This is a genomic window from Shewanella vaxholmensis (assembly GCF_031932135.1).
GTDB lineage: Bacteria > Pseudomonadota > Gammaproteobacteria > Enterobacterales > Shewanellaceae > Shewanella > Shewanella hafniensis.
Genome location: NZ_JAUOEV010000030.1, coordinates 1 through 54,416 on the forward strand (window position 1 = coordinate 1; position 54,416 = coordinate 54,416).

Consider the following 54,416-nt stretch of genomic DNA (forward strand, 5'->3'; position numbering starts at 1 on the left):
GCCGCTATAAGAATACACCTCAAGAAAGAGTCGATTGGTGCTTATATCGGTATCGACATTTAGTGGAGAATGCTTTTGGAAGAATTAAGCACTATCGAGCAATATCAACAAGATATGACAAGCTAGCAAGAAATTACGCCAGTATGGTGTCACTGGCGTTTATGTTAATGTGGCTGCCGATGTATTGCTGAGCAACATTTGCACAGCAAAGATCAACAGACCCTAGTTTTGTGGCGAAACTATTCAAAAAATCCTATTCACACTTACTACAGTGATGACCATTATTTAACAGGTTAATCAAACAAGAATAATCATAGTAGAATTGAGTACTACTTTTATATGGTTAGCAATTTGCAATGCAAATTGCTAACCGACCATAAACAGAGTTGATAATTTAGAAAATCAATTAAAAATCAATTAAAAATCAATAGTTAAAGTATTGGCCTAATAAATGCTTTCCCAATATGCATACTAAATTGTTAACAGCCTTAAAGAGGAAAGCATCATGAAATTCTCCCCGATAGAAAAACAGAATGCGAGCATAGTGACATTCCCAACTGAAATGATAATGGCCAATACTCCAACTCATAGAGCAGCTTTGTTGCGGCATATGGAAAATGGTACCAATCGGCTAATTATTAATCTTGAAGAGGTGAAGTATATTGATTCAAGTGGATTATCAGTGCTTATCTCTGCCCTTAAATATGCACAGTTACACGATGGTGAGATTTTACTCTTATCCCCATCTGATAATGTTAGATCATTAATTGAGCTCACTCGACTACATCAAATCTTCACTATTTATGAATGCCAAGATGCTGCTATCGCACATCTAAGCCATAGTTCGATGCAAGTTAATTAAGCATCAATATCAAGGGGAAGCTCATGAATAACCGTCAAGGTAACCAATCATTAGTACTGAACTGCAGCTCCGCACTGCTTTGCTTAGCCTTAAGTGCCTGCACCACCCCTATGCACTCACAACAAGATAAGCTGTGCCAGCAGCAGTCAGATCAATATTGTCATTACTTCGGTACACAAGTTCCTTATCAACGACAGGCAAATCTCGCACTACTCAATAGTCAAACAGAGGGCGTGGTACTTAATTCTGATGAAAATCAGGTGATTAGTGCGGACTTTTATCAAGAAACCGTCCTTAACTTACAGCTTTCTGTGGGGGATAAGCTACATATTAGTATTTTTAATGGGGATGATTTCAATGCCGACGTTGAGATTGATGCAAACGGACAAATTTACTTACCTTATTTACCGCCGATTTTAGCTAAAGGCAGTAATATTAATACGCTTAAAACAAAGATCGCTCAAACCTTGGTAAACGAGCAACTAATGCACCCTAATAAAATTAGGATCAGCATCAGTCCAATCGCTTGGGCTCCTATAGAGGTCACTGTACTTGGTGCCGTGTTTGAACCTGGCCAACATTTGATAAATAAAAAATCCGATACCGAAATCAAAGACGACGATAAAATTCATAGCGGAGATCAAGCACTAGACAGAACTATTAGTGCCGCACTGCGTTCATCTGGTGGTGTGCGCCCAGATGCAAAAATAAATCAAGTCTGGGTTATCCGAGGAGATAAACAGTATTCTTTTGACTTAACGGGCGTAATGAACGGTGAACCAGTTCCCGATTTTTTATTAAGTGCGGGAGATCAAATCCTCGTTCCCAGTTCCCACAATTTTCAAGACAAACTAGTACGGCCTTCACAAATTACTATACCAGGTATAAGAGTTTTTATTTCAAATTTAACACAGCCAGCCAGTAGCAATTCTCAATCTGGGCTCGACACTGAAGCAACGCGTTTCCCCTATGGCACACGCTTACTCACAGGAGCGATAGCGGCAAATTGTATAGGTGGAGCTCAAAGTACTAATGCTAGCCGTCATGTACTTTTAGTAACCCGAAATCCCTTATCCGATGAAACCGATATTGTTGAGCGATCAATGGATAGCTTGATCCGTCAGTCTTGGCAACCCCAAATGAATCCAGTGCTGCTGCCTGGTGACGGCATAGCCTGTTATGACTCAGGTATAACCAATATTCGAGAGATAGCTCGCAGCCTGACCGATGTGCTGATTCCCACCAGTATTTTGGGTTTACTCTAATACTGAGGACATTATGATGAAAGCACGTCATGAGACACATCAACTGTTGTGGATAAAACGCGCTCTCGTCAATGGCAGCAATTTATCTCCAATAGCGCGCCGTAAGTTATACATAAAAACCGTACTATTAACTTTAGCTTTGATCTGGCTACTTGTACTCGTGATACTGTTCATTACTCCAACGCGCTACACCAGTAAATGGGTATTAATTTTACCCGGCGCAGGTGCTGGCGCCATGGTAAGTTTAGATAGTATTGGTCAAGCAAGCAGTTCAAGCAGTTCACCTTATTTAAGTTCGGCAATTGATCCTCGCGAAAACTATAAGGCTATTGCTTTGAGCGATATTTTACTCAGTACAACGGCTAAAGAACTAAATATCACGGCTTCGGCATTAGGTATGCCTAAACTGAAGTTACCCAGTCAAACCGGCTTAATGGAATTCACTATAAATGCCGCGACTCCAGAGCTAGCCGAGAAAAAAGCATGGGCACTATATCAACATTTACAAATAATGTTGTCACAGCTCAGAACAGATGAAATCCTTATCCGGGAAAATGGGGTCAGAATTGGACTCGAAGGATTCGCCAGTAAAGTAAAACAGAGTCAGTCAAATATTTTAGCATTCCAATCAAAAACAGGGCTGGTTTCTCTCGATCAATTTAAAGAAGTGGCACTCACAATAGAGCGCCTTCGTCAAAGCCAAGTCAATCTCAGAGCCAAACTTGAAGGCGGGCTAGCCAGTCAACACCTATTGGAGTCTAGCCTGTCGCTTACTGCCAGCCAATCTGCGGATCTACTCAAACTTAAGAATGATCAATTATTCCAGCAGTTATTGCTCAAATATACTGAGTCCAGCTCACTCTTAGTCAGTTTAAGCGGTAATTTTGCTCAACAACATCCCCAAGTTTTAACTGCAAAAACTGAACAAAAAGTCATGCTAAATGCACTTAATAGTCGTTGCCAGAAACTCCTTTTACGTTGCGATCCACAATTAATGGTGATCCTATCTGTGGATGATATTGATGGCCGAGCCGAATTGATGCAAAAACTAATTAATTTCGCCACTGAAAATGCAGGGTTTAGCGATGAACTAGCATCATTAACTGAACAAATTGACCTATGGGAAACTCGCTTAAAACACAGTAACGATGATGCCGCTAAATTAGAAGATTTACATCGAGATCATCAACTGGCGACGGCAGTATTTACCTCTGCAATTGCTAAAATAGATGTAGGTAAAGCTGATATTTTCTCTGCATATCCTTTATTACAACTATTTTCACCGCCCAGCCGTCCAGAAAAAGCCGATAAGCTAGGGTTTATTTTGACTCTCATTGGTGGCATTGCCGCCTCTATCATGGTAATTGCAGGATTGAGTATATTATGGATACGCAAACCCTTACTCCAGAGAATCCTGACGAACGAGTAGTTTGGCTAGCAATTACTGGGACCTACATCTTTTGGATCCTTGGCGCTATGTATTTAATAGCACCAGTAATTGGTTGGATTTTAGTTCTTAAGATCATTGGACGAGTACTCTTCCATGCCGAAGGTATACGCATTTCTTTTCCCGTAATAAGTTGGATTGGCGCGATGCTACTCATGTTATTTGCCCTAGTCATTGGGCATTTAATAGAAGGGTTGGGTCTTGCTCAGCTGATAAAATCCTCTATCGGCTGGGCAAAGGGCTGGGCATTATTGGCTATTTTCCCACTCATAGGCGGAATGCAAATAAGACCAGAATTAATTTATCGGGCTAGCTGTGTGGTCGGTAAACATACATTAATACTATTTCCATTATTCATTTTAGCTTGGAGAGTAGGTTTACCAAGTACGCTCTATGTCTCACCGTTAAGTATTATTGGTGGTCCTGGTCCTGAGTTTTTCAGCGTAAGCTTATATGAAATCGACCCTGGTAGCGGAATTCCACGCTGGCGCCTATTTACTCCATGGGCTCCTGCTCTTGGGATGGTGGGTAATCTGTATTTTTTATTTGCTCTTCAGGAAACGGATAAACGCTATCGTTTGTACGGGATCATTGGGAGCATAATCATGGTACTCATTTCCCAGTCAAGACTTGCGATACTTTGCTGTTTTGCACTAATCGTTTATTTCAATTTTATTCGTTATGCTAAATATCCTTGGCTTTATCTGCTATTGAGCCCAGTCTTTTTATTGGCCGGGGTGCTCGGAGAGACTGTGCTATCCACGATAGAATCAAGCATTCATAGCGTCAAAGCTGCCAGAGCAGATTCAACTCGTGTGCGCGAAGCTCTTGGGAATATTGCCGTCGAACGCTGGGCAAATGAGGCCGTAATATGGGGTCATGGCATAGTTGAACGTGGTCCCCATATGGTTGAATACATGCCAATAGGCTCACATCACACTTGGTATGGGTTATTATTCGTAAAAGGTATTGTCGGTGCTATAGCGCTTGCATTACCACTGATAGTAAGCGTTTGCTGCCTACTATCCTCTGTTATGCAATCACGGCTTTCTGCCGTTGGTATGGCAATTATACTCATACTACTGTTATATACTTTTGGAGAAAATCTCGAGATCCTTGCTTACCTTTTCTGGCCTGGATTAGTTATTCTCGGCGCCGCTCATACTCAAACTAAATACCCCACCAATTAAGCCTTATTTTACGATACCGGCCTCTTACGTGTTATTTGCATCTTGATTTGCATTTTGCAACCAACAAATGTTTATAACAAAAGCATCGACTATACTCATTATCACAAGCAAACCTAAGATATTGTTATTTAATAAAATTAATAAAATTTTGAATTATGGCACAGAAACTGTATTACCTCATCAGGACAAACTCAGTTGAATAGGTTGTTTGATGAAAACGTTAGCGCAGATAGGTGCCATATGGCACATACAAGGCACTAAACGCCTTGCAACTAATATGCTTTGGCTTGGTTCAGCACAGGTATTAGGGCGTGTCGTTCGTTTAGGCAGCAGTATTATTCTTGCGCGTTTACTCACGCCAGATATCTTTGGCCAAGTGGCAATTATTCTAACTTCGTTTGAAATTATAAGTATTTTTATTCGCAGAATAACCTCTGCACCATTAATAAAAATGCAAGACTCTGATTTCATATCCCATTTAGCCAGTGCCAACGGACTTAACTGGTTTGTGTGTTTATCGTCTTTTGTTGCCTTGAGCTTACTCAGTGGCCCCATCGCTATTTACTATCAAGATATGTCGATAGTTAAGCCTATGATACTCATGGCAACAAGCTTCTTATTACTCCCCTTTGGTATGATCTATGCCACAGCAAACTTAAGAAACAATAGAATGCGCGTTGTTGGTAGAGCAAGTCTTTGGCAAACCATTGCTGATAGTGTTCTTACTGCAATATTGGTACTTTGTGGTTTTGGAATATGGGGAATAGTTATTCCCAAAGTGTTGGTAGTATTAATTTGGATAGGGATCCATCGTTATCACAATCATCTCACCATCAGTTCGACATCAATTTTTGATAGACAAGGGAAATATTTTATTAAACATTCCTGTGCACAAAAATGCCGGAATTTATTGCACTTCGGACTTATGGTAGGTATTGGGGATTTTAGTTTAGCATTAAGACAGAATATCGATTATTTATTAGTAGGTTATTTTTTAGGCGTAGAAGCACTTGGTGTATATTTTTTTGCAGTAAATGCCAGTTTAGGTGTAAGCCTTGGCCTAGTACAAAGTTTTGGTACCGCGTTTTACTCCCACCTCTGTCATCCCGATAGTGAAAACGCATTACAGAAATACCGTCACGCCCTGCTCAGTATCATGTTAGTTACACTTCCCATTATTAGCTTGCAAAGCATACTCGCACCTTGGTATTTACCGATTGTTTATGGCGAACATTGGCTTGATGCTGGCGCTTTGCCTATATTTATTTTGCTGTGCTTAAGTGGTTTAACGCGCCCATTAGGTGAAGCTGCAAGCCAACTGCTCATCTCAAGCGGCCTAAATCAATTAAATCTCTTGTGCAATTTTGGATTTGTTGCGCTTCTCACTCTTGCTATAAGCCTAGGATCACTGTGGGGACTTACAACTGTCGCCATGAATATCTTCGTTTGCTACCTGATTTACATGCCACTATTTGCTTATTTTGTTATGAAACCCACGGCCAAAAAACTTGGCTTAATCACTCTATCTCCCTCATTAGGAGGTTCATTATGATCCCTTCAGTTTCAGTCATTATGCCTGTTTACAATGTTGAAGCCTTTGTGTCTAAGGCGATTCAGTCCGTGTTAGCTCAAAGTTATACTGATTTTGAACTCATCATAGTGAATGATTGCGCAACCGATAACAGTTTAGCTAAATGCCAGAACTTCTCCGATAGTCGCATAAGAATAGTGACCCATACTGCTAACAAAGGGCTGGCCGCGGCGCGTAATACTGGAATACGCCACGCAATTGGTCGCTATGTGGCTTTTATCGACTCGGATGACCTTTGGCATCCTGATAAATTAATGCTCCATGTTGAGCACCTGAAAAACTCTCCAAAGGTAGGGATCAGCTTTTCACGGTCTAGTTTTATTGATTACCATGGAAATCCTATTAACTTTTTCCAAATGCCACAATTAACCAACATAAATCCTGGTCATCTACTGTGCAGAAACCCAGTTGGTAATGGTTCCGCCCCTGTGATCCGCCGCGAAACATTGAATGAAATCCGTTTTCAAGCATTGAATCATACCGAAAGCTACAGTTGTTATTTTGATGAAAATTTTCGCCAGTCAGAGGATATTGAATGCTGGTTTCGTATTTTGGCCACCACACAGTGGAAAATGGAAGGTATTCCCGAACCCTTAACTTATTACCGATTAAATCATGGTGGTTTATCGTCAAACTTAACTAAGCAGCTCGCGTCTTGGGAGCAAATGATAACTAAAGCACGCCGTTTCGCGCCTAAAATCTTAAAGATTCACGAAAATGCAGCTAGAGCCTATCAACTTCGCTATTTAGCACGGCAAGCTATTCGCCTTGGGGATGGGAAAATGGCAAAAAATCTAGTTAATCAAGCTTTAATTACCTCGCCGACAATATTGATCACAGAGACGAGTCGCACACTAACAACGCTATTTGCAGCTTATTTGCAGTGGTTACTACCCAGCAGTATCTACAAAATCTGTGAAACTGCGGGGCAGTATTATATAGGATACCGCCAAAAAATGCGGATTAAACGTGATGGTGTAAAGCCTTCAGTATTGTCATCAAATCTTAAGTAATCTTTATCGACCTTATCCCGCATATGCACATGCGGGTTAATAACCCTAACGTTAAACTTTATCACTGTAGTTCGTTTGATTTATTCCGACTTTTATTTGCAGCTTGCATTGCAAACTGCAAATAAGAAATTTTCTTTGTTAAAAAATAAGTTAAATCAATGATTTTCAATGAGTTTAAAGTATGGCCTACATTGTGCATTGTTAGGTAAAGGCTCTGAGTTAAATAATAAGTAGCAGTAACTCTTGAGCAACCAATAAAGTCAGTTAGGAGTTAATGATGAACACATTGAACCTGAGTAAAACATGTATACCAACTCTTTGGTCAATACAATTCGCAGATCGCATTATCGCACTAGCTGCATTGCTGCTTTTCTTCCCTCTAATCTCATGTATTTATCTTTATCTCAAAGTCATGAATAAAACTAAGCTAGAGCGCGTTTATATTCATGGAACCGATAACCTGGTCGGTTTATATCAATTCCCCTATCAAGGGTGGACTCATCAACTACCTGTTATTATTAATATTATAAAAGGTGATATAGGTCTACTGGGTGATGAAGTTCATTTTTCGTTTGAACCAAAACCAGTGCTTTTTTGCCGTCCAGGCTTAGTGTCAATTTCATCGATGCAACGCAGGATAGGCATCGACTTTGAAGACAGTTTACCCTCTTTACGGAAAGCATATTCAAGTCTGTGGAATTACCTTTTAGCTTTAGTCAGAGTCACAATTAATAGTGCATTAACTTCCAACAATACATCACAAGCAGAGCGAATTTCACTATTTGGGTTGTCACTACACAATGCAACGATGAATGGCATGCTAAATCTTATTGTGTCGAAAGCAAAAACACCGGCGAAAAGCCTAACTCAATTTGCTTTTGTTAATGCTGACTGCCTCAATAAAGCTTACACAGACAGTCAGTACCATCGTGAGTTAAATAACTGTGAAGCGATTTTTGCCGACGGAATCGGCGCTAGAATAGCTTGCCGTTGGCTAGGTGTTGGATTAAAAGCTAATCTCAATGGCACCGATATGCTCCCACTACTTTGTGAGCAATTGATAAAAGAAGAACTGTCCCTGTTTTTATTAGGCGGCGCACCAGAAGTGGCACATCAAGCTGCGCAACAATTACAACTTTCACATCCTATGCTTAAGATTGCGGGAACTCATCATGGTTTTTTCCATGAAGCCGACACGAAATCGGTTCTTAAAATCATTAACTCATCAGGTGCAGCAGTTTTACTTGTTGCAATGGGTGCACCTAAACAAGAACTGTGGCTTGCAAAATATCATTCTAAGTTAAGCCCCGCCGTTGGTATTGGTGTAGGTGGTCTATTCGACTTTTATTCTAATCGCATCAACAGAGCACCACTCTGGTTAAGACAAATGGGTATGGAATGGATTTGGCGCCTAATACAAGAGCCTAGGCGCATGTGGCGTCGCTACATATTTGGTAATCCTTTGTTTTTATTAAGAGTAAGAAAAGAAGTACGCCAACTTAATAATCAGAAACCACATCAATCTGAAACAAAAACCAACGTAATCAACTATCCAAATTTGAGTAAATCCAGCACACAGCAACGCTGCGGCCGTATTCAACTGCGCTTATTACTTAATCGTATTGCCAAACGCAGTTTGGATGTGAGTGTTGCAGCATTTGCATTGGTGTTACTGGCGCCCTTACTTCTGCTTGTGGCGTTATTCATTCGCCTCGAATCACCAGGAGCGGTCCTTTTTAGCCAACAAAGGGTTGGGAAGTTCAATCACACTTTTACTATGTGGAAATTCCGATCTATGTATCAGGATGCAGAGGCTCGCTTAGCAAGCCTACAAAAGACTAACGAAATGCAAGGTGGGGTTATTTTTAAAATGAAATGTGACCCCAGAATCACTCGCATCGGTAAATTTATTCGAAAAACCTCTATCGATGAGTTACCTCAACTTTGGAATGTCATACTCGGCGATATGTCCCTTGTTGGACCGCGCCCAGCATTACCTAGAGAAGTCGCTCAATATAGCCCCAGTGACCGCCGTAGATTACAAGTAAAGCCTGGAATTACTTGTATATGGCAAGTATCTGGACGCTCAAATATTCCTTTTGACAGGCAAGTCGAGCTGGATGTTGATTACATCTATCAACAGTCTCTAACTGAGGATATCTATTTGTTAATTAAAACAATCCCTGCAGTTATCTTCAGTCGCGGTGCCTATTAAGGAGAATGCTATGCAAGCCATTATTTTCGCGAATCGTCATGGAAATGAGTTATCGCCATTGGATGAGCAATATTGCCCTGCGCTACTACCAGTGGGAAATCGAGCCTTAATTGAGTATACGCTCGAAGATGTTGCAGATGCAGGAATCACTCAAGTTAAGCTGGTTATTTCAAGCCATGCTGAAAAGATAGAAGCTTATTTAGGTGATGGTAGCCGCTGGGGTGTAAAGATTGAATATTTCCTGACTAAAGTACAGGAATCGGTTACTCAAGTTATGTCACGAATGAAACTGGATTTAAATGAGGAAACCTTAGTTGCTCGAGGCGATATATTGCGCTCTCCTTGTATAAATTGCTTCGTTAATTATAGCAAAAACATAAAATTACGCTTAGTACGCCCGAAGCTAGCTGATTTAAATCCAGGATTATTAATGCTGCCAGCGGCCCAAAATCACTTACATTTACTCGATTGGCCATTAGACAACACCACATTATGTGCGGAAGCTATAACTGAAATTTTACATGGTCAATGCGCCATGCTCGATAGCTTTGAATCCTATCTTTACGCCAACTTGACAATCGCAGATGCAAGCTTTTACGGGCTGACAGCCTCGGGACGTCCGAGTGCCAGTATCAAACCGACTAAATATTTTTACTTAGGAGCCAAAACAAGAACAGGGTTACTTTCGCGACTACATGCTTGGGGAGCCATAGGTGAACAAACATGGATTGCACCTAACGTAAACATGCAAAATAAAATTGTTATTGGCAATAAGTGTCTGATTGAAAAAGATTGTAATTTAAATGATTGCTTAATTTTAGATAATAGCTTTGTTGGCGAAGGTCTCAATATTGATAACTGCATTATTAGTCAGAATGTACTTATTAATGTAGGGCTAAAATCCGCGATAAAAATCAATGATCCTAGATTAATTTCCACAAGTCATAAACAGATACCCCATACTGAGTCTTTTTTAATTCGGCTAATTTCCCTATTATTATTATGTTTAAGCCTGCCACTCTGGCCCATACTGTTTACTTGGGGAGTCATACATTCATGGCATGGCTTTATCAAAATGCAATTAATAAGTAATCAAAATAAATTGCTTAACAGTTGGCGCTTTAATATTCCATATCAAGGTCTTGCATTATTACCTCAGCTTTACCATGTGTGCCTCGGAAAATTGCATCTAATGGGATTGAGTGCAAAAACAGAGCAATCACCATATACAGCACAAGAACCAAGTAAGCATGGCGTTTATGGCCCAGTTCAATTACTCGCACCATATGCTATACCAGAAGAAGAAAAAATCATTATAGAGCAAGACTTCAAGGCAAAGAATAAACGTGATCAAGTTCGTCAACTATTAAAACAAAATTCTAGGGCTGTACATTCAGCCTTGGGTACACAATCAATACAAGCCCATATTGACTCTCACTCAAGCAAGAGGAATTAATCATGAAATCAATCATCACTTATGGTACCTATGATCTGTTCCACTATGGTCATGTGAGATTATTTCAAAGACTCAAAGCGATGGGAGATAAACTTATTGTTGGTGTATCAACAGATGAGTTTAATTCTCTCAAAGGAAAAGTGGCTTTTTTTAATTACCAGCAACGTATAGAGATGATAAGTGCCTGTAAATATGTAGATTTAGTGATACCTGAAACTCACTGGCAGCAAAAAGCTAAAGATATTGTAGAACTCAATGTGAATATCTTTGGTATGGGTTCTGATTGGCAGGGGAAATTTGATTATTTAAAAGAGTTTTGCCAAGTGATTTATTTGGAAAGAACAGATGCTATTTCAACCACTGAAATCAAAACCAACTTGGCAGTCCCTCGCTCAAACTGCATCAGATTGCCATCCTCCGCCTTGATTAAGTGAGGTTCATCATGAAAACAAACTTATTTACTTCATTATTAAAGAAATGTATTTATGGTCTTTCATGGTTTTTTCCGCGGCAAGGAAATAAAGCTGTATTTGGTTGCTATAAAAACCTTTTTGCGGATAACAGTAAATATTTATATCTGCACTGGCACAAAAATAAATTTATGCATGTAATTTGGATTAGTGGTGATGCATCACTAGTTAACGCGCTGAGGAAAAAAGGATTTATCGCCTATGAACGATGGAGTTTAGAAGGTGTTTATCATGCACTAACGGCAAGATTTTACATATATAATAGTTATATTGGTGACGTCAATCAGTGGTTTGCTAGTGGTTCAATTAAAATCAATCTCTGGCATGGTTCCCCGTTGAAAAGGATTGAGTTTGATATAGACCACGGACCTCTAGCGCATAAGTATCAATCCAATTCATATTGGCAAAAAACTTGGCATTCACTACTGTATCACCAAGAATATGTTCGACCTCAGTTGATGCTCAGTCCAAGTCCATTAGTTGACCGTTTATTTTGCAGCGCCTTCAGATTACAAAAAAAACAATTGCTCAGTTGCGGTAATCCAAGAACTGATTTTTATCGCCGCTATCCGGATAAATGTCAAAGTATCAATTCAAAACCTGATGGTACAAGCTATAAAAAGGTCATACTGTATGCCCCATCTTGGCGAGATGCCAACTTAAGTAATACTGAAACAGTACAATCCCCCTACGAAAAAGCCTTCAACTGGGGTGTGTTATCCCAGTTTTTAGTCAATTCAGACTGCTTGTTTTTGTTAAGATTACACCCGAATGAAAGACATTATGCTAAACACTTTAGTGCATACCCTAATGTAAGAGATATCAGCAGTTGGGAGGATGTCTACGGTATCTTACATCAAGTAGATCTGTTACTTACGGATTATTCATCTTTATTTATTGATGTATTACCGTTAAATATCCCTATAGTTTTCTACCTTTTCGACCATGAAAGCTATATTAAAAATAGCCGTAATTGTTACGAATATAGTCAATGTCTACCACAAGCTGGGCTAATTGCATATGGGTTCGAAGAATTAATAAACATATTAAAAAATAATACATCAAAAAAACAGACAGAAACGTTACATCTTGCCTATACACAATTACAAAAACTCTATTGGCAAGAAATGAATGAACATTCAGACTGCTTTGAGCTGCTTGAACGTTATATCTGTCGCCGCAATTTACTAAAGTCTCCATTAAATACACAAATTAGTTAAATAGGTCTTTAAACCAATCCCAAATTCCTAATGATATCTCGGGGAAAATATTAATACCTAGGGATGATTTCAGTAGATATAAGAGCAGCAGTCCAAACAGTACGCTCAGTAGCATAAAACCGAGCACTAATGTAGAGAAGGCCAGCAATGAAAACCGCTTTTCACGGCGAGTATAAGCGCGTTTATTTTTACCTAAGAGAAACACATAGTAAAAACGCCACTTAATAAATGGAAGCGAAAAAGTACCACGACTATCAACAAAATGCTTACCCCAAGTACGGTCACCTAAGGCAATTCTAATACCCATTAGTTGCTCATTCGTATAGCTATCACTTATCTCCGGCGGCAACTTTGAAAGTAACTTGGAAATAATGGGATCTTGTCGAATATTCGCTAGTTCGGCTATGTAAAACTCTTCTAATTTTTCCATTTTTTTTAAGAAAATAGTAACTCACATTATAGACCGAAAGCGATAAAGCCACAAAATACATAATGTTCTGGTCTAACACCATCGGACATATATGGGGTTCAGTCTGTGGTGGCTTAACAATATTAAGCCATGGCGTTGTTGATTAAATCATTTCATAGAACGTAATCGTTCCAAGACTTCTGGCCGATTAAGCAACTTGCTGGCGAACGGGCATACCCAATCTAATGACTTTGTTCATCGCCTTCACACCAGCCAAGGCCTCTGCGACTTGCCCATTGTAGTCACGCAAACTTAGCATTGGACTATTCAATTGTTTATATCGGCCCAGGGCGGTCTCTGCTAGAGAGCGCTGGTGATAGCCGTTATCGATTTTCCATTGTTTCAGCTGACCCGCTTTCAGTGCTTCTACGGCTTCATTGCGTGGATGCCCCTTTTCCCATAACCCCGCATTTGAGCGCGGTGGGATGGTAGCTTTGCAGCCTTTACGTCGCAGTAATTGATAACAACCCTTTGTATCATAAGCCCCATCTGCCAATACCTGCATTATCTTTCGCCGTAAAGGATTGAGTAAAGTCGGCAGTACTTCATTATCGCCTACTGACACAAGACTGACTTCAGCTGCAACGACTTCGTTAGTGCTTGCATCTGTGGCTAAGTGCAACTTGCGCCATGTGCGGCGTTTTTCGCTGCCATGCTTGCGCGTTTTCCATTCGCCTTCACCAAACACTTTCAGGCCCGTGGCATCGACAACAACATGCGCTATCGGTCCGCGACTGGGGTTGCGGTACTGAATATTGACTGTCTTAGCGCGTTTACTGATAGAGGTGTAATCAGGTGATATTAGTGGAACATTCATCAATGTAAATAATGAGTTGAGAAAGCCTTCTAGCGCACGCAACGATAAACTAAAGATGCCTTTGACCATCAACGCGGTTTCAATCGCCACATCACTATAGCTAAACCCGCGTCCACGCCCGCCATGATGCTCATGGCAGTACCACGCGTTTACAGCAGCTTCATCCACCCAGAAGGTGAGCGAACCACGGTTCACTAACGCTTGGTTGTATTGCTTCCAATTAACGATTTTACGTATTGATTTGCCCATGTTGCCTTCCTGAAGGTGAGTCAGGAGATCTGATCATGGCAACACCGATTAGTTCACTGATTTGTTCAACAACGCCTTAAGCCATTGCCAAGATTTGTTGAGGACGTGAAAGTAGAAAAAACTTCAAGCCGTTGCGGTCGAGTTCGACAGTGTTCCATGAATGGGAGGCAATCAAATCGACAAAATAGCGCTTCAAATCATCGGTAGTCAGGGTGTAGGGGCATCAGTTAAAATAAGTCGCAATGCGGCGTATCGCTCGGCTATAGGCATCAATGATTGCAGGCCGCTTGCCTTGCAAGGTTAAGTTGGTAAGATGTTGTTCATAAAGTAAATCAAAGCGTTGTTGTTCGAGAATGTCCATGATGATACTCCTAGGTTTGCGACCGAAGCAGGTCGCGTCTAGCAAGTATTTAGGATGAGGGGCAAAAGGATGGTTTTATCTTGTTCCTGCCGCAAAGCGGCTTCGTTCAACAAAGCGTTTAAGAGGGATTCATGCCGCGTGGCATTTTTTGTAAGCGATGAGTTTTATGGTGAAGGTCGTCTGCGGAAAGTTGATTTAGGCGGCATTCACCCCTTAACGCGGCGTTACCCCATAGAAATATTAATCCGAAACCAACTGATTAGAGTAAAAAACCTAACGCGTTTTTGTCCAAAAATGAGTTATCTTGAGTATGAAACTTTAATACTCAATTGCTGCTTGATTTATGCACCTAAGCGCAGATGAGTATGATGCTTTATTTTGCCACGTATTCAATCGGGCGCAGTAGAATCAAGCACATGTGACGATTCAGTATCGAACTTTATTTATCTCCCACCATTGAGCTTGTTGCACTGGTTAAAAGGCTGTGGTTAAAGCGAGTGCTTAAGATTGCTGCGGTGAGATCTGGTAAATTTTTGATTTCGCTTCATCAGTCACAAGATAAATCAACCCATCAGGCCCTTGTACGACTGAGCGTAATCTTTGCCCCAATTCATGTTTTAGCAGCCGTTCTTCTTTAATAATCTTGTCGCCATCAAGCACTAAACGTACTAGCGTTTTTTCCTTTAGGCTGGCGAGTAAAATATTATTTTGCCACTGTGGAAATTTATCGCCCGTGTAAAATATAAAGCCCGCCGTGGCAATTGAGGGAACCCATTTGTAGACGGGTTGCTCCATTCCAGCTTTGTGGGTGCCTTCGCCGATTTTGCCGCCACCGTAATTCTCACCATAGGTAATCACAGGCCAGCCATAGTTTTTGCCCGCCTCATCAATGTTGAGTTCATCGCCGCCCTGCGGTCCATGCTCGCCAGTCCATAATACTTTGCTGGTGGGATTAATGGCCGCGCCTTGCATATTGCGATGACCGATAGACCAGATCTCGGGCAAAGCGCCCGCCGTATTAACGAAGGGGTTTTCTTGAGGCACAGAACCATCGGCATTAATCCGCACCACTTTGCCTAAATGATTGTCTAATGTTTGGGCGCTATCTTTTTCGCTGTAGCGGTCGCCAAGCGTAATAAACAACGTGCCGTCAGGCGCCCACACCAAACGAGAACCAAAATGGTGGCCGCTGTTGATTTTGGGTTGCTGACTAAAAACGCGGCTGAGATTTTCAAGTTTGTTGCCATTGAGAGTCGCAAAACTCACCGCAGTGCTATTGAGTTCACTTGCATCACCTTCTGCGGGTTCTGAATAACTGAAATAGATTTTTTTGCTGCTGGCAAAATCTGGTGCAAGCACGACATCGAGTAAACCACCTTGGCCCTTGGCATATAGTGGTGGCAAACCCGTTAAGGGTTCACCCACTTTACCTGCGGCGCTGACAATGCGCATTCTGCCGGCGCGTTCAGTCACTAGCATGCTGCCGTCGGGTAAAAATGCCATACCCCAGACATTTTCTAACCCTTGGGCTATGGTTTTTACCTGAATATTGCCCGTTTCCGTTTTGACGCTAATGCTTGTTGCGCTAGTGTTTTGCGCGTAAATAGCGGGCGAGCTTGCAACAAGACACAGGGCAAGACTTAAGGTGCTGAGCTTCAAGGTCTTTAGCTTCAAGCTGCTTAGTTTAAAGGTGATCCGTTTCATCGCTATCCTTAGTCACAGTGCTTTCCTAAATGATGTTACAGAGTAACAATTCAATAACTTAAGGGCAATTTATCGATGTGACCTTGTATCGAAGCTCACTGTCTTGTTCCTTTGAGTCCAAGAACTGCGCGTTGGCTAATGCATTCAAAGGCTAACGTATTAAAACTTTATGTATTAAAACCTTGTTTCACGCATGAAAAGCCTAGCGCATGAAAAAGCCTAAGGCCATCGCTAAACCGACAATCACAATAAAGCCGCGCAGCAAGGGCTGTGAAATACGATAGGCCAGCGCCGCGCCCACATAGCCGCCGATAATCGCCATCACAGCAAGCAGCAACAGATATTGCCCATCGATAACATTGCCCGCGGCATAAACCACAACGGCGATGGCGGTGAGCAGGGCAGAAATGAGATTTTTAAGACCGTTCATCCCATGCAGATTGGTCTGGCCCATCAGCCCAAAGCTCGCGAGCAGTATGATGCCTAAGCCACCATTAAAATAACCACCATAGATACACACAGTCGACAGCATTATCAGTGCTGTCATCGGACTTAACATTGGCGTAGAGGTGTTTTCGCCTTGCTCAGCGATTCTTCGTTTGAGTAACCAAGGACCAACAATAAAGGCCGCGGTGGCCAGTAAAATCAGCCAAGGGATCAGTTTTGCGAAGACTTGCTCGCTGGTGGTCAGCAAAATACCTGCGCCAATACTGCCGCCGATAAGGGCAATCAAGATCAGATGCTTAAGGCTAAGACTCGCCGGATATTCGATATCCTTTCTAAAACGCCAAGCACTGGCGATATATCCTGGCAACAACGCAGCAGTCCCCGTTGCATTCGCCGCAATCGGTGGAACCCCGACAAACACTAACGCCAAAAGGGTAATAAAACTGCCACCGCCGGCAACCGCATTGAGCATTCCGCCTAAAAAGCCAGCGAGTGCAATAATAAACCAGTCCATAGATACCGCTCCTTTGGACAATGAGAGAGTTAAACAGAGAGTTTATTTGAGTACTAAGAATGAGTCTGTTCTCGTGAGTCAATCAAACTAGTTCACCCTAACAGGATGATTTAGATATCCCAAATGCCAGACATAAAAATAACTGTAGCTATGGCTCCACTTTGCTCGGTAAAAACATCTTCTCCCCAGCAATTTTGCCCGCGTTCTTGGTAGTAAACTTCAAAGGTACTGAGCATAGGTGTTCGAATACAGTACCAACCATCGAAGGTATTCTTGGCAAAATGCACCCAATGCTGCGCATCTGCAGTTTGGATTTGCTGTACGAGTAATTCATTTTGCGACAGCAAAGCCGCAAGTTCACTCTGGGTGGTGATCTGGTGCTCGGCTTTGATTGCCCCGAGAAGATTTTTCAGTGTAATCATGGAGTCCCTTGCTTCTTGCGGCGAACCTAAACCACTTGCTAGCGAATTGCAGCTGCTATTGATGATTGGATCAGCGTCTCATAAATATCAGCTTGGCCGGCAGGAATAAGCTGCCTGTGAATTTCGCGGCGTTTCGCACTGTCGAATAAACGCTCCGCAACCCAACCCGTTAAATAGAGTGAGGAAAGGCAGCCGCCCGCAGTGGCAATATTGCCATTAATCACGAGGGCGCAGTCTTCTACATCGACGCCCATGGCAACTAGGGCAGGTTTTGCATCGGGGTGAGTCGTTGCCGAGAGATTGTCGAGTAGCCCTAATTTGGCAAAGAAGAATGACCCAGCGCAGATACTGCCAAGCAATTGTCGTGTGGGATCTAATTTAAGGGCGGACATAAACTCAGTATCAGCAAGTGCCGCAGGTACGCCTTTGTAACCACTGCTGAATAATACCACGTCGGCATCAGCGACTTCGGCCACATGACCATCGGTTGCAACCGTCATCCCCAAGCTTGATATGTGGCTAGGTTTGGTCCCGAGTACTTTTACTGTCCAATCGGTTTTTGTCCTGCCGAGAATATCGCGCATTAAGAAGAAATCGATATCGGTAAATTCATCAAATATCACAATCGCAATCTGGTACATAAGCTTTCCTCTGGCTTGCATTGTGGATGACTTAAGGCTTGAATATGCTCAACCTTAAGCCTTGGGTCCTCAATATGAATAGAATCATGATTTTATTGGTTATCCATTTTTTATGAAAATTTGGTTAATCAAAATCTTAACCAGCACTAAACGATGGCAGTCGCTTGGCGAAAATAGCATGGGCATCAAAATCTTGGCTTTGCATTCTGGTTAATGTGTTGGTTAACACTTCATCGGCTGCATCTTCAATCCGCAGGATCTTCTCTGCTGCGACATAGTCGCTAAACGCTGTGCAGACTTGTTCAAACAAAGCCGTTACATCGCCAAAGGCCGGATGACTGAACTGCGGATTAGGCAAGCCCCTGAGGTCACGAAGCTTTAGCAGCATTAACGCCGTCAAGGGTATGTATGATAGATGTCCATTGTGGAACTCAAAAAAACACTTTTTATCCCCGATGATCGCTTGTTCTACCTGATCATCGCAGAGGGTTTGCAGCATAGTGCTGATGAATTCGATATCCTGTGTATCCCAGTTATCTAAAAATGACGCATAGGAGAAAGGAGCTGTTTTTCGCAGTGTCACTTGCACTTCAGTGGTAAAAGGCGGCTCGATATGCCCCAGATAACGGCCATACAGCAGCACCAAAAAATCGCCAATAAAGCCATGGGAGCGAACAATCCAGCCCGAACGCCGCGCGGTTGCATCAGCGTGGTACAGCTCGTCCGCCTCGTTTTTAAGCCCAGCTAACAGCATCAGCACAAGCCGAAACACGCTGATTGTAGACCACATAGCGTTTGCTATCCCGCCAGTTTTTTCTATCGATGAGCAATATTTATAGTAATCAATGGCGGTTGCAAAATAACCGTAAGCGAGCGAGCGCATCAGCGGCGCCGCCTCAAGCCTGCCAGATTCTATATACGCAAGTTGCGCCACATCGGCCAAATAACATTCGGGTACGCCGAATTCGGCACCAAACAACTCCCACTGGCGAAAGTCCTCATCAAACTCGCGGTATGGCTTAATTCTCTCAAAACCTTCTGTTACCCCGCTGTCGATATAATCGGTCAGTAAATACTGGTCATATTCAAAGACGTTTTTGGCATAATCGCGCATCAGCTTGCGGCTGCGACTGCGCTTATTGAGAAATTTGTCTAACAGCATGTGCATCCTTATTATTTAGGTTGCGGTAAGTTTACCGCAACGGCGTCAAATATGACTATCTGTAGCATTTTTGAAGCAAGCATTAAGCGACTCCGTTGTAGCGATGGTGAACACACATTCGCCAGCAAAGAACCTTGCTAACATATGGTGTTATCAGTTTAATGCGCGACATTGTTCATTATTGAATATGCTGGGATGGGGAGTAAACCGCACTCTTGCGTTGGCGACCATCGGAAAAAGGGACTTTTTCGTTGAGCCCCCAAGGATGGGTTTACTGCGTGTTGCCAGAGCATTAGTGCTGTTTATGGCGATAAGCTCTCAAAAAGTACCTAGACTGCAAAAGCTCACAGAAAACAAGGTTTGTAGTGAACAAGCTGGTGGTGAATTTTACTCATGGTTCTCCGCTTCGTGGGGACAACAAAAGCAACGAGGCCCAGAATCATTTTTTGGGCCTTGTTGGTATCGTAAAACGTCGGTTAACGCTCAAAATTCTTTAGGTTAAAGCTTCAAACTAACTTGAGTTTCAACCTTAGCCGCTATACGTTACTTGCGCATTTTAGAGAACGCTTAAAACACCATTTCTGGTACATGCTCTGGCACGATTAACTTGCCAGCAGTTTTGCTGACGATTTCTTCGACGCTGACACCTGGTGCGCGCTCAAGTAAATGGAATGCGCCATCTTTGATTTCTATAAAGGCTAAATCTGTGACGACACGTTTAATGCAGCCGTAACCTGTTAGCGGCAATTCGCACACGGGTAGCAGTTTAGAATTGCCGTATTTATCGGCGTGCATCATAGTCACGATAATGTTTTCGGCGCCCGCGACTAAATCCATCGCGCCGCCCATGCCTTTGATGAGTTTGCTGGGGATCATCCATGAGGCGATAGAGCCGTTCACATCGACTTCAAAGGCGCCGAGCACGGTTAAGTCCACATGGCCGCCACGGATCATGGCAAAGCTTTCCGCCGATGAAAAAAATGAAGCGCCTTTGACTGCGGTAACGGTTTGTTTACCCGCGTTGATTAAATCGGGATCTATGGTGTCTTCGGTCGGGAATTCACCCATGCCGAGTAGGCCGTTTTCTGATTGCAGCATGACTTCCATGCCGCTCGGAATATAGTTAGCGACCAGTGTTGGAATGCCGATGCCGAGGTTGACGTAGTAGCCATCTTTTAATTCTTTGGCGACGCGCTGAGCCAGTTGTTCTCTTGATAATGCCATGATATCTATCCTTTCTATTTGGCTTTGACGCTTTGGCCTTTAATCTTAGGATTTTACCCTTAGTTTTTTTACTTTAGGGAGCTAAGTGCCAATTGCGTTAACTGTGTTTCAAGGTTTTGCCAGCGCCTTTTATTTCGCGGCTTTTACCGTGCGCTGCTCGATACGTTTCTCGAACTTGCCTTGAATAACGCGGTCAACATAGATGCCCGGCGTGTGGATATGATCTGGATCTAGCTCGCCCGGCTCAACAATAAACTCGGCTTCAACCACAGTGATTTTGCCCGCGGTCGCCATCATAGGGTTAAAGTTGGCGGCGGTTTTACGGAACACCAAATTACCCATGGTATCGGCTTTCCATGCGCGCACTAAGGCAAAATCTGCGGTCAGCGACTCTTCTAATACGTAATGGCGACCTTTGATTTCGCGGGTTTCTTTGCCATCAGCGACTGGCGTGCCGTAGCCTGTAGCGGTGAAAAATGCCGGAATACCTGCGCCGCCTGCGCGGATCTTTTCCGCCAGCGTGCCTTGGGGCGTTAAAATCACGTTCAGTTCGCCAGAGAGCATTTGTTGCTCGAAAGTGGCGTTCTCGCCCACGTAAGAGGCGATCATAGTGGCGATTTGGCGATGTTTTAACAGTAAGCCAAGGCCAAAGTCGTCAACGCCAGCGTTGTTTGATATCGCCGTTAAACCGTTAACGCCCATCTTAACCATTTGATTGATTAAGCCTTCGGGAATGCCGCACAGGCCAAAGCCGCCGACCATAATGGTCATGTCGTTTGATAAGCCGTTTAACGCTTCTTCATAGCTGCTGACGACTTTATTGAGTCCTGCCATTGTGATGTCCTTTTATGCTGTATAAAACGCGCGGGAAATAACGCGCGTTTTCAATAACGGTTGTTGTCGTTAATTATTGTTGTTCTATTTTGCTAACAGGGCCGTGGCCACTTTCGAGCCGTTGTTGCGATTCAACTGCGTGCTGATAGCTTGTCCTGCTAACGCGAGTTTTTGTAAATCGATACCCGTTTCGAATCCCATGCCGTGCAGCATATACACTAAGTCTTCGGTGGCAAGATTGCCCGACGCGCCTTTGGCATAGGGGCAGCCGCCAAGACCTGCAACCGAGGAGTCAAACACCCGCACACCTAAGTCTAAGCAGGCCAAAATGTTAGCGAGTGCTTGGCCATAGGTGTCGTGAAAGTGTAGCGCCAGTTTCTCAATAGGCACTCGTTCACTCACAGTTTGCAGCATTCTACGGGCTTTTTGCGGCGTGCCTACACCGATAGTGTCACCGAGTGATATTTCGTAACAGCCCATTTTGTAAAGGATTTCAGACACGCGGGCCACTTCACTGACCGCTATCTCACCTTCGTAGGGGCAGCCGAGCACGCAGGACACATAGCCGCGCACCGGAATATTGTGCGCTTTTGCTAATTCCATCAAAGGGATAAAGCGCTCAATCGACTCTTCAATCGAGCAGTTGATATTGCGCTGACTAAAGCTTTGTGAGGCGGCGCCAAATATCGCTACTTCGGAAGCTTTTGCATCCAGTGCCAGTTCAAAGCCTTTGACGTTGGGCGTGAGCGCGCTATACACCACGCCGCTTTGACGCTGTATTTGCTTGAGCACATCGGCTGAATCGGCCATTTGTGGCACCCATTTAGGTGACACAAAACTGCCGGCTTCGATGCGCTTAAGCCCTGCATCAGCCAGTGATTCAATCAAGGCGATTTTAGCTGCCGTCGGCACGGCGACTTCGTTTTGTAGGCCGTCGCGCGCGCCCATCTCGAAGATACTAACCCTGTCTTTGGCGTCCGCTGCTTGGCTTAGATTGACTAACGACATCTAGGCTTCCTTGGTCGCGGTTGGCTCGTCGTCAGATACGAGCGGCGCTTCACTTAGCGGCTCAACGTTGAGCAAGGTTGCGCCATCGGTCACTAGCTCGCCTGCCTTAAAGTAGAATTCACTGACTATGCCATCAAAGGGCGCTTCGATTGTGTATTCCATCTTCATGGCTTCCATCACTAGCAAACCTTGGCCTGCTTTCACTTGTGTGCCGACATCGACTAAATGGGTCACTACCGTGCCGTTCATCGGTGCTTTTAACTTGTCAGCATTGCTGGCTTGCTCTTCGACCACGAGTGTTTGCACTGCTTTGAAGTGGTAACTGCCAGAGGATAAAAACAGCGTAAAGTCATCACCTTGTGCGCTAACCGGCACTTTACTCTTATGGCCGTTGATTTCGGCGAGCAGTAAGTCTTGTTTCAGTTCGCCATTGAGCAACCAATCTTGGCCGTGCAGTGGCAACTGATACATGCCGCCTAAATCGAGCATCACCAACTGCTGTAATTCATGGGCGTCATCGAGCAGGGCAATATTGTGTTGGCTACAACTGTTGAGTCTAAAGCCGCTCACTTGACCCCAAGGTGAGTAAGGATCTGCGCTGTTGATCGCTTGCGCTTTGGCGGCTTCTTTACGGGCAAGCACTTGATACAGCGCGGCAAAGGCAAGCGCAGTGTCGGCTTCGCTTGACGCTGTACCAATTAAGGTGTCGCCATAACGGCCAATAAAGTCAGTGCTAAAGTCGGCATTAGCAAACGCTGGGTGCTCGGCAATGTTCGCCAAAAACTCAATGTTGTGCTTAAGACCGCTAATTTGATACGACTCTAAGGCATGCACTAAACGTTGCAGGGCGCGCGGGCGCGATTCATCCCAAACAATAAGCTTGGCAATCATAGGATCGTAGAAGTTACTGATCACATCGTTTTCACGAATACCCGAATCGATACGGACAAACTTACTTTGCTCAGGTTCACGCAAAAAGTTGAGCTTACCGCTGGCGGGTAAAAACTCATTTTGCGGATCTTCGGCGTAAATACGCACTTCAAAGGAATGGCCGTGAATACGCACTTCATCTTGCTTAAGGGGCAGTGGCTGACCGCTGGCGACCAGCAATTGCCATTTGACTAAATCTTGGCCTGTGACCATTTCGGTGACAGGGTGCTCAACCTGCAGACGGGTGTTCATCTCCATGAAATAGAAGCTATTGTCCGTATCTAACAGAAACTCTACCGTTCCCGCGCCAACATAATCGATGGCTTTAGCTGCCGCGACGGCCGCATCACCCATTTGGGCACGCAGTGCATCGCTTAAGCCTGGTGCTGGTGCCTCTTCGACCACTTTTTGGTGGCGACGTTGAATCGAGCAGTCGCGATCCGATAAGTAAATCGCGTTACCAAAGGTGTCGGCAAACACTTGTACTTCGACGTGGCGCGGCTGGCGTAAATAACGCTCCATCAATAACTTATCGTTACCAAAAGAAGAGGCCGCTTCACGGCGCGCCGAGTTAACGGCTTCCATGATTTCGCCTTCATTCTCGACGATACGCATGCCTTTACCGCCGCCGCCATACGCCGCTTTAATCAGCATAGGGAAGCCGATTTTCAGTGCCTCCGCTTTTAAGGTCGCATCGGTTTGGTCATCGCCGTGGTAACCCGGCACTAAGGGCACGTTTGCCGCCGTCATAATAGATTTGGCGGCGCTTTTGCTGCCCATGGCATCGATAGCATCACTACCTGGGCCAACAAAGGCGATGCCTGCGGCTTCACATTTACGGGCAAAGTCGGCGTTTTCAGATAAGAAACCATAACCTGGGTGGATGGCTTGGGCGCCGGCTTTTTTGGCGATGTCGATAATCAAATCGCCCTTTAAATAGGAGTCTGCCGGCGCACTGCCACCTAGATAGAAAGATTCGTCGGCCATGGCGACATGGCGCGCTTCTTTATCGGCATCGGAATATAGGGCAACGGTGCGAACACCCATGGCATGGGCGGTTTTGATGATGCGACAGGCGATTTCACCGCGGTTAGCAATCAATAGCTTGGTAAACATTTGCTTGGTTAACATCAAAGGGCTCCTTGGGTATCACTTGGCTTTTGCGTGGGGGGAGTTGAGAGCGCTTGTTGCCAGTTAGGCAGACGTTTCTCAAAAAAGGCGTTTAAGCCTTCTTGGCCCTCGGTTGATACCCGAATGCGGGCGATACGCTCGCTAGTGTAATCAATGGTGTTTTGGTCTATCACGCCATCTTCAAGATGCGACAGCAGTGTTTTTACCCACGCCATGCCTTGCGGACTATTGGCCAGTAGCGCGTCAATCATAGGCTTTGCGGCGGCGTCTAAGTCATCGCTGATCTCATGAATGACATTAAGCTTTAATGCTGTGTCGGCACTAAAACGCTCAGCCGTTAACATGTAGCGGCGTGATGCACGGTTACCCATAGCGCGGGCAACGTAAGGGCTTATCACCGCAGGAATCAATCCGAGTTTCACTTCGCTCAAGCAAAAACTGGCGCGCGTCGTTGCGATAGCGATATCGCTGGCGCAAATCAGCCCCAGTGCACCGCCAAAGGCAGCGCCTTGCACTAATGCAATGGTGGGTTTTGGAAAGGTATCTAAATCCTGCATCAGTTTTGCTAAGGCTTTGGCATCATTTAGATTTTGCTCAAAGTCCATTTTGGCTTGCTTGCGCATCCAATTGAGATCGGCGCCGGCGCTGAAGTTTTTGCCGTTTGCTTTGAGTACCAGCACTTGGCATTGCTTGTGCTTAGCAAAATAGCTAAGGACGCTAATCATCTCGCTAATCATCACTTCATCGAAGGCGTTGTGTACTTCTGCTCGGTCAAGAATAAGCTCGGCAACGCCGTTATTGAGCGCGTAAGTGACGTGCTGCAAGTTGCTTAAATCCTTTGTGCCGCTAGTGCTGTTTAATGTATCTGTCATTATTCTTTCCCCTATCTTCTTGTGTGACATATGTTTTTCACATGTGCCTTTACATACGGAACACACCAAAGCGGGTGTCTTCGATAGGGGCGTTTAACGCCGCTGATAGGGCAAGGCCGACCACATCGCGGGTTTGCGCTGGGTCAATAATGCCGTCATCCCATAACCGGGCGCTGGCATGATACGGATGACCTTCTTTGTCGTACTGGGCGACAATCGGCGCTTTAAAGGCTTTTTCATCCTTTAACGACCATTCTTCACTTTTACGGGCTAAACCGTCGCGGCGCACTGTGGCGAGTACGCCAGCCGCTTGCTCACCACCCATCACAGAGATACGGGCGTTAGGCCACATCCACATCATGGTCGGTTCGAACGCGCGGCCACACATGCCGTAGTTACCCGCGCCGTAGCTGCCGCCGATAATTACAGTGAATTTAGGCACATTGGCGCAAGAAACCGCGGTCACCATTTTAGCGCCGTGTTTGGCTATGCCTTCGTGTTCGTACTTTTTACCCACCATAAAGCCAGTAATATTTTGCAGGAACAGCAGCGGAATTTTGCGTTGGCAGCACAGTTCAATAAAGTGTGCGCCTTTTTGCGCCGACTCTGAGAACAAAATACCGTTGTTGGCGACGATGCCGACTGGGTAGCCGTGGATACGGGCAAAACCGCACACTAAGGTTGCGCCGTAGCTGGCTTTAAACTCATCAAAATCAGAATCATCGACGATACGGGCGATCACTTCTTTGACATCAAAAGGCTTTTTCAAATCAGTGCCGACAATGCCGTACAGTTCGCTAATGTCGAACTTCGGCGGTTTGACTGGGCTCAGCAGTGATTTGATTTCTTTTTGATGATTCAGGCGTGATACCGCGCGGCGGGCAAGCTCCAGCGCGTGCTCATCGTTTTGCGCTAAATGGTCCGCCACGCCGGAAATTTTGGTGTGCACTTCGGCGCCGCCCAGTTCTTCGGCGCTAACTTCTTCGCCAGTGGCCGCTTTCACTAATGGTGGGCCTGCTAAGAAAATAGTGCCTTGATCTTTTACGATAATGGATTCATCCGCCATGGCGGGCACGTAGGCACCACCTGCGGTACATAAGCCCATGACCACAGCGATTTGTGGGATACCTTTGGCGGACATTTGCGCTTGGTTGTAAAAGATACGGCCGAAATGGTCGCGGTCTGGGAACACTTCATCTTGGCGGGGCAGGTTAGCGCCGCCCGAGTCGACTAAATAAATACAAGGCAAGTGACAACGGCTGGCAATATCTTGGGCACGAAGGTGTTTTTTGACGGTAATCGGGTAGTAAGTGCCGCCCTTAACTGTAGCGTCGTTGGCGATGATCATGCACTCCACGCCACTCACTCGGCCGATACCAGCGATAATGCCCGCAGCGGGCACTTCTTCGTCGTAGACTTCAAACGCGGCAAATTGCGACAGTTCTAAAAAGGGTGAACCTGCATCGAGCAGCTTTTCAACCCGTTGACGTGGGAGTAATTTACCGCGAGATAAATGGCGCTCCAGCGCCACAGGGCCGCCGCCGAGTTCGATTTTATTGAGTTTAGTTTTAAGATCGGCCACTAGGGCGGCCATATCGTCGGATTTTGCTTTAAATTCATCGCTACGGGCGTTGATACGACTGCTTATTTGCGTCACTTTGATTGTCCTTATAAAGCGGAAACTCGGTATCACCTTGCTCGAATGGGTGGCGCAAACTGTAAATTACAGTGAGGGGCTACCCATTCACTTGTGAGAGATTATTGGAACTCGCGTTATTTCGACTCATTGAACAGTTCGCGACCAATCAGCATGCGGCGAATTTCTGAGGTGCCAGCGCCGATTTCATACAGCTTGGCATCGCGCAGTAAACGGCCTGTGGCGTATTCGTTGACATAGCCGTTACCGCCGAGCAGTTGAATTGCATCCAGTGCCATTTTGGTGGCGAGTTCTGCGCTATACAGAATGGCGCCCGCGGCATCTTTACGGGTGGTTTCACCGCGGTCACAGGATTTTGCCACTGCATACACGTAGGATTTGGCGGCATTCATGCCTGTGTACATGTCGGCTAACTTGCCTTGTACCAGTTGGAATTCACCAATCGATTTACCAAATTGCTCACGCTCGTGGATGTAAGGTACAACGATATCCATACAAGCGTTCATGATCCCCAGCGGGCCGCCAGATAGCACGACGCGCTCGTAATCTAAGCCGCTCATCAGCACTTTTACGCCGTTGTTGAGGCCGCCTAAAATGTTTTCTTCTGGCACTTCCACATCTTCAAACACCAGTTCGCAGGTGTTAGAGCCGCGCATGCCGAGTTTGTCGAGTTTTTGCGCTTGGCTAAAACCTTTCGAATCACGCTCAACGATAAAGGCGGTAATACCGTGTGCGCCTTTGGTTAAGTCGGTTTTAGCGTAAATCACATAGGTGTGTGCATCGGGGCCGTTGGTGATCCACATCTTGTTGCCGTTTAAGATGAAACGGTCGCCTTCTTTACGGGCGTGTAACTTCATTGATACTACGTCAGAACCTGCGTTTGGCTCACTCATGGCGAGTGCGCCAATATGTTCACCACTCACCAGTTTTGGCAGATACTTGGCTTTTTGCGCGGCATTACCGTTACGGTTGATTTGATTGACACACAGGTTTGAGTGGGCGCCATAACTTAGGCCGATAGAGGCCGATGCACGGGAGATTTCTTCCATCGCCACGACGTGGGCAAGGTAGCCCATGTTCGCGCCGCCAAACTCTTCGGGTACGGTTACGCCGAGCAGTCCCATTCCTCCTAGCACAGGCCAAAGTTCATTGGGGAAGGCGTTGTCGTGATCCACTTTCGCGGCAATTGGAGCGATTTCATTCGCGGCAAAATCCTGCACCGCATCGCGCAGCATGTCGACGTCTTCGCCTAGGCCAAAATTCAGACTTGTGTAGAGAGAGTTCATTGCTTGTGTCCTTTCAGATGTTCTAATTTCAGATTGTTATCGTTTTTATGATTTTTAGGTGCTTGAGTCTTTTCAATCTTGTACTTAATCCTAGTGCTAACATCCTGCGTCTTGAAATGCGCGAGTCAATCATATTGACTTGATCTTGTTGCCACTGGGATTTAGGCTTTTGCCGTTTTGTTATCTTCTAAGGCTAAGCGGCATTGCTGCTCGGCGGAATTGAGTTCCATCAACACCACTTTAATGTCGTCCATTTGCTGCTGTAGGGCGGATTTCTTTTCTTCCACTAGCGCCAGCATGGTATTGAGCTGTGAGGTGCTGCTCTTGTCGGCATCGTATAATTCGAACAGGCGACGGGTTTCTGCCAACGAAAAGCCCAAGCGTTTGCCGCGAAGAATGAGCTTGAGACGCACCCTGTCTTTGAGGCTATAAATACGGGTTTGGCCGCGGCGTTTAGGCTTAAGCAAACCTTGGTCTTCGTAAAAACGAATACTACGCGTAGTGATATCAAATTCTTTTGAGAGATCACTGATCGAGTAAGTCGTTTGTGGTGTGTTCGTTGCGCTCATTCATGCACCCTAAATAATCAGTTTTAAGCAAGATATATGAAGTTTACGTAAAGGTAAAGATTTTGACTTTTATTCTGTTGCCATAAAAGTGTCAATCCCAATTGCCATCAGCCTGTGCGGCCAGATTAAAACGGGTGCTTTAAATTAGTGTTCTCACATAAAACCACAAATATTTTCTGGTTATAGGCTAACGTCTAATAGTGGGCTGGATGCCCCCCTGTTAATAATGGTTGTTGGAAGGGGTAGTTATTGCGGCTGACGATTTTAGCCGCAGTCCTGATTGGAGGACATATGTTGACCGAACAGCAAAATGCATCTGTAGCGCAAGCCGCAAATCAAAAACAGAACCAACAAAAACATCAAGCGTTGCACCAAGCATCCTTGCTTAATAAAGCCGAATTCTGGGGAGAAGCGGCGAAGACGCTCGATTGGATTAAACCTGCGCAAACGGTGCTCGATGAATCGCAGGCGCCGTTTTATCATTGGTTCGCCGATGGTGAGATGAACACTTGTTATAACGCCGTTGATCGCCATGTGCTGGCTGGACGCGGTGACCAAGTGGCTATCCAATATGTGAGCCCTGTTACTGATACTGAATACGGCATTAGCTACGGGGAGTTACAGGCTCAAGTGAGCCGACTCGCGGGCTTTATGCAATCTATTGGTATAGGGAAGGGCGACCGTGTGGTGATTTATATGCCTATGGTGCCGGAAACCGCCTTCGCTATGCTGGCCTGTGCTCGCATAGGTGCGATTCATTCTGTGGTTTTTGGTGGTTTTGCCGCCAATGAACTCGCGACTCGGATTAATGATGCTAAGCCTAAATTGGTACTGTCGGCATCCTGCGGAATTGAGCCTTCGGGCGTCATTCCTTATAAACCTTTGCTAGACAAAGCGTTAGCTCAGTCAGTGCATCAGGTTGATCACTGCCTGATTTTAAATCGCAGCCAGTATCAGGCTGATTTACTTGAGGGCCGTGACTTAGATTGGCAAGCTGCATTAGCGACTGCGCCTAAGGCCGATTGTGCCGCGCTTAAGGCCACCGATCCCTTGTATGTGCTTTATACCTCAGGCACCACGGGTCAGCCTAAAGGTGTGGTGCGCGATAATGGCGGCCATGCTGTGGCTCTGGCTTGGTCGATGCAACATATTTACGATATTCAAGCGGGCGATGTGTTTTGGGCAGCGTCTGATGTGGGCTGGGTTGTGGGTCACTCTTATATTGTGTACGGACCGCTGCTGGTGGGCGCCACAACCTTAATGTATGAAGGCAAACCTGTCGGTACGCCCGATCCCGGCGCATTTTGGCGCACGATTGCCAAATATAAAGTTAAAAGCTTCTTCACCGCGCCGACGGCCATTCGCGCGATCAAGCGTGAAGATCCTGATGGTGAGTATTTACAAGGCGTTGATTTAACCTGTCTTAAAAATGTGTTTTTGGCAGGTGAACGTTGCGATCCCGATACTTTAGTTTGGGCACACACTAAACTCGCTAAACCTGTTATCGATCACTGGTGGCAAACCGAAACGGGTTGGCCAGTCGCGGCAAATTTGATGGGCACAGCGCCCGTCGCCATTAAGCCAGGCTCGCCCGCTTTACCTGTGCCGGGTTATGCGGTTGAAGTGGTGGACGAATTGGGTGAGCAAGTTGCGCCCAATACTTCAGGTAATGTGGTGATTAAATTGCCTCTACCGCCGGGAACCTTAACGACACTGTGGCAAAATGATCAACGCTACCAAGATAGTTACTTGTCTATGTATCCAGGTTATTACTTAACTGGCGATGCGGGTTATACCGATGAAGACGGTTATCTCTACATTATGAGTCGTATTGATGACATCATAAATGTGGCGGGGCACAGGTTATCGACCGGACGTTTTGAAGAAGTCTTGTGTCAACATCCTGATGTGGCCGAAGCGGCGGTGATTGGTGTGGATGATCAGCTCAAAGGTCAGGTGCCTTTAGGATTAGTGGTACTGAAAAAGGGCGTGACGATCAGTGATGAAGAGCTGCATAAACAGCTTATTACCCTAGTTCGTCAAGAGATTGGTCCCGTCGCCTCCTTTAGGTTAGTCAGTGCGATTCAAAAATTGCCTAAAACGCGCTCTGGGAAGATTTTACGCGGTACTATGCGAAAAATTGCCGATAATCAGCAATATACCGCACCAGCGACCATAGAAGATCCACAGACCTTAGAGCTAGTGCGCACCGCGCTCACTCGCATGGGTTATGCCGATGCCTTAATCTAAGCTTGCGTTTAGTGAATGGGGATTTCATGTAGGAAATTCCCATTCTAAAAATCGCTTGCTGTTGCGAATTGAAACAAATATCCCCGCTCAATTTGAGCAATAGTCCATTATGATTTGCTATTCTTGCCGCGTATTTATTGAATGTTTTTGCTACTCAATTGCATTATTTTGAGTTGTTTATATGCGGGAATTGAGCATTAGCAATTGTTTAATTCATTCAACTAAAATCACCACTAGAAGCAATGTGTATCTATGGATATTTTAGATACACATCACTGACGACTTTATATTCTCACCGGCTTAGGGACGACCCTAAACATGCCTTAATTTGGTAGGGGACGACCCCTAATTAGGAGTTCACTATGAGTTGGTTCTTATTAGTCCTTGCGGGTTTATTCGAAATTGGTTGGGCCATAGGGCTTAAATATACCGAAGGTTTCACGCGTTTGTGGCCAAGTATCTTTACAGTGGCGTCGATGGCCGTGAGTGTATTGTTACTCGGACTCGCAGTTAAGCAGCTGCCTATCGGTACGGCTTACGGCGTGTGGGTCGGTATTGGCGCTATGGGCACCGCTATCGCGGGAATTATCCTGTTAGGAGAAGGAGTTAGCTTACTTAAGATTGCCAGTTTGATACTGATATTACTGGGCGTTTTAGGGCTTAAACTCGCAAACTAAGTTGTCGATAAACGTGCCAATACAAGTATCACTTGGGCTAAGTCCTAACTAACCCGTTTCGCAATACGGGATTGGCAATCTCACTGTAATCGAGATTGCCAATCGTATGCATCGCCTTTTCTCTCTGGTAATTAAGTTACAAAGATCGGTATAATTACCCCTCAAAATTGGTTAGCTCTAACCTCTGTGACCCGTGGGAATTATATAATGCAAAACCACAGCAATCTTAATGATATCGGCGTAATTGGCCTTGGCGTTATGGGTAAAAACCTCGCGCTAAACATCGCGGATAACCAATATCACGTCAGCGCATTTGACCTCGATCCTGTTAAAGTTAATGGTGTTATACAGCAAGAAAAACAGGAACGCGCTGGACTCGAACCTCGCATTCTTGGCTGTGCTAATCTTACCGAAATGTTAGCCAGTCTCACAAAACCCCGCATTCTTGTGCTTTCTGTTCCCGCGGGCGCACCCGTCGATGGTGTCTGTAGTGCTTTGATTTCTGCCGGAATTGAGTCCGATGATATCGTTATCGATACCGGTAACAGCCTATGGACTGACACTGTTGAGCGTGAAGCGCGCTACAAAGGTCAGTTTGTATTTTTCAGCTCTGCGGTTTCGGGCGGTGAAGTCGGTGCGCGTTTCGGTCCATCACTTATGCCAAGCGGCGATATCGATGCATGGCATCACGTGGCACCTATTTGGAAAGCCATTGCCGCTAAGGTTGATGCGAGTACAGGTTTACCCATAGAGCGCTTCGAACCGGGTAATCCAGTGACAGAAGGCGAGCCATGCACGACTTATATTGGTCCTGCGGGTTCTGGCCATTACGTGAAGATGGTGCACAACGGTATTGAATACGCAGATATGCAGTTGATTTGCGAAGCCTATCAAATGCTGCATGACGGTTTAGGCATGAGCGCTGCAGAAGTGGGCGATGTGTTTGAACGCTGGAACAAAGGCAGCTTAAACAGCTATTTGATGGGGATCAGTGCCGAAGTCTTAAAACAGGCCGATCCATTAACGGGTAATCCGTTGGTGGAAATGATCTTAGATAAAGCGGGCCAAAAAGGCACGGGTTTGTGGACGGCCGTGAGCAGTTTACAAATTGGTTGTCCGGCACCGACGATTGCTGAAGCTGTATATGCTCGCGCCGTAAGTACCCAAAAATCCTTACGTTTACAACTTAGCCAGAAATTGGCTGGGCCAAATGCACCTGCTATCGATGATGCGCAAAAAGCGCAGTTGATTGAAGCCCTTGAAAGTGCGTTATATTGCGCGAAAGTGTGTTGTTACGCGCAAGGCTTCCAGTTGATGGCAATGACGGCCCATGAGCAAAAATGGCAGTTAGACTTTGCTGAAATTGCAAAAATTTGGCGTGCGGGTTGTATCATTCGCGCGACGTTCTTGCAATCAATCACTCAAGCCTATGAAGACAATGCCGAGCTTAGCAATCTGTTGATGGCTGACAGTTTTGCGTCAGCCTTATCTGAAAAGCAAGGCCTATGGCGCACTGCGGTAGCGACAGCGGTAATGCAAGGCATTCCAGCGCCGTGTATTAGCTCAGCACTGGCATATTACGACAGTTACCGCTGCGAAACATTACCAGCGAACTTGCTCCAAGGTCAGCGTGACTTTTTCGGCTCTCATACCTTTGAGCGTATCGATACGCCAGCTGGCGAGAAATATCACTTAGATTGGAGCGCCAAAGAGCGCACTTTAGTTAAGGTTTAATCTAAGGTTCTGCCCGCTGTCAAAATGAAAAACGCCCCCTTGATAAGGGGCGTTTTTGTTTATGGTCGATGATTATATAACGGCTTATGAATTTTTGACTTCAATTCATTTTAAGTCACTAAGCTAAATCTTAAGCTTGAATTCCTAAGCATTCAGCTCAGATGAAAAGGCGATCAGCTTTTGCCAGAGTGCTTGGGCGACAGGGCCCAAAGGTGAGTGGGGTTTTCGCATCACATAGTAATCGAGTTGAATGTTGTTTTGTCTTTCGCGTAGATCCAGTGCGATTAATGCACCTTGTTTGAGTGAATCTTCAATCATATAGTGCGGCAGCTTGCCCCAGCCCATACCACTTTGAATAAGCATTTTCTTGGTATAAAAATCATTAACATACCAACGTCGTTGCCCCGCCTGTACCCCAAACTCAATATTCGCAGTGCCTGAGCCCGTATCTTGGATCACGATTTGGTATTCGTTAACGAGTTCTCGTGCGTAAGTCAGTGTCGGATGTCGCTCAAGCATGCGCGGCGCGGCGACATCGAGCAGGCTACCGGAAAAAAGATAGGCTAATTCTAAATGACTCGAGCGTATGGGCTCAATTCCGCCCGCGGAGATGATGATTTCGGCTTTATCTTGATTCAGCGCTTCGAGCGCACCAGTTAAAAATTCTTGTTTGAGAATGATTTGGGTGTAGGGGAACTCATTTTGAGTCAGTTCTAAAATCGGTAGAATTCGAGCGAGATTGAAAGAGGCTTCAAAAGCTAAGGTGATACTCGCTTCGTTGCCTTTGGCTAAATGTTTCGCCACTTGCTTCATTTCCTGCGCTTCATTCAGCACCCGCTGGGTATGTTGCAGCAGTTTTCGGCCTTGCTCTGTGATGGCGAGTCGATAACCTTCACGGTTAAATAAGATGAGATCGAGTTGAGATTCTAACTGTTTGATACTTTGACTAATGGCGGGTTGGGTTTTATGTAGCTTGTCACTGGCGGCTTTGAGTGAGCCCGCCTCAGCCACGGTTTTAAACATCAGCAGTTGGTCTAAGGTCACTGGGATTGCTCGCAAGTAATAAATTATTAGTTTATGAGATATTAGATTTTATTCCATATTTATTTATCTTTTATCGGCTCATAATCTACTCCATTCTCGCTCGTCGTCTGCGCATTTATGCCCAAGACTGACGGCAATATTAAGATCAATGGGGTGTGTGCGATGCGATTTTCAAACTTATGTGGTGCTAAGGGCTCAAGTATCAATGGCTTAGTTGCTGAGGCCGATTCGCAGAAGCTATTCCTTTGTGCCAATACACTCAATCGCGCCGCCGCAACCGTCACACTGGCGATGAGCATAGTGTTTTTTATCTCGGGATTTGCCAAGTTATTTGGCGTGCCTATGTTCCATGTTCCGTTTACTTTGATGAATCTTCCCACCGGATTTGGCTATTTTATTGGTTTGATGGAAGTGATTGGCGCCCTTGGATTGTGTCTACGTGACTACCGAGTGCTATCGGCGAGCGGTTTGCTGGCGATTATGATGGGGGCGATTTATTTCCACTTTAACTATGAAGCGGCGATTAATGCACTGCCTGCATTGAGTTTATCGGCTGGACTCTTTCTAGTTATCAAACTGGATGAAATTATTGAGCGTTTAGTGCAATTTCAGCGGCAGTTGGCGCTAAGTCGCTCCGCATTTTAAGTGATAAAAATAGAGTCTGAAGTCAGTCGTACCGATATAAGTTAATCAACAAGAGAAAGCCATGATGCAAGTTAAAGCGAGTCGTATGCCTGTGCTATTTGTGCCCCACGGTGGTGGTCCAATGCCTTTGCTAAATGATGCCAATCATAAAGAGTTGTGTGCTTTTTTAACCTCAGTGACCGCGCCCATTCCAACCCCTAGGGCGATTGTGCTGATCACCGCCCATTGGGAAGAATCTGTGGTGACCTTGTCGAGTAGCCCTAAGCCCGGCATTTTATATGACTACTATGGTTTTCCACCCGAAGCGTATCAGCTGACATATCCTGCACCGGGTGAGCCAGAATTAGCGGCGCAGATTGTGAATATGCTCGCGGATAAAGGTATCGCCGCCCGCTTAGATAGCGAGCGAGCATTTGATCACGGCACCTTTGTACCACTTAAGTTGATGTATCCCGAGGCGAATATTCCCGTAGTACAAATGTCGTTAGTCCACAGTCTCGATCCTGAAACCCATATAGCGATTGGCGAAGCTTTAGCGCCGCTACGGGATCAAGGGGTATTGATTGTGGGCTCTGGCATGTCATTTCACAATATGCGGGCATTTTTCTCAAGCGATCCCTCGGTACAAAGCCGCAGCGCAGAGTTTGACTATTGGCTGACGCAAACATTAACCGCAAGTGATAGTTCTGCTGAGGTAAAAACAGCATTAACTCATTGGCAATCAGCCCCAGAAGCGCGGTTTAGCCATCCACGTGAAGAACATTTATTGCCACTTCATGTGTGTTTCGGCGCTGGTCACAGTGATTCATCCCAAGCGCTATGTAACTTTAACGGCATTTTATTAAATACACTGATCTCAGGCTATATCTGGCAATAGTCTGGCAATAATCTGATGTTGGATTGCCGTGGCTGAACATGGCAGTAAACCTAAGGTTAAGCATATTCAGCCAATAAAAAAGGTTCGTATCTGTTGAGGATACGAACCTTTTTCGTATTTAGGATTAAGCTACGGCTGCTTGTAGCGACCAATTGATTAGCCTAGCGGTGTGACTCTTATGCGGTAAACACTAAACCCACGCTAAACAAGGTACTGAAAATCATGGTTAACTTAGCCGTGCGGCCGAGTAACGGATTTAATGCTTCACCGGACACCGCATAGAAATCGCTGCTGAGTTTACGGGCGATAAGCAGTGATAAGCCCGCAAGTAATACTGGTAACCCAGGTAAAATCCCCATTAGAAAGCCTGCAATCACTAAGCCGAAAGGCAGATAAATCAGCGCTTGATATAACACTTTTGATTGTGCTTCGCCGATACGAACTGCCAGTGTGTGCTTGCCCGCTTGGGTATCGGTGCGAATATCGCGGGTGTTATTGACCAGCATGATAGCCGCATTGAACAGCCCAATGGCGCAGCCTAATAACCAAGCATTAATTGTTGTGTCACCCGCCTGCAGATAATAACTCCCCACCACAGCAACTAAGCCAAAAAAGATAAAGGCCGCGACTTCGCCCAGCCCATGGGAAGCGAGGGGATAGGGGCCACCACTGTAACCGAGTGCACCTAAAATGGCGGCCGCGGCGAGAATCGCGATAGGCCAGCCGCCGTGCCAAATTAAATACGACCCCACAGCAAGCGCCATTAAGAGGCAAAATATCATGGCATTACGAACGCTTGTTGGCGAAATTAAGCCGCTTTGCGTCACGCGAACCGGTCCTAAGCGTTCGGCTGTGTCTATGCCGTTTTTAAAGTCAAAATAGTCGTTAGCGAGATTGACGGCAATTTGTAATAACACAGCGCACAACATAGAAGTGGCAGCGATTAACCAGCTGTAACTCTCAAGATGCAGAGCGAGAATATTGCCTATCAATAGGGGACCTATGGCCGCGGGTAGCGTACGGGGTCTTATAGCTAAAATCCAAGGATTCATGGCGTCCAGTCGTTATTGGTAAATGGGAAATGGTATCGAGCAAGGGCTCAATTAGCGCATAGCATAACAAGATTTAACACGAAAGTGAGCACTATCTAATAAACGCATTTAACAGAGTTTGAATTGGCGCACATATGTTCACTGATGTAGACGGAGATTTGTCGTCAAGCTCAAAGAAAATCAAAAAAGTCTGTGTTTCTATAGTTGATGTTGTTGGAGACACTGCGCCGCCCAAGACATAGGCGTAACGCTAAATCCTATGTTCAACTGGAAATACCACAGGTGCGAGTCGCCTTATGCGGGTTGTTTTTGAGCATTCATTGGCTGCGTTTTGCCGCTACTGTTATGCCGATAAGGATATATTTGGATGCGTTTCGATAATAAGGTGGCGTTAGTCACTGGGGCGGGAGCAGGGCTAGGTCGAGCCTATGCCATCATGTTGGCTGAGCGGGGCGCGAAGGTGGTGCTCGTTGATCAGCCGTTATCGTCATCCGAGTCTATTTCTACCTATGGTGCTCAAACAATGCCGGCCAACTTAGCATTGATGCAAACCTACTGCAGCATTATTAAACTCGGCGGTGACTGTCTCTACTTTGTGCTTGATGTTAGCCAGCGGGATGAAGTAAACCGCATGGTCGAAGAAGTGATCCTACGTTGGCATCGCATTGATATCTTGATTAATAACGCGGGGATCTACGGTGCTTGTCCGTTCGAGCACATTAAGCTTGAGCAGTGGCAACGGCAATTGGATGTCGATCTCAATGGCAGTTTTTATCTGACGCAAGCCGTTTGGCCCTATATGCAACAACAGGATTATGGTCGGATCATGATGACGACGGGAGCTTCGGCCTTGTTTGGTGATTTGCATCAAGTTGGTTTCAGCGCGAGTAAGATGGCGCTGGTGGGCATGGTAAATTGCTTATCGATAGAAGGAGAAATTCATAATATTCGTGTCAATAGTTTATGCCCGCAGGCCGTCACAGCGATGACCGCCAAACATTTAGCGAGTGCGATTCAGCCGTTATTTTCCTTTGAGTCATTAACCGCCACAACGGCTTTTTTGGTGAGTGAACAGGCGCCCAATGGTCAACACTTACTCGCAGGTGCGGGCAGTATCAGCCATGGCATGTTTGTCGAGTTTCAGCCGATGTATTTTAATGAGGGGCTTTTTACGCCAGATAATCTCGCGCAGCAGTGGCCCCAGCTATACCAATCCTTTCCTGTTACTTTGCACTCCAGTGGTGAGGATAAAGTCTTGTCTTGGTCTCAGTTAAGTGCGCTAGAACACCATATTAAAATTGATTGATTTCATTGTGAATAATCGATAGAAGACTGGTCAGCTTAAGGCGAACTGAGTTACCCTTTAGCATTAATGGCTAATTATGCAGTAGGATCCCATGAGTCAGGTATTAGACGATCTTTTATCATTACTTTCCCTTGAGCAAATTGAAATCGGCCTCTTTCGTGGTCAGAGCCAAGATCTGGGATTTGGGCATGTGTTCGGTGGTCAAGTGATGGGGCAAGCGCTGAGCGCCGCTAAACAAACCGTCCCCGCTGAGCGTAAGGTCCACTCATTACACTCCTACTTTTTACGTGCCGGTGACGAGAAGTTACCGATTGTGTATGAAGTCGAAAATATGCGAGATGGCGGCAGTTTTAGTGCCCGCCGCGTGAGTGCAATCCAAAAAGGTCGACCGATTTTCCACATGACCTGTTCCTTCCAAGAACCTGAAGAAGGATTTAGTCATCAAGCGATGATGCCGCAAGTACCTGGACCAGAAGGTTTATTGAATCAGCAGGAATTAGCGCTGACTATGCGGGATAAAGTGCCGCCGAGCATACTCGAAAAGTTTATGGCCGATGCGCCCATTGAGATGCGACTGGTTAATCCATTACATCCCTTTGCGCCTAAAGAAACTGAGCCGTACCGTCATGTGTGGATGAGGGCCAATGGTCCCATGCCAAATGACGCCCATATTCATGAATATTTACTCGCCTATGCCTCGGACTTTAACTTTCTCGTGACAGCGGCTCAGCCCCACGGCGTGTCGTTTTTAAGTCCTGGAGTGCGCATGGCGACGATAGATCATGCGATGTGGTTCCATCGCCCGATTAATATGGGAGAGTGGTTGCTTTACAGTATTGATAGCCCCAATGCCAGCGGTGGCAGAGGTTACGTCAGAGGGCAGTTTTTCAATCAACAAGGTGAATTAGTGGCTTCTTCTACCCAAGAAGGCCTGATCCGCATGGTAAAAGGACGTTAATATGTATCTGAAAATAAAGTCGTTTGTATTGTTCTCGCTCATGGCTATTCTACTCAATGGCTGCGTGACGGTGAAACCTGAACCCCCGATTATTATCAATGGCGCAGCGGGTTATTTAGAGAAAATTCCCTTGCCTCAAGGTTGCCAAATCACTATTGCAATTATTGATTTGAATACCCCGGGTATTATCGTCGCACAGAAAACCTTTAACATCGCCAGATCGCCAGTGCCGTTTAAATTTACGCTGCCTGCAAAATCGATCGATAAGAGTATCCAATATGGCGTAGTGGCGATGATCAAGTTCCAAGACCAAGTGATCTTCCAAACCTATGACAGGTTCCCTGTCGTCAATAATGATAAGTTCACGACAGAAGTGTTAATGAAGGCGGTCATGGCTAATTAACCACGCTTAATTATCGCCTCATATCGGTCTTGGATTGATAAAGATGTAGCCCTTTCAATTTATATTGGAAGGGCTTTTTAATGGTTAATATTCGGGTATTCATGCTGTAAATGTAAAATCAAATATGATTTTGCTTTACACAGAGCTAAGAATATTAATGCATAAGTTAGTATCTATTTATAAGTGGCGCCATTTTGTAAAAAGATATCCCCCTTGGCTTTGTTAATGGTTGGCTTTATTTTTGTTATTGAGTTGTTTGGTGTTTGTTTGTTTTTATTTGTTAAAATGTTTTATGTGTAACAGAAGGTTTTTACGAATAATAATATTTTTACAGTCACTCGCTCTGTTTTTTTATTGCACTATCTTGGTGCTATAAGATTTAAGTGTTCAAGTTAATTTACTGATTTTAAATAACTATTTATATTTAGCATTTTTGTTCATGAGCTTTAATTTACCGGCTATTTAACCTGCGAAACAATCTATTTCTCTTTTTTAAAATAAATAGAAGCTGATATACGATTTACTGAATTACGTTCTGTTAACTTGATGTTTTAATTTGTATCTTTGCGTGTTACAAATTGTAGCAATAAAACTCAGTGATCATCATCACAGTAAATTGAATGGTTATTCATAAAAAATGTCAGTTACAGGTGACGTTCTTGGTTGTTGCAATGTTTTCAAGCCACCAACCTGAGTTTTATAAATCATACAACTTATAAGAATTAGGGAAGTCACAATGAAAACTAAAATAGCACTAGCAGTGTCTATGGCGCTGTTATCGTCGGCGGCAAATGCGCAAACAGTTTTATCACCCACTGGTGAAACACTTCAGTTAGATATTCCAAGTGAACTACAAGCAATGTCATTACGCGGTAATGCTGCCGGGGCTGAAGTTAAGTTTGTACCAGAAGCAGATTTAGGTGAGGGTGAATATACTTATATCGTTCGTTTACGCGATAGTTCGGTTGCTAATTACCAAGGAACTATTCCAGGATTGAAAGCGACTAGTTCACAAAGAGTGCAGGTAAACGGTACTTCAAAAGTTGCTGTGAACGGTAAACTTGATGCTTCTAAAGCTGAAGTCAAAAGTTATGTTAGTTATTTGAAAGTAAAACAGAACCGATTTTTAGCTAACGCAAGTGCGGCTATTGGCACCAATCTGCAGCCATTAACGACCTATCAGTATGCGTTAAACGGTATGGCAGTTCGCATGACTCAAGCTCAAGCGAAGAAAATGGCTGAGTTACCTGAGGTTGCGTTTGTTGAGCGCGAGCGCATGGAACAAATGGAAACTGATGTCAGTCAAGCGCTTATCGGTTCGCCAAATGTATGGGATGGCAGTGCAACGGGCACTAAAGCCATGGGTGAAGGTGTGATTGTCGGTATCATCGACTCAGGTATTAACTCTGACCATGCTTCATTTGCGGATGTTGGCCAAGATGGTTATGACCACACTAACCCATTAGGTCAAGGCATCTATATTGGTGACTGTAAAACTGACTTCGCCAGCATGTGTAACGACAAACTGATCGGTGTCCGTAGCTATCCAGAAATCACCAATAACTTTGATGACGTAAAAGTGTATGGTGACACCCCTCCGGCAAAAAATGGTGAGGATTACGGCGGACACGGTTCGCATGTCGCCAGTACTGCAGCGGGTAACATTTTAGTGAATGTCCCTTATGTGCAAGGTGAAACAGGCAAGTTAGAAAGTGATGGCATTGCGACGGGCCTTGAGTTTGCGCAAATCTCAGGTGTTGCACCACATGCAAACATCATTGCCTATCAAATTTGTAATCCAGGTAATGCGGGCGACACTTATTCTGGCTGTCCAACTGCGCCGATTTTGAAAGCGTTAGATGATGCTATCAAAGATGGTGTCGATGTGATCAACTTTTCGATTAGTGGTGGTGGAAATCCGTGGAATAGTGCAACAGAACAAGGTTTCTTAGCTGCGCGTAATGCGGGTATTTTTGCTGCAGTCGCTGCGGGTAACACACGTGGCGCAACAAACACGAGTCCTGCAATTAATCAAACGCCTTACTCTACACCTAAAAATGCACCTTGGTATACGTCAGTTGCTAATTCGACTCACAATCGTGACATAGTACGTGCCGTTGAATTTAATGGTAAAAACTACAATTACACTGCGGGATCGGGTCCAGTTCAAACTGAAGTGCTCAAAGGTGTGCCTGTTTATGCTGGTACAATTGATGCGGCTAATTTTGAAGCCTGTAAACCATTTGCCGCAGATGCTTTTAAAGACAAGATCGCTGTTTTAAGACGCGGTACTTGCTCATTTGATATTAAAGTTGCTGCGGCGAAGGAAGCTGGCGCTAAAGGGGTGATTGTTTTCAATAGAGATGGTGAAAATAATGAACGCTTGACCATGTCAGGGCTAGAGAAATTGGATATTCCCGCAGTATTTATTGGCGATCTCGATGGCTTAGAACTGATTGCTGCTATGGCGGCAAATCCAGCGCTTGAAATCACCCTGTCGCCAACTCCTAAAGTCGTCAGCAAAGAATCGGATGTTTTAGCTGCCAGCTCATTGATCGGACCTAACTTAACTAACGATGTACTTGTGCCTTATGTTGCTGCACCGGGTAGTGATATCTACGCTGCTTATTCAGATCAACAATTCGGTCATGATGAAACAGGGACAGATCCTGCTGATTTCACGTTGATGTCAGGTACTTCAATGGCGAGTCCTCACGTTGCCGGTGCTGGCGCGTTACTTAAATCGCTGCATAAGGATTGGACGCCAGATAACATTCGTTCTGCGTTAATGATGACAGCAACGACAGCCCAAGCCATGAAAAAAGCCGATGGTAAAACCGTTGCAGATCCGTTTGACGTAGGCGCAGGCCGTATTCGTGTGGATTTAGCGGCAAAATCTGGCTTAGTGATGGATGAAAGTGCCTTAAACTACGAGATTGCTAACCCTACAACAGGTGGCGATCCACGTAAGCTAAACATTCCAAGCATGGCTGATTCACGTTGTATCGATACTTGTACTTGGACACGTACTGTCACTGCAACGGCTGACGGTAGCTGGGCTGCAAAAGGTGTTTCCGCAACCGATAAGTTCGCGTTAACTGTGACGCCAGAAAGCTTCAACCTGAAAAAAGGTGAGAGCCAAACTATCACAGTAACTGCGGATGTGACTGACGTCGGTGCAAGTTGGGGCTTTGGTAACTTAGTATTAGCTTCGGAAGCCTTCCCAACGGCTAACATGCCGATCGTAGCTAAGATTGCTAAACGCGATTTACCAACGGTTGTACCCGTTTTAGCCTCACGTGATGCCGATGAACTTAATTTGGCGCACTTGAAAGCGATTGATCTACCGGGTGTTGCGGCGACAGTGACTGCACTTAAGTTAAGCGCAACTTATGAATCCAGTGTGAAACAGGATTCAAATACCGATAGTGCATTTGATGATTTGGCCGATGGCGTAAAAGTATTTAGCTTTAACGTTGAAGACAAAGCGTTATATTTCAATGCATCAATCGGTAATACCACCTCTCCTGACTTAGACATGTTTGTGATACTCGATAAGAAAGATGGTAGTCCACTTTCTATCGCGGCATCTTCAGCGTTTGGTGGTTCAAAGGAAAGTGTATCTATTAAGAACCCAGTGAAAGGTGAGTATATTGTCGTGATACAAAACTATCAGGCATCTGCAGCCGATGCGGATGATGCCTTTAGTTTGAAACAAGTGACCTTATACGATGAAGCGGGTGATAACTTAACGGCAAATCTTACCGGTGATCATAAAGATTTCAACGTCAACTTAGCATGGAAACAAGCGATGTTAGTGGGCGATGCTGGCTTGGCAATGCTGACTCTGACCACTACTGATGACAAAGTCGCACCGGTTAAAATTCCGGTTATATTTGAGCGCGTCAATGATGATGTTTTACCGCCTCTAGGTAGCACTGTTTCTGGCGAGTTAACGCCAGGCGCCGCTAAAGTGATGAAGACCCGTGTCGAAGCGAACAAAACGCAAGAAACCCGCGTTTACACCTTAGAAGCGTTATTACCAGAAGGTCATGAAGTGGCTAATATCAGCCATCAAGGTACGCAAGTGGGCAATAAGATCACTTGGACTATCGAGATGGCCTCTGGTGCCGCGGCGCAAGATGTGACGTTTGACTTAGTGCCACGTAAGGCAAGCCAAGACAACCTTGTGACTTTGACCAACAAAGTGAACAACGAGTCGGCTGAAATCTTGAAGCAAGAATATCAATTTGATGTTCCAGAAGTAGCGCCAGTGGCAGTGATTGAAGCACCGGTGTCTGTTCAAGAAGGTAAACCACTGTTTATCGATGCGAGCAAGTCATCCGATGCCAACAATGATCCATTAACCTACAAATGGACTCAGTTAGGCGGCGCGAGCTTTAACTTCGACGCTAATGCAGCCAAGCTTAATCTCGTGGCGCCAGAAGTGAGTGGTACAGCTCAAACCGTGTCATTCCAACTTACTGTAGCGGACAACCATGGCAACAAAGATTCAAGTGTCGTGTCTGTGTCTGTGACTGAAACACCAGCTAAGAAAGATGATGGAGGTTCATTAGGTTGGTTAAGCTTGTTATTGCTACCATTTGCCTTTGGTCGTCGTAAACAAGGCTAATCGCTCAGGGTTAAATCGAGAAGTTTAACAGTAATTTAATGGTAAAAAGAGAAGGGCTGATATTGATATCAGCCCTTTTTGTTTTAATCGATTTAGGTCAGCGATTTGACATCAAAAAATCGACAAAGGCACGGTCTGCTTGACTGACGGGGCGTTGTTTTTTCCATGCGATATGCAGGTTCAAAAATACTGGTGGATCGAAGGGTTTCGCTAAAATGTCATCTTTTGAGCTTATTGCCATTTCGAGCACGCTGGTGATCCCAAATCCTTGGGAAACAATCTGTTTGATAAGGTTAATCAAATTAGTCTCGAAGGCGACATTGGGCTTTTTCCCCAGATCCTTGGCTTGCGATAGGATCCACTCGCGGTGGAAATAACCTGTCTTGAACATGACTAATTCATGGTCGAAAAAGTCATTGAGACTGACGGCGTTATGTTCCGCTAAAGGGTGTTCGGCTCCCATAGCTATCACCATTTGCTCACGGATCAACAGCTGACTATCAAATTCGGGTTGTAGGTCTTGGGCGGTAATGATCGCAATATCCACTTCTTCCTGTTGCAACATACGCAACGCGTCGCGCGTCCCGCCTTCAAACAGTGATAGTTTTAACTCGGGGTATTTATGCCGAAAAGCCATTAAGCGCGAGGGCAGGTAGAAAGACCCCAGCATGCCCGGCACGGCAATGCGGACTTCCCCCGAGGTGAGATTGGCCATGGCACGGATTTGCGCTTCGGCCTGCTTAATCTGTTTCAGGATCAAAGTGGCATGTTGATGCAAGACTAAACCTTCGGCCGTGAGTGCGAGCAGCTTGTCATTCTTGTTGCTCGTACGATTGACTAAAGTCACGCCGAGTGCAACTTCTAAGCGCTTGATACTTTGGCTTAACGCCGGTTGAGCCATATTCAGTTTCTTGGCTGCAGCGGTAAAGCTACCAGTACTGGCAAGGGCATCTAAATGTTTGAGTTGGCGGATATCCATCAATCGGGCCCATACTGTTGAATAGTGGTAAGGTCGGTGCGTTGTGGCCATAACAAAAATCAATGATAGCGATAGATATTATCTATTATTGTTATGTTATGCCCAGTGATAACCTTTGTCTATCCTATGAGTGATGCTTTGTCGAGGCTCCTGTGCAAGCCGTGTTAGATACTATGATTGATCATAAACAGCGTGATACCCGACTGATGTGGGCGCTATGTGTTGCCTCTGTGGTGGTGTATATCAACTTGTATCTGATGCAAGGCATGCTGCCGCTGATTGCGGAGCATTTTGCGGTATCAGGGTCTAAAGCGACGTTAATCCTGTCGGTAACCAGTTTTTCTTTAGCCTTTTCATTGCTCTTGTATGCGGTACTGTCAGACCGTATCGGTCGACACACACCGATTATTGTCAGCTTGTGGTTGTTGGCGCTATCTAACTTACTGTTAATTTGGGCACCGGATTTTAACGGGCTAGTGCTAGTGCGATTGCTGCAAGGTGCGTTACTCGCTGCCGTGCCAGCAATTGCTATGGCGTACTTTAAAGAGCAGTTGTCACCGAGCACTATGCTCAAAGCCGCGGGCATTTACATTATGGCGAATAGCATTGGTGGCATTGTTGGCCGTTTACTCGGCGGCGTTATGTCGCAGTTTTTATCTTGGCAAGAATCCATGTGGCTGTTGTTTTTAGTCACCTTAGCGGGCGTGGCTTTAGTGAACTATTTGCTGCCTTCACTTGCCGATTCGCAGGCCATGTCACAGAGTAAAACCGAGCCCTCTTTATCAAAACGCGCCCGTTTAGCCCAAGATCTTCATGGCTTTAGCCATCATCTCACCGATGCACAAATGCGCTTGGTCTACGCGATTGGCGGCTTAACCTTTATGATGATGGTGAATCAATTTAGTTTTATTCAGCTGCATTTGATGGCGGCGCCCTATGAATGGAGCCGCTTTCAAGCAACCTTGATTTTCCTGTGTTATTCCAGCGGCACTATTGCGTCGTATTTTACCGCGAAATGGCTCGCCAAATTTGGCCAACATAAGTTATATCAGTGGTCTTGGTGCGTGATGTTGCTCGGAAGCTTACTGACCCTGTTTGATACCACTTTAACCATTAGCTTAGGTTTTTTGATGACAGCCTGTGGCTTCTTCCTCACCCACAGTTGCTGTAATTCCTTTGTCGCGATGCGCGCCAGTCGCGATCGGGCTAAGGCGACATCACTGTATTTATGCTGTTACTACTTAGGTGCGGCGATTGGCGGCCCTTATTTGATGATGTTTTGGCATGAGGCGCAGTGGCGCGGCGTGGTGATGGGCTCGTTAACCTTACTGGCCTTGATTGCCTTAGCCATCACCCGTTTGCATTACCATCAAACGCATGTCAAACGGGTATTAGTCTAGCTTTCAATTTGTTGTTTAGTCATCGGAATTAATGTACTGCTTGCGGTCTAAATCATATTTACGCATTTTGTCGTAGAGGGTTTTGCGGGGCAGTTCCAACTGTTCCATTGTCTGCTTAATGCTGCCCTTGTTGTGGCTGAGCGCTTCTTCAATCAGTACCCTTTCAAAAAACTCGACTCGTTGCAGTAATGACATGCTCGAGTGCAGGCTTGGGGTATTGCCCAAAGTGCCAGCAAAGGCGGCTTCTCCGCCCAGCAGTACAAAGCGTTCGGCGAGATTACGTAACTCACGCACATTGCCCGGCCAGTCGTGGGAAGTGAGTATCGCGTTTTGCTCGGCATTTAAGGCGATAAGCGCTTTGTGATAGCGTGCCGATGCAACTCGAGCAAAGTGCAGGAAGAGTAACGGAATATCTTCACGGCGATCCCGCAGGGGAGGGATAGGCACAGTCACCAGATTTAAGCGATACAACAAGTCTTGGCGAAATTCCCCCGTGTCACACAAGCTTTTTAAATCCACCTTAGTGGCGGCAATCACACGTATATCTAAGTTGATGCTTTTGTTTGACCCTAAGCGTTCAACTTTACGATCTTCAAGTACCCGCAGCAGTTTTACTTGCAGCGATAGTGGTGTACTTTCAATTTCATCTAAAAATAATGTGCCGCCGTTGGCGTATTCAAACTTACCCATGCGCATCTTATCGACGCCGGTAAAGGCACCTGCTTCGGCGCCAAAGAGCTCACTCTCAATTAAGTTTTCAGGGATCGCCCCACAGTTGATGGCGACAAAGTTGGCTTGGCTGCGGCTGCTGTGATCGTGTAAATAGCGGGCGACGAGTTCTTTACCTGTGCCTGTTTCACCTTCGATTAACACGTCAGCTGGGGTATCTATCACTTGATCTATGATGTGGCGCATGCGGTTGATGCCGACGCTGTTACCCAAAATGCGCGGGCCTGGTACGCTCTGGCTTTCGAGATCCTTTTTAAGCTTACGGTTTTCTAAGGTCAGGCTGCGTTTATCTAAGGCGCGCTTCACCACATCGAGTATATGTTCGTTATTAAAGGGCTTTTCGAGAAAGTCGTAGGCACCTTGCTTTAATGCATTGACTGCCATGGCGATATCCCCAAACCCTGTCAATAACACAACGGGGAGGTCGGGGTCCTGCAGGCGGATTTGTTGCATTAAGCTGATGCCATCTAATTGCGGCATGTTGACATCTGATATCACCATTCCCGCCCAATCCTTATGCAGGAGTTTAGCGATCCCTTTCGGCTCTGTGGTAGCGAGCGCCTTAATGCCCTCAAGTTCAAATAGCTGAACGAGAACTGTGCCTATGTGCGGCTCATCGTCGATGATGAGTACAGAATAATCTTGGATAGAATTGGGCACACTCATGAGACTAACATTCCTCAAGCAAATAAATAGGTAAAATAATCTGGAAAATGGCGCCACCTTCTTCGGCATTGGCGACGTTAATTTGGCCTTGCATAGATTCGATAATACGCTGAGAAATGGATAAGCCAAGCCCTAGGCCATGCCGCTCGTTGGTGGTGAAATAAGGTTCGAAGATTTTCTCCATTTGGCTTTCACGTACGCCAGGACCTGAATCTTGGATACTGATGCAGAACTTATCTTCACTGGTTACGCGGATAATCAAGCGGCGTTTATCCGATTGCTGCATAGCGACAATGGCGTTACTCATGATGTTGACAAATACTTGCTGCAATCGGACCTTATCGCCCCAAACTTGATAGCTACCATTGGGAAGTTGCACATCGAGCTCAACACCTTGTTTGTCTATTTCTGGCTGAACGATAGTGAGCGCTTGCTGAATGCAGCGCCCAATATCGGTAGCGCTATCTGTGCCTTGGCTCTTGCGGGTGAAGCTTTTAAATTGGCCGACAATATCGGCCAATCTATCGGTCAGCTCAATAATAATCTTGATATTATCCAGTGCTTTATCTTGCATATTACGGGCTAGAAAGGTTTGAGTGTTTTGGGCATAGCTGCGAATCGCGGCAAGTGGTTGATTAAGCTCATGGTTAATACTGGCGGATAAACTGCCGATCACTGTGAGTTTAGCCGCTTGAATGAGTTCATCCTGAGTATCTTTAAGCTGATTGTTCGCCTGCTGCAAGTCTTGAGTTCGTTCTTCTACGCGTTGTTCTAACAGGCTTTGTGCCAGTTGCATGCGCTGTAGGTTGCGCCGCCGCTCGGCACTAAACAAGATGCTGAGTGCCAGCAATAGATAAATACTGGCCGACAGTAACATCAGCGCAGGTAAAGACGACAGCAAGGGTTTGATGGGGGCTAAGATATGCACCCGCCAGCCAGCTTTGGCCATTAACTGATGATTATCCATGTATTGCTCATGATCTCTACCTGTTTGCAATTGGTAGAGCATAGCTTGGCTGCCACTCTCATAGGGTGGCTTCATTAACAGCTCACCTATGGGGCGTTCTGCGTAACGCTTTGATGCATTGAGCATATACTGTTTGGCTTGGGTAAGTGGGGTGAGTGACTTTAACCGCCACTCATCGACACTGGAGATAAAAACAATGTCCTCTGGGTCGCTGATAAGGAATTGATACTGGCCCGCAATGGCCATGCTTGTGCTTTGCTGCTCGATACCGCTAATGTCCACTTTGACAATGATCGCGCCGAGTATGCCTTTACCGCCTTGCTGATAAATAGGGTAGGAGAAATAAAAGCCACGCTTATCTGAGCTGGTACCCACGGCATAATAACGGCCTAAATTACCCGAGATAGCATCGGTGTAATAGGGCCTAAAGGAATAGTCCTTGCCGATAAAGGAGAAACTCTGTTGCCAGTTGCTGGCGGCAATGGCGATCCCTAAGGCATCAATCAGATAGATATCTGACGCCTCAGTGACATGCTGGATTTCTTCCAGATATAAATTAAGCTCTTGGACTTTATCAGGATTTTGTTGATCGTTCAGTACATTGGCGAGCATAGGGTTAGTTGAGAGCACATGGGGAATACTTTCGTAGCGCGATAACGCCCCATCAAGGAAACTGATTAATTCTTTTAGTTGTTTCTCAGATTGAGTTTGGATCTCGATTTTACCTTGATGCAAATGCACCCAATAGGTCAGTTTGAGTGTTGCAAATAGACCTGCAAGTAACACTACAGTGAGAAAGAGGCGTTTCTTGGCCTTAGGCGTCATGGGCAACATGGTGGCTATCCTGATAAAGCGACGGTATCAATCATTGAGACTGTACATCATAAAACAAAGCGAGCCTGACTAGGCTCGCTTAAAAACTAACTGTAATCAAGGGGTAATCTCATTACCTTGAATTTCAGCTTAATATCCACGCATCGAATCCAACCATTCTGGTAAGAAGAGCGAAATCTGCGGCACGTAAGTGATCAAGGTTAAGAAGGCTAACATCAATAGTAACCAAGGCAGAACCGATTGAATGACCCAACCAATACTCTTACCTGTGATCCCTGCGGTAACAAAGAGGTTGAGCCCCACCGGCGGCGTGAGCATACCTATCTCCATGTTCACCACCATTATGATACCTAAGTGAATAGGATCTATGCCTAAGTGAGTCGCGATAGGGAAGAGGATCGGCGCCATAATCAGGACAATCGCCGATGGCTCCATAAAGTTACCAGCAGCAAGTAGCAGTAAGTTAACAATGATCAGGAAGCCCCAAGCGGGTAAACCCATATTAACAATATGCTCAGCGATAATATGCGGGATACGCTCAGTGGTTAAGACATGCGCGAACAACATAGCGTTAGCTATGATAAACAGCAGCATGATACTGACCTTAGCGCCATCACGCACTACGTTACGTATGTCTTTGTCGATAGGCGTTTTAATCAGTCCTAGGAACATGTGACCTAAGTTACGTGCCGCGGCTTTAGGTAAGCTTTCACCTTGGTTGCGCCAAGCCACCTCTTTTAATGGTCCAATGTCACGGTAACCAAATACCGCAATAAAATACGCATACATACAAGCTACCGCTGAAGCTTCAGTCGGGCTCGCAACGCCGCCATAGATAGAGCCTAGAACGATAAGGATGAGTGCTAATCCACCCAAAGCTTTAGCGCTTGAAATCCCTAGTTGTTTAAAGCCTGGAAAAGGACGCGAAGGCAGGTTCTTAAAGCGGGCGACGATGTAGATAACGATCATCAGGATGAATCCCATCATTAAGCCTGGAATTAAACCTGCCATAAACATTCTTGCTGCGGACACTTCGGTCGCTGCCGCATACACCAACATCACAATGGACGGTGGGATCAAAATACCAAGTGTGCCTGAGGTGGTGATAACCCCCGCCGCAAACTTCTCGGGATAACCCGCTTTAACCATGCCCACAATCACGATTGAACCAATCGCCGCTACGGTCGCGGGTGATGATCCTGAAACCGCCGCAAACAGCATACACGCCATAACAGATGCCATCGCTAATCCACCACGGACATGTCCAATACTGTCCATGGCAAAATCGATAATCCGTCTCGCGACGCCACCAGTTGAGAGGAAGGCGGATGACAGAATAAAGAAGGGGATAGCGAGTAGAGTGTAATGCTCCGATGAAGACTCATACAGTTTGAGTGCCACTGAGGCTAAGGAGTCATTCGAGAAAAACAAAATGGTGAGCATGCTGGAAAAACCTAACGCGATAGCGATAGGCATACCGAGAAACATACACACTAATAGGGCGGTAAATAGGGTTGCAATCGCCATTATTTAGTCTCCTTTTCGTCAGAGACGGGTTCTTCATTGGCGTTTTTAACGCTTTCATCGATTAAATGCATACTTTCTTTCGCTTCATCAGCAAATTGGAAGCCAGTGACTTGGTCACGTAGGATGGCAATAAAGAGTTCGGCGAATCGCCAAGTCAACATCGAAAAACCAATGATCAAAATACTCTGAGATAGCCAAATAGGGACTGCGCCATCTTCAACATCAATCCGTAAGGTGTTCCAAGCAAAGTCTGGATCGAGGCTTTTTAACAAAAATTGGGGGAAATTAATATCTTCCATAGGCACACCAATTTGATACATCTGGCTTAAGTAATCCCAACTGCCTTTTAAAAAGAGTCCGCAATAGACAATACAGACAAAGGCGGTAACGAGGGACGTTATCTTTTTGGCCCGAGGCGCTAAGTTTTTAACGAAGGCATCGACACCAATGTGCGCGCCAACTTTTACCCCATAAGACATACCAAACAACACAAACCAACCGCAAAAGGTCAGTGTGAGTTCTTGGATCCACAGAAAACCCGTATTGAAGAAGAATCGTGCGACGACTTCTGAAAACACTAACAACGTCATCAGAGTGATCAATAAATTGAGCACACCTTCTTCAAAATAACCAAATATTCGCGATATCACAGCCATAATCCCCTCGCTGAAATGGCCGCTTAACCTCGGTTGAGGTTAAGCGGCTATCATCATTATTATTTATTTGCAGCTACAGCAGCTTCAATCACATCTTTACCGATTTGCTCTTCAAATTTAGCCCAAACTGGTTTCATCACATCGACCCATTTTTGACGTTCAGCAGGCGTTAAAGTCACTAACTGTGAACGTTTAGAATCTAGGATTAACTGTTTGTCTTGGTTATCTTTCTCAGCGGCAATTTTGTTACCTAATGCGATAGATTCATCTAATGCTTCTTTGATGATCTTACGTTTGTCAGCAGGTAAGCCTTTCCAGAAAGTGTCAGAGGTCACGACCATGTAGTCGAGTACACCGTGATTACTTTCAGTGATTTGGCTTTGCACTTCATAGAACTTTTGTGAGTAAGTATTTGACCATGTGTTTTCTTGACCATCGATAGCGCGGGTTTGCAGCAGGGTAAATACTTCAGAGAAAGGTTTTTTCACTGGAATAGCGCCGACAGCATCAAACTGAGCCGCCAAAACATCAGATGCCATTACGCGGAACTTCAAGCCCTTTGCATCAGCAGGATTTTTAAGTGGCGTGTTAGCCGAGAACTGTTTCAGGCCATTGTGCAAATAACCTAGACCGACAATCCCTTTACGGGTCATAGAGTTCAGCAGTGTTTGACCTGCTTCACCTTGTTGGAAACGGTTTACCGCATCCATATCATTGAAGAGGAAAGGTAAATCGAATACTTGTAGGCGTTTAGTGTAACGTTCAAATTTTGAGAGTGACGGCGCAACAAATTGCACGTCGTTTAACAGTAGTGCCGCTAACTCGTTGTTATCCCCAAATAACTGTGAGTTAGGAAATACACTGACCTTGTATTCACCCGGTAAACGTTGTTCAACGAGTTCTTTAAACTTAAGTGCCATTTGGCCTTTGGGCGTATTTTCTGCCACAACGTGCGAAAACTTAATTTCAATAGGTTCTGCAAATACGTTAAAGCTGGTTGCGAACACGGAGGCAACGGCGAGCATTTTGACTAAGGTTTTGAGTGGACGGGTCAATCCAGTTTGTTGATTCAATGTCATCTTGAGTTCCTTTTTCTGTTGTTAGGATTTGTCCTCAGTCTTGGTTAGTTTGTTACCAAGTTTGAGTAGGAATACAGCCTTGATTTCCCTGAGGTCTGTCTTACTAAAGGCAAATACCACGCCAACTTACACTGACTTCTGTAAGTGTTTGGTTACTAAAGTGTAGTTCATTTGATGTTTGTCACACTTTTAGTTTTGTGGGTGAGATCTCGCTCACAGTGATTTTGTATTTGGGTGGGAACCCACCCATGGCGCGGATCTGCCTCAAATAGATAGCCCTTGGCGGTGCAGGTTTATTAAACAAACTTAGTTATTTTGAGATCAAAAAATGCCGCAAAAGTATGCGCTACGCTGAAACATGCGTGATGGATTATTTTGGGATAAGCAGTGTAGGCTGATTGTGTGGTTAATTGTGGTCAAGTCGATGGTGTTTGTCGTCAATCAAGACAAGGAGTCAGTTGGCGCAGTTAATCATCATCTAAAAGGATACGTTTTAGGATCGCATCGCTAGGCAACAACTCTAAGTGGCCTTGTTCGTCAAAGTACCAACCGGTAATAAAGCCCTTTTGGCGCATACTGACGAGATTATGCATGACTTCCCGTGCTTCCTTGAGTGCCGTTTGCTCATCGCAAGCGTGGGTATGCTTTAAATAAGCGGCAATATTGGCAAGAGAAGCGGATTGACTGACGCTGGCCATAATGTTGATCTCCAAACAATGCTAAAAGCAGAATGAAATCAGGCTGAGTGTCGATAGAGCTTGGTATTTTACGGATTATAAAAGGCGAAAGAGTAAAATTTAGCACTCGCTGATTGAGATCAAGCATAGTTGAGTCAGCGTGTTGGTAAAGTTTATTGGGGGGATAAATATGGTGGTCGCTACTGGGCTCGAACCAGTGACCCCCTCCTTGTAAGGGAGGTGCTCTCCCAGCTGAGCTAAGCGACCTGGGATGTAACTTGTGTATTGCAGAATATG

Annotated in this window: 47 protein-coding genes and 1 tRNA gene; 22 read left to right on the forward strand and 26 right to left on the reverse strand. The window is 45.2% G+C overall.

Annotated elements, in window-relative coordinates; translation table 11 throughout:
* The 11 genes from Q4Q46_RS19635 to Q4Q46_RS19685 all read left to right on the forward strand — a co-directional run.
* Positions 1 to 191, forward strand: a 191-nt coding sequence (locus Q4Q46_RS19635) for a transposase (protein WP_263185794.1), incomplete at its 5' end; no start/stop codon positions are given.
* A gap of 314 nt (positions 192 to 505) precedes the next feature.
* A complete protein-coding gene (locus tag Q4Q46_RS19640; protein WP_006083683.1) occupies positions 506 to 862 on the forward strand; it encodes an STAS domain-containing protein in 357 nt (118 codons plus the stop codon).
* Positions 863 to 885: 23 nt separating this feature from the next.
* Positions 886 to 2,127 (forward strand): polysaccharide biosynthesis/export family protein, encoded by a 1,242-nt coding sequence (locus tag Q4Q46_RS19645; RefSeq protein ID WP_006083682.1) that lies wholly within the window; start codon positions 886 to 888, stop codon positions 2,125 to 2,127.
* 13 nt (positions 2,128 to 2,140) lie between these two features.
* The gene (locus Q4Q46_RS19650; RefSeq protein WP_006083681.1) at positions 2,141 to 3,556 is read left to right on the forward strand and encodes a GumC domain-containing protein; all 1,416 of its coding nucleotides are present in this window, start codon (positions 2,141 to 2,143) and stop codon (positions 3,554 to 3,556) included.
* On the forward strand, positions 3,511 to 4,764 hold the full coding sequence (locus Q4Q46_RS19655; protein WP_006083680.1) for an O-antigen ligase family protein: 1,254 nt from the start codon (positions 3,511 to 3,513) through the stop codon (positions 4,762 to 4,764). The genes Q4Q46_RS19650 and Q4Q46_RS19655 overlap by 46 nt, the downstream gene beginning before the upstream one ends.
* 211 nt (positions 4,765 to 4,975) lie before the next feature.
* A complete protein-coding gene (locus tag Q4Q46_RS19660; RefSeq protein WP_063883078.1) occupies positions 4,976 to 6,316 on the forward strand; it encodes an oligosaccharide flippase family protein in 1,341 nt (446 codons plus the stop codon).
* Entirely contained in the window at positions 6,313 to 7,368 is a 1,056-nt protein-coding gene (locus Q4Q46_RS19665) for a glycosyltransferase family 2 protein (RefSeq protein ID WP_063883077.1), read from the forward strand. The genes Q4Q46_RS19660 and Q4Q46_RS19665 overlap by 4 nt, the downstream gene beginning before the upstream one ends.
* A 274-nt stretch (positions 7,369 to 7,642) precedes the next feature.
* Positions 7,643 to 9,583: a WecB/TagA/CpsF family glycosyltransferase gene (locus tag Q4Q46_RS19670; protein ID WP_311906843.1), complete on the forward strand. Its 1,941-nt coding sequence runs from the start codon at positions 7,643 to 7,645 to the stop codon at positions 9,581 to 9,583.
* Positions 9,584 to 9,593: 10 nt separating this feature from the next.
* Complete coding sequence (locus Q4Q46_RS19675; protein WP_311906844.1) at positions 9,594 to 11,039, forward strand: sugar phosphate nucleotidyltransferase; 1,446 nt, start codon at positions 9,594 to 9,596, stop codon at positions 11,037 to 11,039.
* A gap of 2 nt (positions 11,040 to 11,041) precedes the next feature.
* The gene (locus Q4Q46_RS19680; RefSeq protein WP_006083676.1) at positions 11,042 to 11,473 is read left to right on the forward strand and encodes an adenylyltransferase/cytidyltransferase family protein; all 432 of its coding nucleotides are present in this window, start codon (positions 11,042 to 11,044) and stop codon (positions 11,471 to 11,473) included.
* A gap of 8 nt (positions 11,474 to 11,481) precedes the next feature.
* A complete protein-coding gene (locus Q4Q46_RS19685; RefSeq protein ID WP_006083675.1) occupies positions 11,482 to 12,729 on the forward strand; it encodes a CDP-glycerol--glycerophosphate glycerophosphotransferase in 1,248 nt (415 codons plus the stop codon).
* Here Q4Q46_RS19685 and Q4Q46_RS19690 read toward each other — a convergent pair.
* From Q4Q46_RS19690 to Q4Q46_RS19725, 8 genes are all read right to left on the reverse strand, one after another.
* Positions 12,722 to 13,159 carry a hypothetical protein gene (locus Q4Q46_RS19690; protein ID WP_006083674.1) on the reverse strand — a complete coding sequence of 146 codons (438 nt, stop codon included), beginning with the start codon at positions 13,157 to 13,159 and terminating at the stop codon, positions 12,722 to 12,724. The two genes, Q4Q46_RS19685 and Q4Q46_RS19690, sit on opposite strands and share 8 nt — an antisense overlap.
* A 187-nt stretch (positions 13,160 to 13,346) precedes the next feature.
* Entirely contained in the window at positions 13,347 to 14,264 is a 918-nt protein-coding gene (locus Q4Q46_RS19695) for an IS5 family transposase (RefSeq protein WP_311906846.1), read from the reverse strand.
* Between the two features lie 223 nt (positions 14,265 to 14,487).
* Complete coding sequence (locus Q4Q46_RS19700; protein ID WP_237709435.1) at positions 14,488 to 14,625, reverse strand: hypothetical protein; 138 nt, start codon at positions 14,623 to 14,625, stop codon at positions 14,488 to 14,490.
* Between the two features lie 501 nt (positions 14,626 to 15,126).
* Positions 15,127 to 16,329 (reverse strand): PQQ-dependent sugar dehydrogenase, encoded by a 1,203-nt coding sequence (locus tag Q4Q46_RS19705; RefSeq protein ID WP_311906847.1) that lies wholly within the window; start codon positions 16,327 to 16,329, stop codon positions 15,127 to 15,129.
* Between the two features lie 202 nt (positions 16,330 to 16,531).
* On the reverse strand, positions 16,532 to 17,290 hold the full coding sequence (locus Q4Q46_RS19710) for a sulfite exporter TauE/SafE family protein (protein WP_311906848.1): 759 nt from the start codon (positions 17,288 to 17,290) through the stop codon (positions 16,532 to 16,534).
* A gap of 110 nt (positions 17,291 to 17,400) precedes the next feature.
* A complete protein-coding gene (locus Q4Q46_RS19715) occupies positions 17,401 to 17,712 on the reverse strand; it encodes a cytoplasmic protein (protein WP_311906849.1) in 312 nt (103 codons plus the stop codon).
* A gap of 38 nt (positions 17,713 to 17,750) precedes the next feature.
* The gene (locus Q4Q46_RS19720) at positions 17,751 to 18,353 is read right to left on the reverse strand and encodes a DJ-1/PfpI family protein (protein WP_311906851.1); all 603 of its coding nucleotides are present in this window, start codon (positions 18,351 to 18,353) and stop codon (positions 17,751 to 17,753) included.
* Between the two features lie 136 nt (positions 18,354 to 18,489).
* Entirely contained in the window at positions 18,490 to 19,515 is a 1,026-nt protein-coding gene (locus Q4Q46_RS19725; protein ID WP_311906852.1) for a hypothetical protein, read from the reverse strand.
* A 70-nt stretch (positions 19,516 to 19,585) separates the two neighbouring features.
* Between Q4Q46_RS19725 and Q4Q46_RS19730 the strand changes: the two genes are divergently transcribed.
* Positions 19,586 to 20,017, forward strand: coding sequence for a hypothetical protein (locus Q4Q46_RS19730; protein WP_311906853.1), 432 nt, complete (start codon positions 19,586 to 19,588; stop codon positions 20,015 to 20,017).
* A 65-nt stretch (positions 20,018 to 20,082) separates the two neighbouring features.
* On the opposite strand, the gene Q4Q46_RS19735 is transcribed toward Q4Q46_RS19730, so the two are convergent.
* From Q4Q46_RS19735 to Q4Q46_RS19770, 8 genes are all read right to left on the reverse strand, one after another.
* Positions 20,083 to 20,739 (reverse strand): 3-oxoacid CoA-transferase subunit B, encoded by a 657-nt coding sequence (locus Q4Q46_RS19735; RefSeq protein WP_311906854.1) that lies wholly within the window; start codon positions 20,737 to 20,739, stop codon positions 20,083 to 20,085.
* 129 nt (positions 20,740 to 20,868) lie between these two features.
* Positions 20,869 to 21,573, reverse strand: a complete 705-nt coding sequence (locus Q4Q46_RS19740) for a CoA transferase subunit A (protein ID WP_063884906.1) — start codon at positions 21,571 to 21,573, stop codon at positions 20,869 to 20,871.
* Positions 21,574 to 21,657: 84 nt separating this feature from the next.
* On the reverse strand, positions 21,658 to 22,581 hold the full coding sequence (locus Q4Q46_RS19745) for a hydroxymethylglutaryl-CoA lyase (RefSeq protein ID WP_259516200.1): 924 nt from the start codon (positions 22,579 to 22,581) through the stop codon (positions 21,658 to 21,660).
* Positions 22,582 to 24,642, reverse strand: coding sequence for an acetyl/propionyl/methylcrotonyl-CoA carboxylase subunit alpha (locus Q4Q46_RS19750; RefSeq protein WP_311906855.1), 2,061 nt, complete (start codon positions 24,640 to 24,642; stop codon positions 22,582 to 22,584).
* Positions 24,642 to 25,514, reverse strand: a complete 873-nt coding sequence (locus Q4Q46_RS19755) for an enoyl-CoA hydratase-related protein (protein WP_311906856.1) — start codon at positions 25,512 to 25,514, stop codon at positions 24,642 to 24,644. Before Q4Q46_RS19755 ends, Q4Q46_RS19750 begins: the two co-directional genes overlap by 1 nt.
* A gap of 49 nt (positions 25,515 to 25,563) precedes the next feature.
* Positions 25,564 to 27,171 carry a carboxyl transferase domain-containing protein gene (locus tag Q4Q46_RS19760; RefSeq protein WP_311906857.1) on the reverse strand — a complete coding sequence of 536 codons (1,608 nt, stop codon included), beginning with the start codon at positions 27,169 to 27,171 and terminating at the stop codon, positions 25,564 to 25,566.
* A 116-nt stretch (positions 27,172 to 27,287) separates the two neighbouring features.
* The gene (locus tag Q4Q46_RS19765) at positions 27,288 to 28,457 is read right to left on the reverse strand and encodes an isovaleryl-CoA dehydrogenase (protein WP_012089637.1); all 1,170 of its coding nucleotides are present in this window, start codon (positions 28,455 to 28,457) and stop codon (positions 27,288 to 27,290) included.
* Between the two features lie 161 nt (positions 28,458 to 28,618).
* The gene (locus Q4Q46_RS19770) at positions 28,619 to 29,026 is read right to left on the reverse strand and encodes a MerR family transcriptional regulator (RefSeq protein WP_006082318.1); all 408 of its coding nucleotides are present in this window, start codon (positions 29,024 to 29,026) and stop codon (positions 28,619 to 28,621) included.
* 291 nt (positions 29,027 to 29,317) lie between these two features.
* Here Q4Q46_RS19770 and Q4Q46_RS19775 point away from each other — a divergent pair, with 291 nt between their 5' ends.
* The 3 genes from Q4Q46_RS19775 to gnd all read left to right on the forward strand — a co-directional run bounded on the left by Q4Q46_RS19775 (position 29,318) and on the right by gnd (position 33,687).
* Positions 29,318 to 31,276: a propionyl-CoA synthetase gene (locus tag Q4Q46_RS19775; protein WP_311906858.1), complete on the forward strand. Its 1,959-nt coding sequence runs from the start codon at positions 29,318 to 29,320 to the stop codon at positions 31,274 to 31,276.
* 362 nt (positions 31,277 to 31,638) lie between these two features.
* The gene (gene sugE, locus Q4Q46_RS19780; protein WP_011847232.1) at positions 31,639 to 31,953 is read left to right on the forward strand and encodes a quaternary ammonium compound efflux SMR transporter SugE; all 315 of its coding nucleotides are present in this window, start codon (positions 31,639 to 31,641) and stop codon (positions 31,951 to 31,953) included.
* A 207-nt stretch (positions 31,954 to 32,160) separates the two neighbouring features.
* Complete coding sequence (gene gnd / locus Q4Q46_RS19785) at positions 32,161 to 33,687, forward strand: NADP-dependent phosphogluconate dehydrogenase (protein ID WP_311906859.1); 1,527 nt, start codon at positions 32,161 to 32,163, stop codon at positions 33,685 to 33,687.
* A 144-nt stretch (positions 33,688 to 33,831) separates the two neighbouring features.
* On the opposite strand, the gene Q4Q46_RS19790 is transcribed toward gnd, so the two are convergent.
* The gene (locus tag Q4Q46_RS19790; RefSeq protein WP_259528717.1) at positions 33,832 to 34,731 is read right to left on the reverse strand and encodes a LysR family transcriptional regulator; all 900 of its coding nucleotides are present in this window, start codon (positions 34,729 to 34,731) and stop codon (positions 33,832 to 33,834) included.
* Between the two features lie 162 nt (positions 34,732 to 34,893).
* Between Q4Q46_RS19790 and Q4Q46_RS19795 the strand changes: the two genes are divergently transcribed.
* Entirely contained in the window at positions 34,894 to 35,376 is a 483-nt protein-coding gene (locus Q4Q46_RS19795) for a DoxX family protein (protein ID WP_226060286.1), read from the forward strand.
* A gap of 61 nt (positions 35,377 to 35,437) precedes the next feature.
* Complete coding sequence (locus tag Q4Q46_RS19800; protein WP_311906860.1) at positions 35,438 to 36,253, forward strand: DODA-type extradiol aromatic ring-opening family dioxygenase; 816 nt, start codon at positions 35,438 to 35,440, stop codon at positions 36,251 to 36,253.
* Between the two features lie 176 nt (positions 36,254 to 36,429).
* Here Q4Q46_RS19800 and Q4Q46_RS19805 read toward each other — a convergent pair whose 3' ends face one another.
* Positions 36,430 to 37,305 carry a 1,4-dihydroxy-2-naphthoate polyprenyltransferase gene (locus Q4Q46_RS19805; protein WP_220590662.1) on the reverse strand — a complete coding sequence of 292 codons (876 nt, stop codon included), beginning with the start codon at positions 37,303 to 37,305 and terminating at the stop codon, positions 36,430 to 36,432.
* 367 nt (positions 37,306 to 37,672) lie between these two features.
* On the opposite strand from Q4Q46_RS19805, the gene Q4Q46_RS19810 reads away from it, so the two are divergent.
* From Q4Q46_RS19810 to Q4Q46_RS19825, 4 genes are all read left to right on the forward strand, one after another.
* Positions 37,673 to 38,611 carry an SDR family NAD(P)-dependent oxidoreductase gene (locus Q4Q46_RS19810; RefSeq protein WP_311906861.1) on the forward strand — a complete coding sequence of 313 codons (939 nt, stop codon included), beginning with the start codon at positions 37,673 to 37,675 and terminating at the stop codon, positions 38,609 to 38,611.
* Positions 38,612 to 38,702: 91 nt separating this feature from the next.
* The gene (gene tesB, locus Q4Q46_RS19815) at positions 38,703 to 39,569 is read left to right on the forward strand and encodes an acyl-CoA thioesterase II (RefSeq protein ID WP_006085518.1); all 867 of its coding nucleotides are present in this window, start codon (positions 38,703 to 38,705) and stop codon (positions 39,567 to 39,569) included.
* 1 nt (position 39,570) lies between these two features.
* The gene (locus Q4Q46_RS19820; RefSeq protein WP_311906863.1) at positions 39,571 to 39,972 is read left to right on the forward strand and encodes a YbaY family lipoprotein; all 402 of its coding nucleotides are present in this window, start codon (positions 39,571 to 39,573) and stop codon (positions 39,970 to 39,972) included.
* A gap of 736 nt (positions 39,973 to 40,708) precedes the next feature.
* Positions 40,709 to 44,605 carry a S8 family serine peptidase gene (locus Q4Q46_RS19825; protein WP_311906864.1) on the forward strand — a complete coding sequence of 1,299 codons (3,897 nt, stop codon included), beginning with the start codon at positions 40,709 to 40,711 and terminating at the stop codon, positions 44,603 to 44,605.
* Positions 44,606 to 44,702: 97 nt separating this feature from the next.
* On the opposite strand, the gene Q4Q46_RS19830 is transcribed toward Q4Q46_RS19825, so the two are convergent.
* Positions 44,703 to 45,584 carry a LysR family transcriptional regulator gene (locus tag Q4Q46_RS19830; RefSeq protein ID WP_006082306.1) on the reverse strand — a complete coding sequence of 294 codons (882 nt, stop codon included), beginning with the start codon at positions 45,582 to 45,584 and terminating at the stop codon, positions 44,703 to 44,705.
* A gap of 152 nt (positions 45,585 to 45,736) precedes the next feature.
* Between Q4Q46_RS19830 and Q4Q46_RS19835 the strand changes: the two genes are divergently transcribed.
* Complete coding sequence (locus Q4Q46_RS19835; RefSeq protein ID WP_311906865.1) at positions 45,737 to 46,984, forward strand: MFS transporter; 1,248 nt, start codon at positions 45,737 to 45,739, stop codon at positions 46,982 to 46,984.
* 15 nt (positions 46,985 to 46,999) lie between these two features.
* Here Q4Q46_RS19835 and Q4Q46_RS19840 read toward each other — a convergent pair whose 3' ends face one another.
* The 7 genes from Q4Q46_RS19840 to Q4Q46_RS19870 all read right to left on the reverse strand — a co-directional run bounded on the left by Q4Q46_RS19840 (position 47,000) and on the right by Q4Q46_RS19870 (position 54,386).
* On the reverse strand, positions 47,000 to 48,379 hold the full coding sequence (locus Q4Q46_RS19840) for a sigma-54-dependent transcriptional regulator (RefSeq protein ID WP_107948256.1): 1,380 nt from the start codon (positions 48,377 to 48,379) through the stop codon (positions 47,000 to 47,002).
* A gap of 4 nt (positions 48,380 to 48,383) precedes the next feature.
* Positions 48,384 to 50,180, reverse strand: a complete 1,797-nt coding sequence (locus Q4Q46_RS19845) for a sensor histidine kinase (RefSeq protein WP_220590655.1) — start codon at positions 50,178 to 50,180, stop codon at positions 48,384 to 48,386.
* Between the two features lie 129 nt (positions 50,181 to 50,309).
* Positions 50,310 to 51,707 (reverse strand): TRAP transporter large permease, encoded by a 1,398-nt coding sequence (locus tag Q4Q46_RS19850; protein WP_006082297.1) that lies wholly within the window; start codon positions 51,705 to 51,707, stop codon positions 50,310 to 50,312.
* Entirely contained in the window at positions 51,707 to 52,363 is a 657-nt protein-coding gene (locus tag Q4Q46_RS19855; protein ID WP_220776914.1) for a TRAP transporter small permease, read from the reverse strand. Before Q4Q46_RS19855 ends, Q4Q46_RS19850 begins: the two co-directional genes overlap by 1 nt.
* 59 nt (positions 52,364 to 52,422) lie before the next feature.
* A complete protein-coding gene (locus tag Q4Q46_RS19860; RefSeq protein ID WP_311906867.1) occupies positions 52,423 to 53,442 on the reverse strand; it encodes a TRAP transporter substrate-binding protein in 1,020 nt (339 codons plus the stop codon).
* Positions 53,443 to 53,909: 467 nt separating this feature from the next.
* Positions 53,910 to 54,140: a hypothetical protein gene (locus Q4Q46_RS19865; RefSeq protein ID WP_006082294.1), complete on the reverse strand. Its 231-nt coding sequence runs from the start codon at positions 54,138 to 54,140 to the stop codon at positions 53,910 to 53,912.
* A gap of 170 nt (positions 54,141 to 54,310) precedes the next feature.
* Positions 54,311 to 54,386: transfer RNA gene (locus Q4Q46_RS19870), tRNA-Val, on the reverse strand.
* Between the last annotated feature and the right edge of the window lie 30 nt (positions 54,387 to 54,416).

Bases quoted from the DNA above. Each gene is read 5' to 3' on its own strand.
- Q4Q46_RS19745 (WP_259516200.1), bottom strand. From the start codon at position 22,581: ATGTCGTTAGTCAATCTAAGCCAAGCAGCGGACGCCAAAGACAGGGTT.
- Q4Q46_RS19715 (WP_311906849.1), bottom strand. From the start codon at position 17,712: ATGATTACACTGAAAAATCTTCTCGGGGCAATCAAAGCCGAGCACCAG.
- Q4Q46_RS19725 (WP_311906852.1), bottom strand. From the start codon at position 19,515: ATGCTGTTAGACAAATTTCTCAATAAGCGCAGTCGCAGCCGCAAGCTG.
- Q4Q46_RS19655 (WP_006083680.1), top strand. From the start codon at position 3,511: ATGGATACGCAAACCCTTACTCCAGAGAATCCTGACGAACGAGTAGTT.
- Q4Q46_RS19795 (WP_226060286.1), top strand. From the start codon at position 34,894: ATGCGATTTTCAAACTTATGTGGTGCTAAGGGCTCAAGTATCAATGGC.
- Q4Q46_RS19770 (WP_006082318.1), bottom strand. From the start codon at position 29,026: ATGAGCGCAACGAACACACCACAAACGACTTACTCGATCAGTGATCTC.
- Q4Q46_RS19710 (WP_311906848.1), bottom strand. From the start codon at position 17,290: ATGGACTGGTTTATTATTGCACTCGCTGGCTTTTTAGGCGGAATGCTC.
- Q4Q46_RS19670 (WP_311906843.1), top strand. From the start codon at position 7,643: ATGATGAACACATTGAACCTGAGTAAAACATGTATACCAACTCTTTGG.
- Q4Q46_RS19825 (WP_311906864.1), top strand. From the start codon at position 40,709: ATGAAAACTAAAATAGCACTAGCAGTGTCTATGGCGCTGTTATCGTCG.
- Q4Q46_RS19640 (WP_006083683.1), top strand. From the start codon at position 506: ATGAAATTCTCCCCGATAGAAAAACAGAATGCGAGCATAGTGACATTC.
- Q4Q46_RS19850 (WP_006082297.1), bottom strand. From the start codon at position 51,707: ATGGCGATTGCAACCCTATTTACCGCCCTATTAGTGTGTATGTTTCTC.
- Q4Q46_RS19645 (WP_006083682.1), top strand. From the start codon at position 886: ATGAATAACCGTCAAGGTAACCAATCATTAGTACTGAACTGCAGCTCC.
- Q4Q46_RS19840 (WP_107948256.1), bottom strand. From the start codon at position 48,379: ATGAGTGTGCCCAATTCTATCCAAGATTATTCTGTACTCATCATCGAC.
- Q4Q46_RS19755 (WP_311906856.1), bottom strand. From the start codon at position 25,514: ATGACAGATACATTAAACAGCACTAGCGGCACAAAGGATTTAAGCAAC.
- Q4Q46_RS19855 (WP_220776914.1), bottom strand. From the start codon at position 52,363: ATGGCTGTGATATCGCGAATATTTGGTTATTTTGAAGAAGGTGTGCTC.
- Q4Q46_RS19735 (WP_311906854.1), bottom strand. From the start codon at position 20,739: ATGGCATTATCAAGAGAACAACTGGCTCAGCGCGTCGCCAAAGAATTA.
- Q4Q46_RS19775 (WP_311906858.1), top strand. From the start codon at position 29,318: ATGTTGACCGAACAGCAAAATGCATCTGTAGCGCAAGCCGCAAATCAA.
- Q4Q46_RS19720 (WP_311906851.1), bottom strand. From the start codon at position 18,353: ATGTACCAGATTGCGATTGTGATATTTGATGAATTTACCGATATCGAT.
- Q4Q46_RS19740 (WP_063884906.1), bottom strand. From the start codon at position 21,573: ATGGCAGGACTCAATAAAGTCGTCAGCAGCTATGAAGAAGCGTTAAAC.
- Q4Q46_RS19865 (WP_006082294.1), bottom strand. From the start codon at position 54,140: ATGGCCAGCGTCAGTCAATCCGCTTCTCTTGCCAATATTGCCGCTTAT.
- Q4Q46_RS19665 (WP_063883077.1), top strand. From the start codon at position 6,313: ATGATCCCTTCAGTTTCAGTCATTATGCCTGTTTACAATGTTGAAGCC.
- Q4Q46_RS19680 (WP_006083676.1), top strand. From the start codon at position 11,042: ATGAAATCAATCATCACTTATGGTACCTATGATCTGTTCCACTATGGT.
- Q4Q46_RS19690 (WP_006083674.1), bottom strand. From the start codon at position 13,159: ATGGAAAAATTAGAAGAGTTTTACATAGCCGAACTAGCGAATATTCGA.
- sugE (WP_011847232.1), top strand. From the start codon at position 31,639: ATGAGTTGGTTCTTATTAGTCCTTGCGGGTTTATTCGAAATTGGTTGG.
- Q4Q46_RS19820 (WP_311906863.1), top strand. From the start codon at position 39,571: ATGTATCTGAAAATAAAGTCGTTTGTATTGTTCTCGCTCATGGCTATT.
- Q4Q46_RS19860 (WP_311906867.1), bottom strand. From the start codon at position 53,442: ATGACATTGAATCAACAAACTGGATTGACCCGTCCACTCAAAACCTTA.
- Q4Q46_RS19765 (WP_012089637.1), bottom strand. From the start codon at position 28,457: ATGAACTCTCTCTACACAAGTCTGAATTTTGGCCTAGGCGAAGACGTC.
- Q4Q46_RS19705 (WP_311906847.1), bottom strand. From the start codon at position 16,329: ATGAAACGGATCACCTTTAAACTAAGCAGCTTGAAGCTAAAGACCTTG.
- Q4Q46_RS19800 (WP_311906860.1), top strand. From the start codon at position 35,438: ATGATGCAAGTTAAAGCGAGTCGTATGCCTGTGCTATTTGTGCCCCAC.
- Q4Q46_RS19805 (WP_220590662.1), bottom strand. From the start codon at position 37,305: ATGAATCCTTGGATTTTAGCTATAAGACCCCGTACGCTACCCGCGGCC.
- Q4Q46_RS19830 (WP_006082306.1), bottom strand. From the start codon at position 45,584: ATGGATATCCGCCAACTCAAACATTTAGATGCCCTTGCCAGTACTGGT.
- gnd (WP_311906859.1), top strand. From the start codon at position 32,161: ATGCAAAACCACAGCAATCTTAATGATATCGGCGTAATTGGCCTTGGC.
- Q4Q46_RS19660 (WP_063883078.1), top strand. From the start codon at position 4,976: ATGAAAACGTTAGCGCAGATAGGTGCCATATGGCACATACAAGGCACT.
- Q4Q46_RS19810 (WP_311906861.1), top strand. From the start codon at position 37,673: ATGCGTTTCGATAATAAGGTGGCGTTAGTCACTGGGGCGGGAGCAGGG.
- Q4Q46_RS19650 (WP_006083681.1), top strand. From the start codon at position 2,141: ATGATGAAAGCACGTCATGAGACACATCAACTGTTGTGGATAAAACGC.
- Q4Q46_RS19700 (WP_237709435.1), bottom strand. From the start codon at position 14,625: ATGGACATTCTCGAACAACAACGCTTTGATTTACTTTATGAACAACAT.
- Q4Q46_RS19675 (WP_311906844.1), top strand. From the start codon at position 9,594: ATGCAAGCCATTATTTTCGCGAATCGTCATGGAAATGAGTTATCGCCA.
- Q4Q46_RS19750 (WP_311906855.1), bottom strand. From the start codon at position 24,642: ATGTTAACCAAGCAAATGTTTACCAAGCTATTGATTGCTAACCGCGGT.
- Q4Q46_RS19695 (WP_311906846.1), bottom strand. From the start codon at position 14,264: ATGGGCAAATCAATACGTAAAATCGTTAATTGGAAGCAATACAACCAA.
- Q4Q46_RS19845 (WP_220590655.1), bottom strand. From the start codon at position 50,180: ATGTTGCCCATGACGCCTAAGGCCAAGAAACGCCTCTTTCTCACTGTA.
- tesB (WP_006085518.1), top strand. From the start codon at position 38,703: ATGAGTCAGGTATTAGACGATCTTTTATCATTACTTTCCCTTGAGCAA.
- Q4Q46_RS19685 (WP_006083675.1), top strand. From the start codon at position 11,482: ATGAAAACAAACTTATTTACTTCATTATTAAAGAAATGTATTTATGGT.